General features: G+C 65.2%; 47 protein-coding genes and 1 riboswitch. Of the genes, 31 read left to right on the top strand and 16 right to left on the bottom strand.

Going from position 1 to position 47,673, the window contains the following annotated elements; all coding sequences use genetic code 11:
• From carB to B2W55_RS32205, 3 genes are all read left to right on the top strand, one after another.
• On the top strand, positions 1–3,240 hold a 3,240-nt coding region (carB, locus tag B2W55_RS32215), incomplete at its 5' end, for a carbamoyl-phosphate synthase large subunit (protein WP_291532734.1).
• Positions 3,241–3,436: 196 nt separating this feature from the next.
• On the top strand, positions 3,437–3,910 hold the full coding sequence (greA, locus tag B2W55_RS32210; protein WP_100555215.1) for a transcription elongation factor GreA: 474 nt from the start codon (positions 3,437–3,439) through the stop codon (positions 3,908–3,910).
• A gap of 353 nt (positions 3,911–4,263) precedes the next feature.
• Positions 4,264–4,668 (top strand): DoxX family protein, encoded by a 405-nt coding sequence (locus tag B2W55_RS32205; protein ID WP_024581066.1) that lies wholly within the window; start codon positions 4,264–4,266, stop codon positions 4,666–4,668.
• A gap of 192 nt (positions 4,669–4,860) precedes the next feature.
• Here the strand turns inward: B2W55_RS32205 and B2W55_RS32200 are convergent, their stop codons facing one another.
• Positions 4,861–5,340, bottom strand: a complete 480-nt coding sequence (locus B2W55_RS32200) for an Lrp/AsnC family transcriptional regulator (protein ID WP_024581067.1) — start codon at positions 5,338–5,340, stop codon at positions 4,861–4,863.
• A gap of 284 nt (positions 5,341–5,624) precedes the next feature.
• On the opposite strand from B2W55_RS32200, the gene trxB reads away from it, so the two are divergent.
• The 3 genes from trxB to B2W55_RS32185 all read left to right on the top strand — a co-directional run bounded on the left by trxB (position 5,625) and on the right by B2W55_RS32185 (position 8,952).
• Complete coding sequence (gene trxB, locus B2W55_RS32195; RefSeq protein ID WP_024581068.1) at positions 5,625–6,590, top strand: thioredoxin-disulfide reductase; 966 nt, start codon at positions 5,625–5,627, stop codon at positions 6,588–6,590.
• Between the two features lie 2 nt (positions 6,591–6,592).
• Entirely contained in the window at positions 6,593–7,513 is a 921-nt protein-coding gene (locus B2W55_RS32190) for a LysR family transcriptional regulator (RefSeq protein WP_024581069.1), read from the top strand.
• A gap of 521 nt (positions 7,514–8,034) precedes the next feature.
• Positions 8,035–8,952 carry a 4-hydroxy-tetrahydrodipicolinate synthase family protein gene (locus tag B2W55_RS32185; RefSeq protein ID WP_024581070.1) on the top strand — a complete coding sequence of 306 codons (918 nt, stop codon included), beginning with the start codon at positions 8,035–8,037 and terminating at the stop codon, positions 8,950–8,952.
• Positions 8,953–9,149: 197 nt separating this feature from the next.
• On the opposite strand, the gene B2W55_RS32180 is transcribed toward B2W55_RS32185, so the two are convergent.
• A complete protein-coding gene (locus tag B2W55_RS32180; protein WP_024581071.1) occupies positions 9,150–11,543 on the bottom strand; it encodes a heavy metal translocating P-type ATPase in 2,394 nt (797 codons plus the stop codon).
• Between the two features lie 64 nt (positions 11,544–11,607).
• On the opposite strand from B2W55_RS32180, the gene B2W55_RS32175 reads away from it, so the two are divergent.
• Complete coding sequence (locus B2W55_RS32175) at positions 11,608–11,883, top strand: metal-sensitive transcriptional regulator (RefSeq protein WP_024581072.1); 276 nt, start codon at positions 11,608–11,610, stop codon at positions 11,881–11,883.
• Positions 11,884–12,099: 216 nt separating this feature from the next.
• On the opposite strand, the gene ychF is transcribed toward B2W55_RS32175, so the two are convergent.
• The 4 genes from ychF to B2W55_RS32155 form a co-directional block, all read right to left on the bottom strand.
• Positions 12,100–13,197 carry a redox-regulated ATPase YchF gene (gene ychF, locus B2W55_RS32170; protein ID WP_024581073.1) on the bottom strand — a complete coding sequence of 366 codons (1,098 nt, stop codon included), beginning with the start codon at positions 13,195–13,197 and terminating at the stop codon, positions 12,100–12,102.
• 58 nt (positions 13,198–13,255) lie between these two features.
• Positions 13,256–13,870 carry an aminoacyl-tRNA hydrolase gene (pth, locus tag B2W55_RS32165; protein WP_024581074.1) on the bottom strand — a complete coding sequence of 205 codons (615 nt, stop codon included), beginning with the start codon at positions 13,868–13,870 and terminating at the stop codon, positions 13,256–13,258.
• A gap of 55 nt (positions 13,871–13,925) precedes the next feature.
• Entirely contained in the window at positions 13,926–14,648 is a 723-nt protein-coding gene (locus tag B2W55_RS32160) for a 50S ribosomal protein L25/general stress protein Ctc (protein WP_024581075.1), read from the bottom strand.
• Positions 14,649–14,843: 195 nt separating this feature from the next.
• Positions 14,844–15,101, bottom strand: a complete 258-nt coding sequence (locus B2W55_RS32155; protein ID WP_024581076.1) for an accessory factor UbiK family protein — start codon at positions 15,099–15,101, stop codon at positions 14,844–14,846.
• Between the two features lie 178 nt (positions 15,102–15,279).
• Here B2W55_RS32155 and B2W55_RS32150 point away from each other — a divergent pair, with 178 nt between their 5' ends.
• From B2W55_RS32150 to B2W55_RS32115, 8 genes are all read left to right on the top strand, one after another.
• Entirely contained in the window at positions 15,280–16,011 is a 732-nt protein-coding gene (locus B2W55_RS32150) for a dienelactone hydrolase family protein (RefSeq protein ID WP_024581077.1), read from the top strand.
• Between the two features lie 130 nt (positions 16,012–16,141).
• Entirely contained in the window at positions 16,142–16,519 is a 378-nt protein-coding gene (locus B2W55_RS32145; RefSeq protein ID WP_291532733.1) for a GNAT family N-acetyltransferase, read from the top strand.
• A 5-nt stretch (positions 16,520–16,524) separates the two neighbouring features.
• Entirely contained in the window at positions 16,525–17,382 is an 858-nt protein-coding gene (gene lgt / locus B2W55_RS32140) for a prolipoprotein diacylglyceryl transferase (protein WP_024581079.1), read from the top strand.
• 84 nt (positions 17,383–17,466) lie between these two features.
• A complete protein-coding gene (locus B2W55_RS32135; RefSeq protein ID WP_043855269.1) occupies positions 17,467–18,525 on the top strand; it encodes a class I SAM-dependent methyltransferase in 1,059 nt (352 codons plus the stop codon).
• Positions 18,522–19,289 carry a peptidoglycan editing factor PgeF gene (pgeF, locus tag B2W55_RS32130; RefSeq protein ID WP_024581081.1) on the top strand — a complete coding sequence of 256 codons (768 nt, stop codon included), beginning with the start codon at positions 18,522–18,524 and terminating at the stop codon, positions 19,287–19,289. The genes B2W55_RS32135 and pgeF overlap by 4 nt, the downstream gene beginning before the upstream one ends.
• A gap of 74 nt (positions 19,290–19,363) precedes the next feature.
• A complete protein-coding gene (locus B2W55_RS32125) occupies positions 19,364–20,296 on the top strand; it encodes a MerR family transcriptional regulator (protein WP_024581082.1) in 933 nt (310 codons plus the stop codon).
• A 119-nt stretch (positions 20,297–20,415) separates the two neighbouring features.
• Complete coding sequence (locus B2W55_RS32120; protein WP_024581083.1) at positions 20,416–21,030, top strand: hypothetical protein; 615 nt, start codon at positions 20,416–20,418, stop codon at positions 21,028–21,030.
• A gap of 277 nt (positions 21,031–21,307) precedes the next feature.
• Positions 21,308–22,261 carry a ribose-phosphate pyrophosphokinase gene (locus B2W55_RS32115; protein ID WP_024581084.1) on the top strand — a complete coding sequence of 318 codons (954 nt, stop codon included), beginning with the start codon at positions 21,308–21,310 and terminating at the stop codon, positions 22,259–22,261.
• Positions 22,262–22,417: 156 nt separating this feature from the next.
• Here B2W55_RS32115 and B2W55_RS32110 read toward each other — a convergent pair whose 3' ends face one another.
• Together B2W55_RS32110 and B2W55_RS32105 are read right to left on the bottom strand one after the other, a co-directional pair.
• Complete coding sequence (locus B2W55_RS32110; RefSeq protein ID WP_024581085.1) at positions 22,418–23,224, bottom strand: SDR family NAD(P)-dependent oxidoreductase; 807 nt, start codon at positions 23,222–23,224, stop codon at positions 22,418–22,420.
• Between the two features lie 120 nt (positions 23,225–23,344).
• Positions 23,345–23,941, bottom strand: coding sequence for a 6,7-dimethyl-8-ribityllumazine synthase (locus B2W55_RS32105; RefSeq protein WP_024581086.1), 597 nt, complete (start codon positions 23,939–23,941; stop codon positions 23,345–23,347).
• 78 nt (positions 23,942–24,019) lie between these two features.
• Positions 24,020–24,174, bottom strand: a riboswitch (FMN riboswitch).
• Between the two features lie 445 nt (positions 24,175–24,619).
• On the opposite strand from B2W55_RS32105, the gene B2W55_RS32100 reads away from it, so the two are divergent.
• Entirely contained in the window at positions 24,620–25,120 is a 501-nt protein-coding gene (locus B2W55_RS32100) for a YbjN domain-containing protein (RefSeq protein WP_024581087.1), read from the top strand.
• A gap of 174 nt (positions 25,121–25,294) precedes the next feature.
• Positions 25,295–26,125, top strand: coding sequence for a pyrroline-5-carboxylate reductase (gene proC / locus B2W55_RS32095; RefSeq protein ID WP_024581088.1), 831 nt, complete (start codon positions 25,295–25,297; stop codon positions 26,123–26,125).
• 4 nt (positions 26,126–26,129) lie between these two features.
• Here proC and B2W55_RS32090 read toward each other — a convergent pair whose 3' ends face one another.
• From B2W55_RS32090 to B2W55_RS32075, 4 genes are all read right to left on the bottom strand, one after another.
• Entirely contained in the window at positions 26,130–26,534 is a 405-nt protein-coding gene (locus B2W55_RS32090) for a thioesterase family protein (RefSeq protein WP_024581089.1), read from the bottom strand.
• 53 nt (positions 26,535–26,587) lie between these two features.
• A complete protein-coding gene (locus tag B2W55_RS32085; protein ID WP_024581090.1) occupies positions 26,588–26,791 on the bottom strand; it encodes a tautomerase family protein in 204 nt (67 codons plus the stop codon).
• A gap of 113 nt (positions 26,792–26,904) precedes the next feature.
• Positions 26,905–28,419: a histidine--tRNA ligase gene (gene hisS / locus B2W55_RS32080; RefSeq protein ID WP_024581091.1), complete on the bottom strand. Its 1,515-nt coding sequence runs from the start codon at positions 28,417–28,419 to the stop codon at positions 26,905–26,907.
• Between the two features lie 263 nt (positions 28,420–28,682).
• On the bottom strand, positions 28,683–29,762 hold the full coding sequence (locus tag B2W55_RS32075) for a branched-chain amino acid aminotransferase (RefSeq protein WP_024581092.1): 1,080 nt from the start codon (positions 29,760–29,762) through the stop codon (positions 28,683–28,685).
• A gap of 326 nt (positions 29,763–30,088) precedes the next feature.
• Between B2W55_RS32075 and B2W55_RS32070 the strand changes: the two genes are divergently transcribed.
• From B2W55_RS32070 to B2W55_RS32060, 3 genes are all read left to right on the top strand, one after another.
• Positions 30,089–30,637 carry a MarR family winged helix-turn-helix transcriptional regulator gene (locus B2W55_RS32070; RefSeq protein WP_063124463.1) on the top strand — a complete coding sequence of 183 codons (549 nt, stop codon included), beginning with the start codon at positions 30,089–30,091 and terminating at the stop codon, positions 30,635–30,637.
• 20 nt (positions 30,638–30,657) lie between these two features.
• On the top strand, positions 30,658–31,362 hold the full coding sequence (locus B2W55_RS32065) for a response regulator (protein WP_029879090.1): 705 nt from the start codon (positions 30,658–30,660) through the stop codon (positions 31,360–31,362).
• 65 nt (positions 31,363–31,427) lie between these two features.
• Positions 31,428–32,813, top strand: coding sequence for an ATP-binding protein (locus B2W55_RS32060; RefSeq protein WP_024581095.1), 1,386 nt, complete (start codon positions 31,428–31,430; stop codon positions 32,811–32,813).
• Position 32,814: 1 nt separating this feature from the next.
• Here the strand turns inward: B2W55_RS32060 and B2W55_RS32055 are convergent, their stop codons facing one another.
• From B2W55_RS32055 to B2W55_RS32045, 3 genes are all read right to left on the bottom strand, one after another.
• On the bottom strand, positions 32,815–35,028 hold the full coding sequence (locus B2W55_RS32055; protein WP_035635784.1) for a TonB-dependent siderophore receptor: 2,214 nt from the start codon (positions 35,026–35,028) through the stop codon (positions 32,815–32,817).
• A gap of 545 nt (positions 35,029–35,573) precedes the next feature.
• On the bottom strand, positions 35,574–36,104 hold the full coding sequence (locus tag B2W55_RS32050) for a DUF3617 domain-containing protein (RefSeq protein ID WP_024581097.1): 531 nt from the start codon (positions 36,102–36,104) through the stop codon (positions 35,574–35,576).
• Between the two features lie 43 nt (positions 36,105–36,147).
• Positions 36,148–36,447 (bottom strand): hypothetical protein, encoded by a 300-nt coding sequence (locus B2W55_RS32045; RefSeq protein WP_024581098.1) that lies wholly within the window; start codon positions 36,445–36,447, stop codon positions 36,148–36,150.
• 166 nt (positions 36,448–36,613) lie between these two features.
• On the opposite strand from B2W55_RS32045, the gene B2W55_RS32040 reads away from it, so the two are divergent.
• From B2W55_RS32040 to B2W55_RS32025, 4 genes are all read left to right on the top strand, one after another.
• On the top strand, positions 36,614–37,090 hold the full coding sequence (locus B2W55_RS32040) for a hypothetical protein (RefSeq protein ID WP_024581099.1): 477 nt from the start codon (positions 36,614–36,616) through the stop codon (positions 37,088–37,090).
• Positions 37,091–37,251: 161 nt separating this feature from the next.
• Positions 37,252–37,890: a ribonuclease T2 family protein gene (locus B2W55_RS32035; RefSeq protein ID WP_371412485.1), complete on the top strand. Its 639-nt coding sequence runs from the start codon at positions 37,252–37,254 to the stop codon at positions 37,888–37,890.
• A 164-nt stretch (positions 37,891–38,054) separates the two neighbouring features.
• A complete protein-coding gene (locus B2W55_RS32030) occupies positions 38,055–38,915 on the top strand; it encodes a 23S rRNA (adenine(2030)-N(6))-methyltransferase RlmJ (protein WP_024581101.1) in 861 nt (286 codons plus the stop codon).
• A gap of 260 nt (positions 38,916–39,175) precedes the next feature.
• Positions 39,176–39,388: a cold-shock protein gene (locus B2W55_RS32025; RefSeq protein WP_013501119.1), complete on the top strand. Its 213-nt coding sequence runs from the start codon at positions 39,176–39,178 to the stop codon at positions 39,386–39,388.
• A 271-nt stretch (positions 39,389–39,659) separates the two neighbouring features.
• On the opposite strand, the gene B2W55_RS32020 is transcribed toward B2W55_RS32025, so the two are convergent.
• Entirely contained in the window at positions 39,660–40,283 is a 624-nt protein-coding gene (locus tag B2W55_RS32020; RefSeq protein ID WP_024581102.1) for an outer membrane protein, read from the bottom strand.
• Positions 40,284–40,547: 264 nt separating this feature from the next.
• Between B2W55_RS32020 and uvrC the strand changes: the two genes are divergently transcribed.
• From uvrC to B2W55_RS31985, 7 genes are all read left to right on the top strand, one after another.
• On the top strand, positions 40,548–42,653 hold the full coding sequence (uvrC, locus tag B2W55_RS32015; RefSeq protein ID WP_024581103.1) for an excinuclease ABC subunit UvrC: 2,106 nt from the start codon (positions 40,548–40,550) through the stop codon (positions 42,651–42,653).
• Between the two features lie 192 nt (positions 42,654–42,845).
• Positions 42,846–43,460, top strand: coding sequence for a CDP-diacylglycerol--glycerol-3-phosphate 3-phosphatidyltransferase (gene pgsA, locus B2W55_RS32010; RefSeq protein WP_016844474.1), 615 nt, complete (start codon positions 42,846–42,848; stop codon positions 43,458–43,460).
• Positions 43,457–43,708 (top strand): molybdopterin converting factor subunit 1, encoded by a 252-nt coding sequence (moaD, locus tag B2W55_RS32005; RefSeq protein ID WP_024581104.1) that lies wholly within the window; start codon positions 43,457–43,459, stop codon positions 43,706–43,708. The genes pgsA and moaD overlap by 4 nt, the downstream gene beginning before the upstream one ends.
• A gap of 7 nt (positions 43,709–43,715) precedes the next feature.
• Positions 43,716–44,183, top strand: coding sequence for a molybdenum cofactor biosynthesis protein MoaE (locus B2W55_RS32000; RefSeq protein ID WP_024581105.1), 468 nt, complete (start codon positions 43,716–43,718; stop codon positions 44,181–44,183).
• Positions 44,183–45,166: a 50S ribosomal protein L3 N(5)-glutamine methyltransferase gene (gene prmB / locus B2W55_RS31995; RefSeq protein ID WP_024581106.1), complete on the top strand. Its 984-nt coding sequence runs from the start codon at positions 44,183–44,185 to the stop codon at positions 45,164–45,166. The genes B2W55_RS32000 and prmB overlap by 1 nt, the downstream gene beginning before the upstream one ends.
• A 154-nt stretch (positions 45,167–45,320) precedes the next feature.
• Positions 45,321–46,745: an EAL domain-containing protein gene (locus B2W55_RS31990; RefSeq protein ID WP_024581107.1), complete on the top strand. Its 1,425-nt coding sequence runs from the start codon at positions 45,321–45,323 to the stop codon at positions 46,743–46,745.
• A gap of 15 nt (positions 46,746–46,760) precedes the next feature.
• Positions 46,761–47,615: a TIGR01459 family HAD-type hydrolase gene (locus B2W55_RS31985; protein ID WP_024581108.1), complete on the top strand. Its 855-nt coding sequence runs from the start codon at positions 46,761–46,763 to the stop codon at positions 47,613–47,615.
• Positions 47,616–47,673 lie beyond the last annotated feature (58 nt).

The raw sequence follows: 47,673 nt of genomic DNA, 5'->3' as shown, positions 1-47,673 counted from the left end.
AAGATCATCGAGAAGGAGCGCAACGTCATACCGGGCGGCTTTGCGCTGTTGCCGACCATGGGTGGCCAGACCGCACTGAACTGCGCGCTGTCGCTGCGCCGCCAGGGCACCCTCGACAAGTTCGACGTCGAGATGATCGGCGCGACCGCCGATGCGATCGACAAGGCCGAGGACCGCCAACTGTTCCGCGAGGCGATGACCAAGATCGGGCTGGAGACGCCGAAATCGCGGCTCGCCAACGCCTCGGCGCTGAAGAAGACCTACCGCGACAAATACCTCGCCGAGCGGGAGAAGCTTTCCGGCGCCGCGCTGGAAGAACTCGAACGGCAGTGGACGCTCGGCGAGAATGACCGCCGCAAGCGCTATCAGGAGCATGCCTTCGGCGAGGCGCTGATGGCGCTGTCCGAGATCGGCCTGCCCGCGATCATCCGCCCCTCTTTCACGATGGGCGGCACCGGCGGCGGCATCGCCTACAACAAGGAAGAATTCCTCGACATCATCGAGCGCGGGCTCGACGCCTCGCCGACCAACGAGGTGCTGATCGAGGAAAGTGTGCTCGGCTGGAAAGAGTACGAGATGGAGGTGGTGCGCGACAAGAAGGACAATTGCATCATCATCTGCTCGATCGAGAACCTCGATCCGATGGGCGTGCATACCGGCGATTCCATCACCATCGCGCCGGCGCTGACCTTGACCGACAAGGAATACCAGGTGATGCGCGACGCCTCGCTGGCGGTGCTGCGCGAGATCGGCGTCGAGACCGGCGGCTCCAACGTCCAGTTCGGCATCAACCCGGTCGACGGCCGCATGGTCGTGATCGAGATGAACCCGCGCGTGTCGCGCTCGTCGGCGCTGGCGTCGAAGGCCACCGGCTTCCCGATCGCCAAGGTCGCAGCCAAGCTCGCGGTCGGCTACACGCTCGATGAGATCGCCAACGACATCACCGGCGGCGCCACGCCGGCCTCGTTCGAGCCGACGATCGATTACGTCGTCACCAAGATTCCGCGCTTTGCGTTCGAGAAATTCCCCGGCGCCTCCTCCACCCTGACGACGTCGATGAAGTCGGTCGGCGAAGTGATGGCGATCGGCCGCACCTTCCAGGAGAGCTTGCAGAAGGCGCTGCGCGGGCTCGAGACCGGGCTGACCGGGCTCGACGAGATCGACATCGAAGGGCTTGGCCGCGGCGACGACAAGAACGCGATCCGCGCCGCCCTCGGCACACCGACGCCGAACCGCATCCTACAGGTCGCCCAGGCGATGCGGCTCGGCTGGACCGACGAGGAGATCTTCAACTCCTGCAAGATCGATCCCTGGTTCCTCGCCGAGATGCGCGCCATCGTCGAGATGGAGGACAAGGTCCGCAGCAACGGCCTGCCGCCGAACGCGTTCGGCATGCGGACGCTGAAGGCGATGGGCTTCTCCGACGCGCGGCTTGCCGTGCTGACCGAAACCACCGAGGCCGACGTCACCGCCAAGCGCCACGCGCTCGGGGTGCGCCCGGTGTTCAAGCGCATCGACACCTGCGCGGCCGAGTTCGCTTCGCCGACCGCCTACATGTATTCGACCTATGAGCGGCCGTTCGCCGGCGAGCCCGCCGACGAGAGCGCGCCGTCCGACCGCAAGAAGGTGATCATCCTCGGCGGCGGACCGAACCGCATCGGCCAGGGCATCGAGTTCGACTATTGCTGCTGCCACGCCTGCTTCGCGCTCGAGGACGCCGGCTACGAGACCATCATGGTCAACTGCAACCCGGAGACGGTGTCGACCGACTACGACACCGCCAACCGGCTGTATTTCGAGCCGCTCACCGCCGAGGACGTGCTCGAGATCGTCGCGACCGAGCGCAAGAACGGCACGCTGCACGGCGTGATCGTGCAGTTCGGCGGCCAGACCCCGCTGAAGCTTGCCCGCGCGCTGGAAGCCGCCGAAGTGCCGATCCTCGGCACCTCGCCCGACGCGATCGACCTCGCCGAGGACCGCGACCGCTTCAAGCGCGTGCTCGACAAGCTGCGCCTCAAGCAGCCGAAGAACGGCATCGCCTATTCGGTCGAGCAGGCCCGCCTGGTCGCCGCCGATCTCGATTTGCCGCTGGTGGTGCGTCCGTCCTACGTGCTCGGCGGCCGCGCGATGCAGATCATCCGCGAGGAGAACCAGCTCAACGATTATCTGCTGGGCACGCTGCCCGAGCTCGTGCCCGCCGACGTCAAGGCGCGCTACCCGAACGACAAGACCGGGCAGATCAACACCGTGCTCGGCAAGAACCCGCTGCTGTTCGACCGCTATCTGTCCGATGCCACCGAGGTCGACGTCGACTGCCTCTCCGACGGCAAGGACACCTTCGTCGTCGGCATCATGGAGCACATCGAGGAAGCCGGCATCCACTCCGGCGATTCCGCCTGCTCGCTGCCGCCGCATTCGCTCGACGCCAAGACCATCGAGGAGCTGGAGCGGCAGACCCGCGAGCTCGCGCTCGGTCTCGACGTGGTCGGCCTGATGAACGTGCAATACGCCATCAAGGACGGCGAGATCTACGTGCTCGAGGTCAACCCGCGCGCGTCCCGCACGGTGCCGTTCGTCGCCAAGGTGATCGGCACCCCGGTCGCCAAGATCGCGGCACGGATCATGGCCGGCGAGAAGCTCGCCGACTTCAAGCTGAAGAAGAAGAAGCTCGACCATGTCGGCGTGAAGGAATCCGTGTTCCCGTTCGCGCGCTTCCCCGGCGTCGACACCGTGCTCGGCCCGGAGATGCGTTCGACCGGCGAAGTGATGGGCCTCGACCGCTCCTTCGAGGTCGCGTTCGCGAAGAGCCAGCTCGGCGGCGGCACGCGCGTGCCGCGCCAGGGCACCGTGTTCGTCTCGGTGCGTGGCGACGACAAGATGCGCATCGCCGATGCGGTGCGTCTGCTGCATTCGCTCGGCTTCAAGGTGATGGCGACCTCGGGCACCCAGCGCTATCTCAGCGACAACGGCGTGCCGACGGAAAAGGTGAACAAGGTGCTCGAAGGGCGCCCGCACATCGTCGACGCCATCACCAATGGCGACGTCCAGCTGGTGTTCAATACCACCGAAGGTCCGCAGGCGCTGGCCGACAGCCGTTCGCTGCGGCGGGCTGCCCTCTTGCATAAAGTGCCGTATTACACCACTCTTTCAGGTGCGGTGGCGGCCGCGCGGGGGATCCGGGCCTATCGGGACGGGGACCTTGAGGTCCGCACGCTTCAGAGTTACTTTTCCGAAAGCTGACCGCTGCCCGGGCTGAAGGCCCGAGACGGTCAATTAGCCGAATGGCTGGAACTCACCGCGCGATTGGATGTTGTCACGGCCCTTAGCGGGGCCGAATATCACTGGGCTTCCGGGCGCGCTTGCGTCCTGATTCCTGCGTTAGCTGAACTGGATGTTCGTGGGCACCGCCGGGTGTGCACGATGAAGGACGAAGATGATGGATAAGGTTCCGATGACTGCGGGCGGCTACGCTGCGCTGACGGACGAGCTCAAGAGGCGCCAGTCGGAGGATCGTCCGCGCATCATCGAACATATCGCGGAGGCGCGCTCGCACGGCGATCTCTCGGAGAACGCCGAGTATCACGCCGCCAAGGAAGAGCAGTCGCACAACGAGGGCCGCATCGCGGAGCTCGAGGACAAGCTCGCGCGCGCCGACATCATCGACATCTCGAAACTGTCCGGCGACACCATCAAGTTCGGCGCGACGGTGACGCTGGTCGACGAGGACACCGAGAAGAAGGCGGTGTGGCAGCTCGTCGGCGAGGTCGAGGCCGACGCCAAGAAAGGCCGCATCTCCATCACCTCGCCGCTCGCGCGCGCGCTGATCGGCAAGAAGAAGGGCGCCACCGTGGAAGTGATGGCGCCGGGCGGCGCCAAGGCCTACGAGATCACCAAGGTCGAGTGGCGATAGTTACTTCGATGTGACTGGTGCAGAAAAGCCGCGCTCAGCACGCGGCTTTTTTCATGTCCGCGTTTTACCCCTTGTTTGACAGACATGTGAGTAGAGAGCCGCTGCGCGCCATACTAGTGAGGCCGTGACATGTTTATGCAGTATAATCATGTCGGGGGACTGCGGCTCGGGTGATGATTGCGTCGCAACACGCATTGCGGCGCGTCACCGTTTCACTGAGCTCCCTCTCGCAACTGCAATCGAGCGAGGAATGATTCCAGATGCAAGGTGTTGACATCACACTCTGGTGGCGAACACCGTGTGGGTTCTGCATCGTGCAATGTTCCAGCGTGTCAAACAGGGGGTAAATGACAATGGACCAGATGTTCTCCAAATGGCAGCCGACCGTGCTGAGCCTGTTCCGGTTCATCACCGGACTGCTGCTGTTTCAGTACGGCGTCGCCAAGATCTTCAAGTTTCCCGTGGTCGCCTACTTCGCCAACATCCCGCCATTGATCCAGGCTGCGGGCTGGCTCGAGCTCGTGCTCGGCGCGCTGTTGATGATCGGCCTGTTCTCGCGGCTGGTCGCGTTCATCCTGTCGGGCGAGATGGCGTTCGCGTATTTCCTCGGCCACATGTTCAAGAACCCGGCCGAGCCGGTGTTGCTGCCGCTGCTCAACAACGGCACCGCGGCGATCCTGTTCTGCTTCGCCTGCCTCTACCTCGCGACCTCGGGACCGGGCCCGATCAGCGTCGACGCTGCGATGGGCAAGAAGTAACGAACCAAGAAGTGGCGAACATCGTCATTGCAAGCCAACGGGTCGCGTGAATGCGCGCCCGATGACAGGCTCCGCGAAGCAATCCATCTGTCCGAATATGCGGAGCGATGGATTGCTTTCGCCTTCGCCAAGGCTACGGCGGACAAGCCGTCGCTTCGCTCCTCGCAATGACGGTGCGTTGCACGACGCGCCTCAGCCCGCCGCCTTCACGCCGAGCGGCACCGCGGCTTCATATTTGGAATTGTGCAGCACCAGCGAGGTCCTGACGTTTCGCACATGCGGCGCCGCGGTCAGGTGGGTGACGAAATCCTGGAACGTCGCCATGTCGGGGGCGACGCATTTGAGGATGAAATCGACTTCGCCCGACAGCATCCAGCATTCGCGCACCAGCGGTTCGCCGCGCACGAAATTCTCGAAGGCGCGGAGATCGGCATCGGCCTGGCTCGACAGATGCACCGAGGCGAACACCGTGACGTCGTAGCCGAGGCGGCGCGGATCGAGCAGGCCGCGGTATCCCTGGATGTAGCCTTCCTCTTCCAGCGCCCGGACCCGGCGCAGGCAGGGCGGCGGCGAGATACCGACCCGTTTGGCGAGTTCCACATTGGTGATTCGGCCATCGGCCTGGATCTCGGCGAGGATTTTGAGGTCGATCTCGTCAAGGTTCTTCGACACGCGACTACAGTTCCCTAGGCGTTTGAAAAGTCTCGGCTGGACAGCCGGTAACTCTCATAGCGCAGCCAGCCGGCAATGCGCAATTTTATTGCGCGTGCAGCGCATGATTTCGCGAATGTGACTTCAGTTCCGGGGAAAAATCGCTGCCATGGATTGCAATTCTTGCATAGCTACCCAGATATCCTAGACTTGGATTTGACACTTTTGGCGCCGCCGTGACCTGCTTCCGGGGCGCTTCCCGCACAAGTCCTTGATCAAAATCCCCAAAAGAGAGGGATCTGAAAATGCCCGCGCCTACCCATGCCAAGGTCGTCATCATCGGTTCCGGCCCCGCCGGCTACACCGCAGCGATCTACGCGGCGCGCGCGATGCTCGAACCGATCCTGATCCAGGGCATTCAGCCGGGCGGGCAGCTCACCATCACCACCGACGTCGAGAACTATCCGGGCTTCGCCGATGTGATCCAGGGCCCCTGGCTGATGGAGCAGATGGAGAAGCAGGCGGCGCATGTCGGCACCAAGATCGTCACTGATCTCGTCACCAGGCTCGAGCTCGGCCAGCGGCCGTTCCGCCTGACCTGCGATTCCGGCGACGTCTATCTCGCCGAGACCGTCATTCTCGCCACCGGCGCCCAGGCGCGCTGGCTCGGGCTGCCTTCGGAAGAGAAATTCCAGGGCGGCGGCGTGTCGGCCTGCGCGACCTGCGACGGCTTCTTCTACCGCGGCAAGGAAGTCGTGGTGGTCGGCGGCGGCAACACTGCGGTCGAGGAAGCGCTGTACCTCACCAATCACGCCTCCCAGGTCACCATCGTGCATCGCCGCGATCATTTCCGCGCCGAGCGCATCCTGCAGGAGCGGCTGTTCAAGCATCCCAAGATCAAGGTGGTGTGGGATTCCGCGATCGACGAGATCTGCGGCTCGGAGAGCCCGAACAAGGTCACCCATGTGCGGCTGAAGAACGTCAAGACCGGCGCACTGACCGACCTCAAGACCGACGGTGTCTTCATCGCGATCGGCCATGCGCCGGCGACGGAGCTCGTCAAAGGCCAGATCAAGCTGAAACCGTCGGGCTATGTCGAGGTCGCGCCGAACTCCACCGCGACCTCGGTGCCCGGCCTGTTCGCCGCCGGCGACGTGGCGGACGAAACTTTCCGGCAGGCGGTCACCGCCGCCGGCCTCGGCTGCATGGCAGCGCTCGAGGCGGAACGCTTCCTGGCTCTTCGCGCGAGCGATCGCGCAGCGGCGGAATAATCATGGCACGATCTCGCGACGGATTTACGGACATGGATTGGGACAAGCTGAAGGTCTTTCACGCGGCGGCGGAAGCAGGCAGCTTCACGCATGCCGGCGAGCAGCTTGGCCTGTCGCAATCTGCGGTCTCCCGCCAGGTCAGCGCGCTGGAGCAGGAGCTCTCGGTGTCGCTGTTTCACCGCCACGCCCGCGGCCTGATCCTGACCGAACAGGGTGACCTCTTGTTCCGCACCGCGCATGACGTCTTCATGCAGTTGCAGGCGGCGCGCGCCAAGCTCACCGACAGCCGCGAGCGGCCAAGCGGCGACCTCAAGATCACGACGCCGCCGGCGCTCGGCATCAACTGGCTGATCCCGCGGCTCGACGAGTTCGTTGCGCTCTATCCCGACATCCGGATCTCGCTGATCGTCACCGACGAGGATCTCGACCTGTCGATGCGCGAGGCCGACGTGGCGATCCGCACCCGCAAGCCGACCCAGCCCGATCTGATCCAGCGCAAGCTGTTCTCGATCGGCTTCCACGCCTATTGCTCACCGGAATACATCAAGCGCTTCGGCACGCCGCGCACGCTGGATGATCTCGACTCGCATCGCATCATCATGCTCGGCGACGCCCAGGTGCCACCGCATCTGCAGAACCGTAGCTGGTTGATCGATGCCGGCCGCAACGGCTCCGGTCCGCGCGAGCCTTACTTCAAGGTCAACAACATCCTGGGCCTGGTGCGCGCCTGCCAGCAAGGCCTCGGCATCGCCGCGCTGCCGGACTATCTGGTCGAACAGAACAACCTCGTGCAGTTGTTCGGCGAGTCCGACTCGATCGCGCTCGACACCTATTTCGTCTATCCGGAGGAGCTGAAGACAGTGGCCCGGGTGCAGGTGTTCCGCGACTTCGTGGTCAGCAAGGCGCAGCGTTGGCCGTCCTGATTAAGCGGCCCTTATGGGGCCGGGTTATAGGCGTCCCGCGCTGCCCCAACAGGCCCCTGAATCTCCGCATGTCTGACATGCGACGTGGAGTGTTGCTGCATGGCGTCGATGGGGATCATAGTGCTTACACGCTGAGCGTTCGCGTCGCGCATATGTCCCCCTCCTCCAGTGGCGCGGAAGTTCAGTAATCCCTCTTGGAAGGTGATTGTGTCGGCCTCACGTGGCCAATACCTTAAGCCGGGCTCTCTTGGGCCCGGCTTTTTTTCATCCGCATGTCATGCTCGAACGTGCCGCACGCCCCGGTCAGCATGCGCATTGACAACAACCTCGCAGCGCAGCATGATTGTCGGATGATCACGTCTTCGTGCGCCGCCCTGTCGTCGAAAAAAGCTCCCCTCCCGGGGACACGAGATCGCGCGCGATAAGATCACCTTCGCATTCAGACCGATCCCGAAACCCCGCCGCCTGGACGGGGTTTTTTGTTGGTCCCGTCTCCGGCTGTCTTCCCAAGGAGATGGAACATGACTGACCTACACCACCAATTGCAGGGCCTCTGGCTGCCGCTGATCACGCCGTTCCGCGACGGCGAGCTCGACGTCAGCTCGCTGCGCCGCCTCGTTCGGCACTATGCCGGCGGCCCCGTCGACGGGTTCATCCTCGGCGCAACCTCCGGTGAGGGCATGGCGCTGAGCAGGGATGAGCTGGAGGGGCTGGTGAGCGTCGTGCTCGCCGAGCTCAGTGCCAGCTCCCGCCATCTGCCGGTGTGCCTGGGGCTCTCCGGCGCCTCGACCGCGGGGATGAAGGAGGCGCTGGACGACACCGCCGACTGGCCGATCAACGGCTATCTGATCGCAAGCCCCTACTATACGAGACCCTCGCAGCGCGGCCTCGTGCGGCACTTCAACGCACTTGCCGATCACGCGGCGTGGCCGATCGTGCTCTACAACATTCCCTATCGCACCGCCGTGAACCTCACCAATGAGACGCTGCTGGCGCTCGCGGATCATCCGAACATCGCCGGCATGAAGGACTGCTGCGCCGATCGGGCGCAGTCGATCGACTTGCTCAACCGGCGGCCGGAAGGCTTCCGCGTGCTGACCGGCGAGGACGCGCAGACATTCGACGCGCTGTCCGACGGCGCCGACGGCGCGATCCTGCTGTCCGCGCATCTGCAAACCGAGACCTTCGCCGCGATCCGCACGCTACTGAGACAGGGCCAGCGCGACGCCGCGCTGGCCGCCTGGCAGAGCGTGGTCGGACTGACCCGGCTGCTGTTCGCCGAACCGAGCCCCGCGCCGGCCAAGCACTGGCTGTGGCGACAGGGCCTGATCGACAGCCCCGAGGTGCGGCTGCCGATGGTCGAGGTGAGCGAGGATCTCGCGAGCTGGCTCGACGCCGAGAGGGAGCGCCGCGCGCAAGTCGCGTTGCAGCCGGCGTGATGGGTCTTCTCCCTCTCCCCGTTCTCCTGTCCGCCGAAGCCCGCCTTCGGGCGAAGGCGGATGCGGGGAGAAGGTTGGGGTGAGGGGCTGCCTCCGCGCGCTGAGTGACAGTTGAACTCGTGGAGACTCCCCCTCAGCCGGAACGCATCTGACGATGCGTTCGGACCTCTCCCCGCACGCGGGGCGAGGTAAGAAAGTCAATCCAGCTTCACCCTGGTGAGCCGTAGCGCGTTGCCGATCACGCTAACCGAGGACAGCGCCATCGCGGCGGCGCCGACCATCGGCGACAGCAGGATGCCGAACAGCGGATACAGCACGCCCGCCGCGATCGGCACGCCGGCGGCGTTGTAGACGAAGGCGAACGCCAGGTTCTGGCGGATGTTGCGCATGGTCGCGACCGACAGGCGCCGCGCGCGGACCAGGCCCATCAGGTCACCGGTGAGCAGCGTGATGCCTGCGCTCTCGATCGCGACGTCGGTGCCGCCGCCCATCGCGATGCCGACATCGGCGGCGGCGAGCGCCGGCGCATCGTTGACGCCGTCGCCGGCCATCGCGACGGTGCGGCCCTCGCCGCGCAGCCGCTGCACGACCTCGCTCTTGCGCTCCGGCAGCACGCCGGCCTCAACCTCGTCGATACGAAGCGTCTTCGCCACCGCGCGCGCGGTGGTCTCGTTGTCGCCGGTCAGCATCACGATGCGCAGGCCTTCGGCACGCAACGCCTGCAACGCATTCGCCGCCGACGGCTTGACCGGATCGGCGATCGCGATCACGCCCGCGACACGGCCATCGACCGCGACATAGATCGCGGTTGCGCCGTCGCGGCGTGCAGCTTCGGCCGCCTGGTCCAGCGCGGCCGTCGCGATCTTCAGTTCGGCCATCAGCACCGCATTGCCGAGCGCAATTTGCCTGCCCTCGACCGTGCCGGTCGCCCCCTTGCCGGAGGGCGAGGTAAAATTGCTGACGGCGAAAGCCGCGACCCCGCGCTCCGCAGCGGCCGCGATGATCGCCCGCGCCAGCGGATGCTCGCTGCCCTGCTCGACGCTGGCGGCGAGACGCAGCAGGTCGTTGTCCTCGATGCCTTCGGCGGAGATGATGCGTACGACCTTCGGCTTGCCCTCCGTGAGTGTGCCGGTCTTGTCGATGACAAGCGTGTCGATCGCTTCCATCCGCTCCAGCGCCTGCGCGTCGCGGATCAGGATGCCGGAATGTGCGCCACGGCCGACGCCGACCATGATCGACATCGGCGTCGCCAGTCCCAGCGCGCAGGGGCAGGCGATGATCAGCACCGTGACGGCTGCAACCAGCGCAAAGCTCAGCCGCGGCTCGGGGCCGAACACCGTCCACGCGATGAAGGCCAGCACGGCGGCTGCGATCACCGCCGGCACGAACCAGCCGGCAACGCGGTCGGCGAGCCGCTGGATCGGCGCGCGCGACCGCTGAGCCTTCGCCACCATGTCGACGATGCGCGACAGCATGGTGTCGCGGCCGATCTTCTCGGCGCGCATCACGAGACCGCCGCTCTGGTTGACGGTGCCGCCGATCACATTCTGGCCTTCCGCCTTCGTGACCGGCATCGATTCACCCGTCACCATGGATTCGTCGATGACGGCGCTACCCTCGATGACGACGCCGTCGACCGGCACCTTCTCACCAGGGCGCACGCGCAGGCGATCGCCGACCTTGATCGCGTCGATGTCGATGTCCTCGTCGCCCTGGTCGGTGACGCGGCGCGCGGTCTTGGGCGCGAGGCCGAGCAGCGCCCGGATCGCACCCGAGGTCTGCGCGCGGGCGCGCAGCTCCAGCACCTGGCCGAGCAGCACCAGCACCGTAATCACGGCCGCCGCCTCGAAATACACCGCGACCGCGCCATGCATGTCGCGGAACGCCGGCGGGAACAGCTGCGGTGCCAGCGTCGCGATCACGCTGTAGAGATAGGCGACGCCGGTGCCGATCGCGATCAGCGTGAACATGTTGAGATTGCGCGTGACCAGCGATTGCCAGCCACGCACGAAGAACGGCGCGCCGGCCCACAGCACCACCGGCGTCGCCAGCACGAACGAGATCCAGTTCGAGGTGGATTGCGGCACCAGGTGCATCAGCCCGAGATGGCTGCCCATCTCGAGCACGAACACCGGCAAGGTGAGCACCAGCGCGATCCAGAACCGTCTGGTCATGTCGATCAGTTCGGGATCGGGACCGTCGTCGAGCGAGACCTGCTCGGGCTCCAGCGCCATGCCGCAGATCGGGCAAGAGCCGGGACCGACCTGGCGCACCTCGGGGTGCATCGGGCAGGTGTAGATCGTGCCGGCAGGCGCCGGCGGCTCCGCCTCGCGCGGCTTGAGGAATTTCTCCGGCTCGGCCTCGAAGCGTTCGCGGCAGCGGCCGCTGCAAAACAGGTACTCTTCGTCCTTGTACGTGAAGCGATGCTTGGCGGTGGCACGATTGACCTTCATGCCGCAGACCGGATCGATTGCGAACGCCGCCTCGGCGGGCGTCGTGTCGTGATCATGCTTGCCGCCGCAGCAGGAATGCGCGGCCGCGCCATGATGGTGTTGATCTTCGTGCGAATGGTCGTGCGTTGCCTGTGCCACGAAACTCTTCCCGGCCGTATCCCGGCCTCTTGATTTACATACCCTAGGGGGGTATATGCGTCGTATGAGAGACGAGGTCAAGACATCCTGTTTAAAACGGCTCAAACGGATCGAGGGTCAGATCCGCGGGTTGGCTACCATGGTCGAGGAAGATCGTTACTGCATCGACGTGGTGACGCAGATCGCGGCCGCGCGCGCAGCGCTACGCCGCGTCGAGGAAGAGGTGCTGCGCGATCATGTGGCGCATTGCGTGGAGCATGCGATCTCGTCCGGCGACAAGGCCGACCAGCGGCGCAAGATCACCGAGCTGATGGACGTGATCGGGCGCGCGGATCGCTGAGCGCGGTTTGGCCGTGCCTTGTCCGCATACTCGATGACGTCCCGGCGAAGGCCGGGACCCATAACCACAGGACGTGGTCGTTTGCGTGAGCTAGGGCCCCAGCATGCTTGATAACCACTCCCTGTGGTTATGGGTCACGCTTCGCTTGCCCGGGACGACGTGGGAGAGAGCGGCGCTTAATTCACTGCCGCCTTGAGCGCCGCTAAGAATCACCGATCAGGTATTGAACCGGAAATGCATCACGTCGCCGTCGGCGACGACGTAGTCCTTGCCTTCGAGCCGCAGCTTGCCGGCGTCGCGCGCACCGGCTTCGCCGTTGCCGGCGATGTAGTCGGCATAGGCGATGGTCTCGGCGCGGATGAAGCCCTTCTCGAAATCGGTATGGATCACGCCGGCGGCGGCGGGTGCCTTGGTGCCGCGGTCGATGGTCCAGGCGCGGGCTTCCTTCGGGCCGACGGTGAAATAGGTGATGAGGTCGAGCAGCTGGTAGCCGGCGCGGATCAGGCGATCGAGCCCGGCCTCTTCGAGGCCCAGCGTCTCCAGGAAGTCGACACGCTCTTCGCGCGACAGCGTCGCGATCTCGGATTCGATCTTGGCCGAGATCACGACCGCGACCGCGCCCTCCGCCTTCGCACGCTCGAACACCGCCTTGGAGAAATTGTTGCCGTCCTTGGCCGAACCTTCCTCGACGTTGCAGACATAGAGCACGGGCTTCGAGGTCAGGAGGCCGAGCATGCGGAACGCCCGCTCCTCCTCCGGCTTGCGTTCCATACCGCGGGCCGGCTTGCCGTCGCGCAGCAGCACCAGCGCGCGATTGACCAGCTCGAGCTGCTCCTTGGCCTCCTTGTCGTTGCCCTTGGCCTTTTTCGACAGATTGTCGACGCGCTTCTCCAGGCTGTCGAGGTCGGAGAGCATCAGCTCGGTCTCGATGGTCTCGATGTCGGCGAGCGGCGCGATCTTGCCTTCGACATGGGTGATGTCGGAATCCTCGAAGCAGCGCACCACGTGGGCGATGGCGTCGACTTCGCGGATGTTGGCGAGGAACTGGTTGCCGAGGCCTTCGCCCTGCGAGGCGCCGCGCACCAGGCCGGCGATATCGACGAAGGTCAGCCGGGTCGGGATGATCTGCGCGGATTTCGCGATCGCCGACAGCTTCTCCAGCCGCGGATCGGGCACCGCCACCTCGCCGACATTCGGCTCGATGGTGCAGAACGGATAGTTCGCCGCCTGGGCGGCCGCCGTCTCGGTCAGCGCATTGAACAACGTCGACTTGCCGACGTTAGGTAGCCCGACGATCCCGCATTTGAATCCCATGTCTTCCTCTGTCCAGCTTGGTCGCGTCCGGCTCGCGCCGGGCACGACCACACGGGGATCAGGCCGGCTTGTCGCCGCCGTTCTCACCCTTGTCGAAAAATCCCTTGGCCTGCATCGTCAGATGCACCTTGTTGGCGAACGAGGCGTCCTGCCCCGCGGCCAGCAATCCGGCATTGTCGGCGACGGCTTGGCACAAGGCCTCCACCCACGCCCGGTCGCTCTTGGCGAAGTCCGACAGCACGTGGCTGTGCACGAGTTCCTTGACGCCGGGATGACCGATCCCGAGCCGCACCCGCCGGTACTCGTTGCCGATATGCGCGGAGATCGAGCGCAGCCCGTTATGGCCGGCGATCCCGCCGCCGATCTTGACCCGCACCTTGGCCGGCGGCAGTTCGAGCTCGTCCTGGAATACGGTGATGTCGGCGGGGGCGAGCTTGAAGAAGTTCGCCGCTTCCTGCACCGCGCGCCCGGACTCGTTCATGTAGGTGGTCGGCTTCAGCAGCACGACCTTCTCACGATCGACCACGCCCTCGGAGGTCTCGCCCTGAAAGCGACGGCGCCATGGTGCGAAACCATGACGCCGTGCAATCTCATCGACTGCCAGGAAACCGATATTGTGCCGGTTGCTGGCGTATTTCGCACCGGGATTACCAAGACCAACAAAAAGGCGCATGGCACGGCATCCCGCATCGGCGCGCCGTCGGATGACCGCGCGCCGACCTGATCGGTTACTTCTTCTTGTCGCCACCGCCGGCGGGAGCCTTGGCACCCGCGGCCGGAGCCGCAGCACCCGCAGCCGGAGCGGCAGCGGCCGGAGCCGCAGCACCCGCGGCCGGAGCAGCGCCACCAGCAGCCGCCGCAGCCGCGGCCTTCTGCTCTTCGGCGTAGCCGGACGGCGGCACGATGGTGACCAGGGTTGCGTCCTCGCGGGTCAGCGACTTCACGCCCTTGGGCAGCTTGACGTCGGTGAGATGCAGCGAGTGGCTGATCTCGAGGCTGCCGACATCGGCTTCGATGTATTGCGGAATGTTGTCGACCGCGCACTCCAGTTCGAGCGCGTGGGTGACGATGTTCACGGTGCCACCGCGCTTGATGCCCGGGGCGGCTTCCGCGTTCACGACGTGCAGCGGCACGCTGACGCGGATGGTCGCGCCTTCGCCGAGCCGCATGAAGTCGACATGGAGCGGGAAGTCCTTGACCGGGTCGAGGTGGTAGTCGCGCGGAATCACGCGGTGCTTCTTGCCCTCGATATCGATATCGAACAGCGTGGTCAGGAACCGGCCCGCCAGGATTCGCTGGCGCAGTTCACGATCGTCGACCGAGATGGTGACGGGGGGCTGGTTGTCTCCGTAGATCACTCCGGGAACTCTCCCGGCGCGACGCTCTGCCCGGGCGGCCCCCTTGCCGCTCTTCGGACGCGCGGTCGCCTTCAATTCCTTGACGGTCGCCATAGCGTTAAGTCCTTGTATTTAAAAAGTTAAAGGCCGCAGCGCGGCCCATGCTCAAGTCCACAGCAAGCCTCCAGGGGTGCGGGGGCCGCGGACGTGGCGGGCTTTTAGCCCCAAAGGGCCGAAATGACAAGGAAATGAAGGGATTTTTCTTGCGCGCCGCGAGACGCGAGGCCGTGGCCGGATAGAGCGATTTGCCTAGCCGGCACCACCGAGCTTGGCTTCCAGCGCCGCGATCCGGGCCTTCAGCGCCTCGTTCTCCTCGCGCGCCAGGCGGGCCATGTCCTTGACCGCGTCGAACTCCTCGCGCTTGACCACGTCGAGGTCGCGCAGGATGCGTTCGGCCTGGTTGCGCATGACCGTGTCGACCTCGCGCTTGACGCCCTGGGCGGCGCCGGCGGCATCGTTCATCAGACGGCCGATCTCATCGAAAAACCGGTTGCTGGTCTGGGTCATCTGGCAAAACTCTCCGCGTTCACTGAATCGCGATAAGACAATGGCGATCCCCGCCATCGGGTTCAAGTCCGCCGCGAATGGCAGATCTCGCGGGAGCTTGCCTTGTCATGCTCCGGTTTCCTTGCAATCGTATGAACTCACAACAGAAATCGCACATCACAACGCGAGCAGAAACGTCATGATCGAGCACACCGTCGAGATCCCGACCAAGGACGGCAAGACCACCACCTTCATCACCCATCCCGAGCGCGGCGGCCCCTTCCCGGTCGTCATCTTCTACATGGATGCGCCGGCGATCCGCGAGGAGCTGCGCGACATGGCGCGGCGGCTCGGCACCTCGGGCTATTACGTGATGCTGCCCAATATGTATTACCGCGCCGGCGTGATGGAGCTCGGCCCGATCAATCCGGATCCGGAATCGCCGGAGCGCAAGCGCATGTTCGAGCTGATGCACTCGCTCAACATTCCGCTGGTCATGGAAGACACCAAGGGCCTGCTCGCCTACGCCGAGACGCAGAAGGCCGCCAATACCAGGATCATCGGCACCGTCGGCTATTGCATGAGCGGCCGCTACGCGGTGAACGCCGCCACGCATTTCGGCGATCGGGTCAAGGCTGCCGCCTCGATCTACGGCACGCATCTGGCAACCGACCAGCCCGACAGCCCGCATCTCGCCGCGCAGAAGGCCAAGGCCGAGCTGTATTTCGCCTGCGCCGAGACCGACATCTACGCGCCGGCCGAGATCATCGAGCAGGTCAAGGCGGGCATGAAGGGCTCGAACAACGAGGTCGAGATCTATCCCGGCACGCATCACGGCTTCGCCTTCCCCAAGCGCCCGGTCTACGACCGCGACGCCGCCGAACGGCACTGGGAGCGGCTGCTCGCGCTCTACCGCCGCAACCTGGTCTGAGGCCGCAAAAGCCGGGATGGCCGACAGCCCGCGAATTCGAGATTATCGAAGCTCCGATGCTGACGAGGTGAACCGGCTCGCGGTCGCCGCCTTCGACCAATTCCGCGATGTCTTCGACGACTGGCCGGCGATGCGCGCCGGCCTGTCGCGAACCTCCGAGCTGAGTTCCGGCGGCGAGATCATCGTCGCCGATCTCGGCCACCGGCTTGCCGGCGCGGTCGGCTATTTCGGGCCCGGCGTCAAAAAGGCCGCATTCTTCGACCAGTCATGGCCGGTCATTCGCATGCTGGTTGTTGATCCCATCGACAGGGGCAAGGGACTCGGGCATGCGTTGACGTCGGAATGCCTCGCCAGAGCGCGGCGCGACCGGTGCCAGGCCATCGCGCTTCACACGAGCCCCATCATGACGGTCGCCTTGCCGATGTATCTGAAGATGGGCTTCAGCAAGGTCCATGACGCTCCGCCAATTCATGGCGTGCCCTACGCCATCTACACGAAAGCGCTCTGATCAAGATGCCGTTCCTGCTGATCGATTTTCCGGTGTTCAACCCCGTCGCGCTGTCGCTCGGCCCGATCGTGATCCGCTGGTATGCGCTGGCCTATATCGTCGGCATCGTGCTGGGCTGGCTCTATGCCCGCTCGCTGATCAAGAAGGAACGGCTGTGGGGCGGCCCAGCACCGATCACGCTGCCGCAGCTCGACGATTTCATCCTCTGGGTCACGATCGGCATCATCGTCGGTGGCCGCACCGGCTATGTGCTGTTCTACAATCTGCCGTTCTTCATCGCGCACCCCTCCGAGATCCTCGAATTGTGGAAGGGCGGCATGTCGTTCCACGGCGGCTTCCTCGGCTGCGTCGCCGCGGTGATGCTGTTTGCCCGCCGCAACAACATCCCGATCCTGTCGCTCGGCGACATCACCACCGCGGTCGCGCCGATCGGCCTGTTCCTCGGCCGCATCGCCAATTTCATCAACAGCGAATTGTGGGGCCGCCACGCTGATCCGAGCCTGCCCTGGGCCATGATCTTCCCCAATGGCGGCCCGCTGCCGCGCCATCCGAGCCAGCTCTATGAGGCCGGCCTCGAGGGCATCGTACTGTTTACCGCGCTGGCGATCATGATCCGGCTCGGGGCACTGAAGCGGCCCGGCCTGATCCTCGGCAGCTTCATCACGATCTATGGCATCGCCCGGATCATCGGCGAGCACTTCAGGGAGCCCGATCCGCAGCTCGGCTTCCTGTGGGGCGGATTAACCATGGGGATGCTGCTGTCCGTGCCAATGATTATTGTCGGCGCTATCATCATCACCGCCGCTCTCCGCCGCAAGGCGAGCGGGCCGGCGCCGGGCTCGAATACAACAAGTTCAACGTAGCGCACGTACAATCCAAGGAACGCCGTGAGCGACCCCTCCCCGCTGCTGGATGAGATCAGGAAGCTGATCAAGCTGTCCGGGCCGATGCCGGTCTGGCGCTACATGGAATTATGCCTGATGCATCCGCGCTACGGCTATTACCTGTCGCGCGATCCGCTGGGCCGCGAGGGCGATTTCACCACCTCGCCCGAGGTCAGCCAGATGTTCGGCGAGTTGCTCGGCCTGTGGAGCGCCTCGATCTGGCGCGCGATCGGCTCGCCGGAGACGCTCCGCTTGATCGAGCTCGGCCCCGGCCGCGGCACCATGATGTCGGACGCGCTGCGTGCGCTGCGCGTGCTGCCGCCGCTCTACCAGTCGCTCAGCATTCACATGGTCGAGGTCAATCCGGTGCTGCGCGAGAAGCAGCGCGCGACGCTGACGGGGGTGCGCAACGTCACCTGGCACGACAGCATCGACGATGTGCCCGAGGGACCGGCGGTGATCCTCGCCAACGAATATTTCGACGTGCTGCCGGTGCACCAGATGGTCCGGCGCGAGACCGGCTGGCACGAGCGCACGGTCGGAATGGATGTCAATGGCAGCCTGTATTTCGCGCCTGCTGCCGAGCCGACGCCGCATTTCGAGGTGCTGCTGCCGCCGCTGGTGCGCGCCGCCCCGCTCGGCGCGGTGTTCGAGTGGCGGCCCGACAACGAGATCATGAAGCTGGCGACGCGGGTGCGCGACCAGGACGGCGCCGCGCTGATCATCGATTACGGCCATCTGCGCAGCGACGCCGGCGACACCTTCCAGGCGATCGCGCGCCACAGCTTCGCCGACCCCTTGAAGAACCCGGGGCAGGCCGACGTGACTGCGCATGTCGATTTCCAGGCGTTGGCGCAGGCTGCCGAGGATGTCGGCGCACATGTGCACGGGCCGGCAACCCAGGGCGATTTCCTCAAGCGTCTCGGCGTCGAGGCGCGGGCCGCCGGACTGATGGCCAAGGCGACGCCGGAGGTCTCCGCCGACGTCGCCAGCGCGCTGAAGCGCCTCACCGATTCCGGGCGCGGCGGGATGGGCTCGATGTTCAAGGTCATGGCCATCTCCGACCCGCGCCTCACCTCGATCGCAGGTCTCAGCGATCAGCCTGACGAGGCCGAACAATGACATTGGGATCACCGCTGCTGTCGGCCATTCCGGGCCTGCGCCACGCCTTCTTCTCGCGCGAGGGCGGCGTCTCCGAAGGCATCTATGCCGGCCTCAATGGCGGGCTCGGCTCGCACGACGATCCGGCCAAGGTCGCGGAGAACCGGCGGCGGATGGCGGCGCAACTCGGCGTGCCGTCCGACCATCTGATCAGCGTGCATCAGGTTCATTCGCCCGATGTCGTGGCCGTGAGCGGCCCGTGGAACGGCGCTGCGCGCCCGAAGGCCGATGCCCTCGTCACGCGCACCGAGGGCCTTGCGATCTCGGTCACGACGGCCGATTGCGGCCCGATCCTGTTCGTCGATCCCCATGCGCGGGTGATCGGCGCCGCGCATGCCGGCTGGAAGGGCGCGCTGACCGGCGTGCTGGAATCGACCATCGATGCGATGGAGAAGCTCGGTGCCGAGCGCGGCGGCATCGTCGCCGCGATCGGGCCGTTGATCCGCAAGGAATCCTACGAGGTCGGCAACGAATTCGTGACGCGCTTCATCGAGGCCGATGCCGAGAACGGCATGTTCTTCATGCCCGCCGAGCGCGACGGTCATGCGATGTTCGATCTCGCCGGTTTCATCCGCATGCGGCTGGAGAACGCCGGCGTGCTGATGATCGACGACCTCGGCATCGACACCTATTCCGACGAACGCTGCTTCAGCTATCGCCGCTCCGTGCACCGCAAGGAAGCCGATTACGGCCGCCACGTCCACGCCATCGCGCTGGAAGGCTGACGCCGGGCAGTCTCGCCATTTTTGTGCGACAAGCGGCTTGACTCTCCACCTGCTGGAGACCGGACAAGCGGCGCATGACACAACGCACCTACAGCATCGGCGAGGCGGCACGGCTCAGCGGAATGAGTGTCCGCAAGCTCCGCTTCTATTCGGATCAGGGCTTGCTGCCGCCGGCCGGCCGCACCGCGAGCGGCTATCGCGTCTTCACCGACGACGAACTGGTTCGCCTCGACCTGATCCGATGCCTGCGCGACGCGGGGCTCGGTCTCGACGCCATCCGTGAGGTCCTGACCAAGGAACTCTCGCTCGTCGAAGCACTGAAGCTCCGCCTCGAGACGCTGGAAGCGGAGATCGCGGCGCAGCGCCGCGTCGCCTCGGCCCTGCGGGCTGCGTTGCGTTCACCGCAACTCACCGAAGCAGATTTGAGGAGATTCCTGACCATGACGCAGCTGTCCCGCGCTGAGCGCCGCAACGTCGTCGAACGCTTTTTCGAGAAAGTGTCCGACGGCATCAATATCGACCGCGACTGGGTGCGGCAGATGATCGAGACGACGGTGCCCGAATTGCCCGATGAGCCGACGCCCGAGCAATGCGATGCATGGATCGAACTGTCCGCGATCCTCAACGATCCGTCCTTTGTCGCCAACATGCGCGCCAATGCCAGCGACGTCTGGGATCGCGACGTGCTCGATCCCTCCGCCTGGCAAAAGGCCAGCGAGCCGATGCTGACGCGGGCGAAACAGGCGATCGCCGATGGCCTCGAACCGGGTTCGGACACCGGCAAGGCGCTGGCCCATGAGTGGATGGAGACGTCGGCCCGGTTGCTGGGGCGACAGCCGGACCTCGCGTTCCGCAACTGGCTTCGCAGCAAATATGCGCTGCATGACGCACGCGCGGCCCGTTATTGGGAGTTGGTCGCCATCATGCGCGGCCAGCCGCCCTGCGGCAGTCCCAACCGGGAATGGACCTGGATCACCGAGGCCATGCAGCATCATCTGGCCGACTGAGCCGGGTGCATCGGCGAGGAATTCGGTCCTCCCCAGCGCCACAGCCCCGCCGGATCGGTTAAGGGCTGTGGCCGTCCTGCCCTAGACGTTAAGCCGTTTTAACGATATCGCAGGACGCAATGAGGGAAGCGTCAAACCACCAGTTTCAAACTGGGACAGTCGTGCGTGCCACGCTCGCAGTCACGTGGCTGGCGATCGCGAGCGCGCTCGGCGGCTGTGCGGCCGGCGGCAATGTGGCTGACTCCTATGCCATGGCCACCCCGGCGAGCAGCGGCGCGACCGTTGCGTTCGAATCGATCGACGGCCCGCCGCCGCAAGTGTTCGACCGCATGGTCGGCGTGCTCGACAGCGAATCCAAGCTGCGCAGCCTGTCGATCGTGTCGCGCGAGGGCACTGCCGCCTATCGCGTGCGCAGCTATTTGTCGGCACAGGTGGTACGCGGCCGCACCATGATCGCGTGGGTCTGGGACGTCTACGACAGCAACCAGCAACGCGCGCTCCGCCTCTCGGGCGAAGAGCCCGCCGGCAAGGCCGGCCGCGACGCCTGGGGCGCCGCCGACGATCTGGTGCTGCGCAGGATCGCCCAGGCCGGCCTCAGCGGCCTCTCCAGCATGATCAATGGCGGCCCGGCAGACGGCCCGGCCCCGGCACCGGAGCTCCGTGGGCCGACGGTGGCCAGCGCCCCGGCCCCCGCCGCGCCCGAGACCGTGGCGCTCGGCTATTCCGCCAATTGAAGCGTTTTCGAGCGAATTGGATACCGGTTCGCGTGAGGAAAACGCGTCACGACAAGAACCTGGGGCCCCGATCCGTTTCCACCGGAACGGGGCTCTGAGCCCCGTTATCTCCCGGGGAAGCGTGCTTTTTGCCCAGGAAAACGGCGGCGAAACCGGGCTAATGGGTTGCCAGCGGATGCGCCTGCCTGATATTCCCTCGCGCACCGAAAACCCGCCGGTTCTGTAAGGACTTGAGATGCTGAACGTCGTATCCAGCAAGGCGCGGGGGGAAGCATCGATGTCGGCAAAGAACGGATCAATCAAGCTCGTCGCCGGCAACTCCAATCCTGCGCTGGCGCAGGACATCGCCAAGGGCCTTGGCATCGAACTGACCAAGGCCGTGGTCCGGCGTTTCGCCGACATGGAGATCTTCGTCGAGATCCAGGAGAACGTCCGCGGCTCGGACATGTTCATCCTGCAATCGACGTCGTTTCCGGCCAACGACAATTTGATGGAATTGCTGATCATCACCGACGCGCTGCGCCGCTCCTCGGCGCGCCGCATCACGGCGGTGATCCCCTATTTCGGCTACGCCAGGCAGGATCGCCGCTCCGGCTCGCGCACGCCGATCTCGGCCAAGCTGGTCGCCAACCTGATCGCCCATGCCGGCGTCGACCGCGTCATGACGCTCGACCTGCATGCCGGCCAGATCCAGGGCTTCTTCGATATCCCGACCGACAATCTGTTCGCGGCTCCCCTGATGGTGCGCGACATCCGTGAACGGTTCGACCTCGCCAAGGTGATGGTGGTGTCGCCCGACGTCGGCGGCGTGGCCCGTGCGCGCGGACTTGCCAAGCGCATCAACACCCCGCTCGCGATCGTCGACAAGCGCCGCGAGCGTCCGGGTGAGTCCGAGGTGATGAACGTGATCGGCGACGTCGCCGGTTACAATTGCATCCTGGTCGACGACATCGTCGACTCCGGCGGCACGCTGGTGAACGCCGCCGAGGCGCTGATCGCGCACGGCGCCAAGGAGGTCTCGGCCTACATCACCCACGGCGTGCTGTCCGGCGGCGCCGCCGCGCGCATCGCCTCGTCGCGGCTGAAGGAGCTGGTCATCACCGACTCGATCCTGCCGACGGAAGCCGTCAACAAGGCCCCGAACATCCGCACCATCTCGATCGCCGGCCTGATCGCCGAAGCGATCGGCCGTACCGCGGCGGAAGAGTCGGTCTCCAGCCTGTTCGATTGAGACATTGCTGTCGTCCCGGCGAAAGCCGGGACCCATAACCACAGGATCGCGTTGCTGAAGCGAGCTGTGGCCCCAGCGTTGCGCAACAATTGGCAGTCGTGGTTATGGGTCCCGGCTCGAGGCCGGGACGACACCGAGCTTGTGGATGCGGCGTCGCTAAAACCCCGGCCGCGGCACGTGGCTCATCAGTGTTCGCGCGTAGCCGCCATCGACGATGATCTCCTCGCCATTGACGTAGGACGACCTGTCGCTCGCCAGGAACAGGGTGGCGTCCGCCATGTCCTGCGGCGCGCCGATCCGGCGCATCGGCACCACGGCGGTGCGCCGCTCGGTGACCCCGGGCGTATCGTAGAATGCCTGGCTCATCGGCGTGACGACGAGGCCGGGGCTGACCACATTGCTGCGGATGCCGTGCGGTCCCCACTCGGCGGCGAGCTGCTGCGACAGCATCACGACCGCGGCCTTGCTGACGCTGTAGGCGCCGCTCTGCCCCTGCGCGTTGCTGGCGGCGATCGAGGCGACGTGGATCAGGCTGCCGCGTCCAGCCTTGCGCATCTGGCGGCCGAACGCCTGCGCGCAGATGAAGTAGCCGGTGAGGTTCACCGCCAGCACCGCGTTCCACTCCGCGAGCGGCAGCGTATCGAGCCCGCCGGGCCGCAGCACTGCGGCGGTGTTGACGAGGATGTCGCAAGCACCGAGCGTGCGCACGACGGCGTCAGCGGCATCAGCGACATTATCTTCGCTCGTCGTGTCGCAGCTTGCGACGAGATGACCGTCGCCGAACGCGCGAAGCTGGGCCTTGGTCTCCGCCAGCCCACGCTCGTCGCGATCGAGCGCGGCGACCTTGGCGCCGGCGCGCGCGAAGCTGATGGCGGTGGCGCGGCCGATGCCACCGCCCCCGCCGGTGACGACGGCAACGCGACCCGACAGGCCGAGCCAGTCGGAGGAATGTTGTTCGGTCATGGGCGCCTCCCGCGCGTTCTGATTATGCCGGCAGCATAACCGAACACGCGACAAGCGAGAGCGACCCCGGCATGCATGCCGGGATCGCTTTTGTGTCAGGCCTTTGACGTCGCTGGCGCCTTAGCCGGGAATCCCCGCGGCGACCTGGCCGCGCAGACGTTCCAGGCTGTGCAGCGTGTTGGCGCAGGCTTCCGCGACCTCGATCCCCTTGATCACGAAGTGCTTGCGGAAGAAGTCGTAATGCACCTCGGTCTCGTGGAATTGCTGCGGCGTCAGCACCGCCGAGAACACCGGCACCTCGGTGCGCAATTGCACATCCATCAGCGCCTTGATCACGGTGTCGGCGACGAATTCGTGGCGGTAGATGCCGCCATCGACGACCAGCCCGGCCGCCACGATCGCGGTGTAGCGGCGCGTCTTCGCCAGTAGCTGCGCGTGCAGCGGGATCTCGAACGAGCCCGGCACCTCGAACACGTCGACATTGGTGATGTGACGCGCCTCGATCTCCTTCAGGAACGAGATGCGACACTCCTCCACCACGTCGCGGTGCCAGGACGACTGCACGAAGGCAACGCGCTGCGGCTTGGCGAAGTGCGGATGCTCCGGCACCGGCGGATGAGCCGGCGTGTCGGGAGCATGCTCCGACTGCGGGGTTTGGGCTTCAGCTTCTTGGATTTCAGCTTCTTGGATTTCAGCGTCTTGCAACATCTGATTCATGGCTTTCCTCTTTCAGGACCAGAATCAGGGCATACGGACAACGACAAGAGCCCACGCGAAACTCGCGTTGGCTGCCGCAACCGTTCTCTTTCATCCGGACTGTGACCGTCGGCTTCGGAATTGCACCGAATCTGCTGACCCTTCCTCCCGCTTCGCGGAACGAAGGCGCTCGCGGGCTTGGGCTCATCGCCCTTACCGCCGGTGGGGACTTTCACCCCGCCCTGAGAACATCGGCACGCCCGGAATGGACGTGCCTGACCGGAAATATGACCAAACCGCGACGGCCGGGCAAGGTCCTTTGGCATGGGGAAACGGCATGTCCCCATGAGCACGCTGCGGCTCTTGCACGACGACGTGAGCGCGCCGGGAGGCTGATTCACGCACCCGGCGCAGCGCCGGCAAATGGTTAACAAATCGTTTACCGACCACGAAGATTCCGATTTGTTCGCAAAATCACAAGTGTGGCGGAGATCAGCTGTGGACGATGCGCGCTTTGGCTGTGGACGGACTCGGCGTGCGGTTGCGCGGATTCCGCAAATCACATCACTTCATCGACGTCAGGTCCAGGGGCATCCGGAAGCCCAATCAAGGAGCTGCACTCGGCCACGACGCAGTATGTCGCAAGTGCCGGCTTCCGTGTGCGTATCAAGCGATCATAAGAACAAGGTCCGAGACGGCATGTCCCTCCTCGAAAGCATTATCGATTCCCGGAACAACCCGCTTGCGGTGGTCGAAGATATCGCCACCGACAACAACTGGGCGTTCGAGCGTTCCGGCGAAGACGAGGTGACGATCGTCTCCAAGGGAGACTGGATCGACTATCAGCTCTCGTTCACCTGGATGGGTGAGATCGATGCGCTGCATCTCGCCTGCGCCTTCGACATGAAGATGCCGCAGGCGCGACGCGCCGAGGTGCAGCGTCTGGTCGCCGCGATCAACGAACAATTATGGGTCGGCCATTTCGACCTGTGGACCCACACCGGCATGGTGATGCACCGCCAGGCGCTGGTGCTGCCCGGCGGCCTCACCGCTTCCACCGCGCAGTGCGAGGCCATGGTGGTCAATGCGATCCACGCCTGCGAGCGCTACTACCCGGCGTTCCAGTTCGTGGTGTGGGCAGGCAAGTCGACCGCCGAGGCGATGGCGGCGGCGATGTTCGACACCGAGGGCGAAGCATAAGGGTTTCGTTCCGGCGCATCCACACATTCGAGGGCGTCCCGGCGAAGGCCGGGACCTATACTCCGTGGTCCCTGGGCTTAAGCAAACTGCTTGTGGCTCCCGCCTCGCTTCACTAGAACCGCCTGTGGTCATGGGTCCCGGCCTTCGCCGGGACGACGAATGGTGGTGACAGCCGTGAACACATCCAGCAGCTCGTTGAAAGGTTCATCCGGCACCATCGCGCTCGCGGGCGCGGGCAAGATGGGCGGCGCGATGCTGACCGGTTGGCTCGCGCAGGGCCTTTCGCCGCAGCAGGTCGTGGTGATCGATCCGCACCTTTCACCTGATATCTCCGCGCTCGGCGCAAGGGGCGTGCGGCTCAATCCGCAGGCGAAGGAGATCGGCACGGTCGACACGCTCGTCGTCGCCGTGAAGCCGCAATCGTTCCGCGACGCCGGCGCCGCGCTGAAGGCCCTCGTCGGTCCCTCGACGCTGGTGGTCTCGATCATGGCCGGCACGACCATGTCAGTTCTTGAAGAGGTGGTCGGCGGCGCTGTCGTGCGCGCGATGCCGAACACGCCGGCGGCGATCGGCCGCGGCATCACGGTCGCGGTGCCGGCAAAGCGCGTCACCGCCGCGCAGCGCGCCATGACGGATGCACTGCTGAAGGCAACCGGTCTCGTCGAATGGGTCGACGATGAGAGCCTGATGGACGCGGTGACCGCGGTCTCCGGCTCCGGGCCGGCCTATGTCTTCCTGCTCGCCGAAGAACTGGCCCGCGCCGGCGTCGCGGCCGGCCTGCCCGAAGGGCTCGCGACCACGCTGGCGCGCGCGACCGTCGCCGGCTCCGGCGAGCTGCTGCACCGCTCCGATCTGCCGTCGGCGACGTTGCGGCAAAACGTCACCTCACCCGGCGGCACCACGGCCGCGGCGCTGGAGGTGTTGATGGCCAATGACGGCCTCCAGCCGCTGATGACCCGCGCCATCGCCGCGGCAACGAAGCGCTCGAAGGAATTGGCGAAGTAGTCGTCTACTGCGCCGAAGTCCCGGCCAGCCGCTTGTTGAAACTCTCGACATTGATCAGGCCGCGCGCATGGCGGCCTTCGCCGAGCTTGCGCGTGCCCTCGAAAGCCTCGACCTCGAAGCGGATCACGCGGCGCTCGACCGCGATCACTTTCGCGGTGGTGCGCACGGTGGCACCGACAAGCGCTGCCGCCAGATGGCGGATATCGACCTCGGTCCCGACCGTGACCCAGCCAGGCTGCAACGCCGCGCGGATGGCATCGCCCGACGCCATCTCCATCTCGAGGATCATCATCGGCGTCGCATAGACCATCGGCATGCCCGGCACGAAATGCCCGACCGTGCGCTCCGGCGGCACCACCAGCATGCGCTCGGCGCTCATGCCGATCTTGATGAAGTCACGTGCGTCCATTGGTGCCTCAAGAAAGGTGTCGTCCCGGCGAAGGCCGGGACGACGATGCTGAATTATTTCTTCGCCGCCGCCGCGCGCTCGACGAACGACTTACCGCCCTTCATCTTGTGATGCAGCGGCGCCTCGTTGATCTGGATCACGACGGCATCGGCATCGACGCCGAGGTTCTTCACCAGCGCCTGGGTGATGTCGCGCATCATGCCGAGCTTCTGCTCCTCGGTGCGGCCGGCGGCCATGCTCACGGTGATCTCAGGCATTGCAATATCTCCCTGGTTGTCGTTGACGCGCAAACCGGCGATCCGCCGGTTCGGCAGGCGCGCCATCTTTTTGAAGATGACCGCGCGGGTCAAGCCCGCGCATGACACACCAGCTATCCCCAGTTCACGCCGTGCCGCGCCAGGACCTCGCGGACCTTGGCGACCAGATCGGCCTCGGCACAGGAAAACTGCGCCGGACGCGTTTCACGCCATTCCTGATTGGAGGCGATCGCGGCCGCAGCCTTGGCGCCCTCGATCAGATCCTTGATCTGCACCTCGCCGCGCGCCTTCTCGTCCGAGCCCTGGATGATGACGCAGGGCGAGTTGCGACGGTCGGCATATTTGAGCTGGTTGCCCATGTTCTTCGGATTGCCGAGATAGAGCTCGGCGCGGATGCCGGCCTGGCGCAGCACTACGACCATCTTCTGATAGTCGGCGACGCGGTCGCGATCGAACACGGTGACGACGACGGGACCGAGCTCGGCTTGCGAGTCGAGCTGACCGAGCATCGTCAGCGCGGCCTGCAAGCGCGACACGCCGATCGAGAACCCGGTCGCCGGCACCGGCTCGCCGCGGAAGCGCGAAACCAGGCCATCATAACGGCCACCGCCGCCGACCGAGCCGAACCGCACCGGTCGGCCCTTCTCGTCCTTGGTGTCGAGCAGCAGCTCAACCTCGTAGACCGGACCGGTGTAGTATTCGAGGCCGCGGACGATCGTGGGATCGATCCGGATGCGATCCGCGCCATAGCCGGACGCCGCGACCAGCTTGGCGATCTCTTCGAGCTCGCTGACGCCGGCCTGGCCAATCTCGCTCTTCGCCAGATGGGTCTCCGCCGCGGCGATCGCCTGTTTCCAGTCGTCGCGCTGCTGCGTGACGGCGAGCACGATATCGGCATCCGCCGGGCTCAGCTCGGCGCCCTTGGTGAAGTCGCCCTTGCCCTCTTCGCCACCATCCCAGCGTCCAGGACCAAGCAGCTTGCGGACCTCGTCGGCGGAAAACTTGTCGAGCTTGTCGATCGCGCGCAGCACGGTGAGACGGCGACCTGCATTCGCTTCACCGCCGAGGCCGATCGCCTCGAGCACGCCGTCGAGCACCTTGCGGTTGTTCACCTTCACGACATAGGAGCCGCGCGGAATGCCGAGCGCTTCCATCGTGTCGGCCGCCATCATGCAGATCTCGGCGTCGGCCGCAGGCGTCGCCGAGCCGACCGTGTCGGCGTCGAACTGCATGAACTGGCGGAAGCGGCCGGGACCGGGCTTCTCGTTGCGGAACACATAGCCGAACCGATAGGACCGGTATGGCTTCGGCAGCGCGTCGAAATTCTCGGCGACATAGCGCGCCAGCGGCGCGGTCAGGTCGTAGCGCAGCGAGATCCACTGCTCGTCGTCGTCCTGGAACGAGAACACGCCCTCGTTGGGCCGGTCCTGGTCGGGCAGGAACTTGCCGAGCGCGTCGGTGTATTCCATCGCCGGCGTCTCCACCGGCTCGAAGCCGTAGAGCTCGTAGACGGCGCGGATCTTCTCGACCATGCGGCGCGTGGCGTTGATCGCGGCCGGGCCGCGATCTTCCAGTCCGCGCGGCAGGCGCGCCTTCAGTTTCTGGGGCTTTTTGGGTTTTTCGGCCATTGGGGTTCTTTGTCGGGCCTGCAAGTCAAAACTGACTTACACATATGAGCCCGAGTTAGCAGCGGACGCACTCTACAGCAAGCGTCGGCCTATCTTAACCTCGCCCCGCTCATCTGCGGGGAGAGGTCGAAATTCGCGTGAGCGAATTTCGGGTGAGGGGCATGGCACGATGCCCGTTTCAAATCCGATGCCGCGGAGAGAAGGCCCCTCACCCCCCCTCTCCCCGCAAGGCCGGGGCGAGGGAGTGAGAGAGCGCACTCACCTTACGCGACGCTGCGGATCCAGTTGTGCGGGTCGTTGGTGCGGCCGTACTGGATGTCGACCAGCTTCTTGCGCAGCCCCATGGCGACCGGGCCGGCGACGCCGCCGCTGATCTGGAAGTCGCCGCTCGCCGAGCACACCTTGCCGATCGGCGAGATCACGGCGGCGGTGCCGCAGGCGAACGCCTCTTTCAGCTTGCCGCTGGCGGCATCGGCGCGCCACTGCTGGATCGTATAGGGCTCCTCGCGCACGCGGGTGCCGGAATCCTTGGCGAGCGCGATGATCGAGTCGCGGGTGATGCCGGGCAGGATGGTGCCGAGCGGCGGCGTCGAGATCGAGCCGTCGTCGAACGCGAAGAAGATGTTCATGCCGCCGAGCTCCTCGATGTAGCGGCGCTCGACCGCATCGAGGAACACGACCTGGTCGCAGCCGCGATCGATCGCCTCGGCCTGCGCGCGCAGGCTGGCCGCGTAATTGCCGCCGCACTTGACCGCGCCAGTGCCGCCGATCGCGGCGCGCGTGTAGTTCTCCGACACCCAGATCGACACCGGCGCGGGGCCGCCCTTGAAATAGGAGCCGACCGGAGATGCGATCACCGAGAAGATGTATTCGGCCGACGGCTTCACGCCGAGAAAGATCTCGCTCGCGATCATGAACGGCCGCAGATAGAGACTGCCCTCGCCGCCCGGAATCCAGGCGCGATCGATCCGCACCAGTTGCTCGACCGCCTCGATGAACACGTCCTCGGGCAGCGGCGCCATCGCCATGCGCTCGGCCGAATCGTGGAAGCGGCGGGCATTGGCATCCGGACGGAACAGGTTCACGCCGCCATCGTCGCGCTTGTAGGCCTTGAGGCCCTCGAAAATTTCCTGGGCGTAGTGCAGCACCGCGCCGGCCGGATCGAGCGGAAAATTCGCGCGGGCCTCGACGCGGGCGCTGTGCCAGCCCTTGCCCTGGCTGTAGCGGACGATCGCCATATGGTCGGTGAAGACGCGGCCGAAGCCCGGGTCCACGAGCTTCGCCGCGCGATCCTTGTCGGAGGTGACGTTCGGCGAAGGCTGGATGTCGAATTTCAAAGTCATTTTCTTGCTTTCCGCTGTCGCTGCCGGCGCGATATCCGGCGCCGGTGTGTTTCCCCCGGGCCTGCCGGCTCGGCCTGGTACGGACGTCACCGCCGGCCGCAAGGCCGGTTTCCATCGCCAACATGCCGGTTAGACATGCTTTTGCGGAGTGCTGAAGTCCAGTATGTTTGCCGAGATGCCGCTCGACAATCGCACGGTAGTCCAATTTGCGGCCCAAACCGCCTCACAGGCTCTTTCAGGCCGCTTCAAACGCTGTCCGGGACGAAACGACTTAATGTTTCGTCGTGACAGGCAGTTTTGTAACATTGAGACCAAGATACGTCAATATGACTGACATAAATTTCTCAGGCATGGCTGCCAAGCCCGATTCGCAGGGAGATGACCACTCTCCCTCGGCCGGCGCGCGCGACCTGCGCTGGGACATCATCGAGCTCCTGTTCTTCGCCTACCGCGACTTCGTCGGCGACGCCGACCAGGAGCTGGAGGCGTTCGGCTTCGGCCGCGCCCACCACCGCGTCATCCACTTCGTCACCCGTTACCCCGGGCTGAAGGTCGCCGACCTGCTCGACGTGCTGCGCATCACCAAGCAGTCGCTCGGGCGGGTGCTCAAGCAGCTGCTGGACGAGGGTTACATCGTGCAGAAGACCGGCAACAATGACCGCCGGCAACGCCTGCTCTATGCCACGCCGAAGGGCGAGGCGCTGGTCGCCAAGCTCGCGGGGTTGCAGACCGACCGCATCAACCGCGCGGTGGCCGGTATCGATCCGGCCGGCGTCGAGACGGTTCGCCAGTTCCTCCGCGCGATGATCGACCGCGACGATCCCGACAAGGTGCTCGAGGCGATCTTCGGCGGCGGCAGAAAAACAAGGGAGTGAACCTGGTGCAGGCTGCAACCATGATGCGCGCGCCGATCGAACCGGCCGACGACGCGCCGCACCTTCTGCTGGTCGACGACGACCGCCGGATTCGCGACCTGCTGTCGCGCTTTCTGTCCGGCGAAGGCTATCGCGTCACCACGGCGATGAGCGCCACCGACGCCCGCGCCAAGCTGCTCGGACTGCATTTCGACCTGTTGATCCTCGACGTGATGATGCCCGGCGAGAACGGCTTCGACCTCGCCCGCTTCATCCGCAGCTCCTCGACGGTGCCGATCATCATGCTGACCGCCCGCCACGAGGCGGAGGCCCGCATCGAGGGCTTGCAGATCGGCGCCGATGATTACGTCGCCAAGCCGTTCGAGCCGCGCGAGCTGGTGCTGCGCATCGGCAATATCCTCAAGCGCACCGCGCCGCCGCAGACCGTGACTGTCGAGCAGATCGCCTTCGGCCCCTACATCTTCCACATCGAGCGCAGCGAGCTGCGCCAGGGCGAGGAGATCATCCATCTCACCGACCGCGAGCGCGAGATGCTGCGCATCCTCGCGAGCGCGCCCGGCGAGACCGTGCCGCGCGCCGAGCTGACCTCTGGCGGCACCGTCAACGAGCGCGCGGTCGACGTGCAGATCAACCGGCTGCGCCGCAAGATCGAGCACGATCCCGCCAATCCGCTGTTCCTACAGGCGGTGCGCGGCATCGGCTATCGCCTGGTGGCCGCCCCCTGACTTGGGCATGATCTTGTCGGAAAACCGCTACACACTTTTCCGGATCATGCGTTAGAGCACCCGTCATGAGCACGCTCGATACCGGCCTGACCCTGATCAAGAACGCCTCGCAGCGCGTCTCGAAGGCGAACGGCTGGATGGGCAACGCGTTCAAGAGCTGGATGCCGACCGGCCTCTATGCCCGCGCGCTGCTGATCATGATCGTGCCGATGGTGATCCTGCAAACCGTGGTCGCCTTCGTGTTCATGGAGCGGCACTGGAACACGGTGACGCGGCGGCTGTCGGCCGCTGTTGTCTCCGACATCGCCGCGCTGATCGACGTCTACAAGACCTATCCGCAGGACAAGGACCGCGCCCAGCTGCGCAGCATCGCCCAGAAGCTGCAACTGGTGGTCGACTTCCTCCCCACCGGCGACATGCCGCCGCCGGGACCGAAGCCGTTCTTCTCGCTGCTCGACCAGACGCTCTCGGTGCAGCTCGGCCGCCAGATCAGCCGCCCGTTCTGGATCGACACCGTCGGCAAGTCCAATTTGGTCGAGATCCGCGTCCAGCTCGACGATTCGGTGATGCGGATCTTCGCGCAGCGCAGCGCGGCCTACGCCTCCAATTCGGAGATCTTCATCTTCTGGATGCTCGGCACCTCGACCATCCTGCTGATCGTCGCGGTGCTGTTCCTGCGCAACCAGATCAAGCCGATCCTGCGGCTCGCTGATGCCGCGGAAAGTTTCGGCAAAGGCCGCGAGGCGCCGAACTTCCGGCCGCGCGGTGCGCGCGAGGTGCGGCGCGCGGCGCAGGCCTTCATCGAGATGAAGGCGCGCGTCGAGCGCTCGATCGAGCAGCGCACCGCGATGCTCGCCGGCGTGTCGCATGATTTGCGCACCATCCTGACCCGCTTCAAGCTCGAGCTGGCCCTGATCGGCGAAGGCCCCGAGATCGACGCGATGCGCAAGGACGTCGACGAGATGTCGATGATGCTGGAGGACTATCTCGCCTTCGCGCGCGGCGATTCCGGCGAGGTCGCGCAGCCGACCGACATGGCGCTGGCGCTGGAGGAATTGCGCAGCGACGCCGAGCGTCACGGCCACATCGCGACCGTCGCGTTCCACGGCCTGCCGGTCGTCACGGTGAAGCCGGCCTCGTTCAAGCGCTGCCTCGCCAACCTCGTCTCCAATGCCGCCCGCCACGCCAACACGATCTCGATCACCGGCCAGCGCGACCACCGCTATCTCAACATCACGGTCGACGACGACGGCCCCGGCATCCCCGCCGCGATGCGCGAGGAAGTGTTCAAGCCGTTCCTGCGGCTCGACGATGCCCGCAACCAGGACGAAGGCGGCAGCGGGCTCGGCCTTGCGATCGCCCGCGACATCGCCCGCTCGCATGGCGGCGACATCATGCTCGGCGAAAGCCCGATGGGCGGCCTGCGCGCCGTGGTGCGGGTGCCGGTCTAGCTTACCAACGATACGACAAGGTGCCGATGACCTGACGCCGTGCGCCCGAGTAACAATAGCCGGACTGACAGGTCTGGTACTGCGTGTCGAACAGGTTGGTCGCGTTCAGGCGCATGGTGGCCCCGAGCATCCGCCGGTCGAGCTTGCCCAGATCGTAATCGATCACGGCATCGAACAGCGTCGTCGCCGCGTTCTGGAACGTGTTCTGGTCGTTGCCGAAGTTGGTGCCGATGTAGCGGACACCGAGGCCGAGCCCGAGCCCTTCGACCGGGACGCCGGACTGGAAGGTGTATTTGCCGAACGCGGCGAAGGAATTGCGCGGGATGCCGGAGAGCTCATTGCCGGTCGTGTCGGGATTGCCCTGGTTGATGACGACGTTGAGATGGGTGTAGGCCGCGGTGAGATCGAATCCCTGCTTGAGCGCCAGCTTCGCCTCGAGCTCGACGCCCTTGGATTCGACCTGCCCGGTTGCCGCCTGGAAGGCCATGTTGCTGGGATCGGTGCGCAGCACGTTGTCCTGGGTGATGTCGAACACCGCGGCGGTCAACAGCAGTGGAACCTGCGGCATCTGGTACTTGATGCCGATCTCCTTCTGCTCGCCGGTGGTCGGCCTGAACGGCGATCCCGATACGTCGAGGCCGACCTGCGGGGCGAAGGCCGTCGCGTAGCTCACATAGGGCGCAATGCCGTTGTCGAACACGTAGGAGAGGCCCGCGCGGCCGGTGAAGGCGTTGGCCTTCTGCGTCGACGGCACGCCGTCGAGACCCGCCGTCGTGGTCTGGGAGACCCAGCTCTGGCGACCATTGAGCGTCAGGACGAAGCCGCCGAGCTTGGCCTGCTCCTGCACATAGACACCGACCTCGTCGGTGGACTGCTTGTTGAAGATCGAGAATGACGGCGTGGCAATGGCCTGGGCGCCGTAGTTCATCGTCAGCAGATTGAGGTCGGGCGCCGCTCCGTAACCGATCTTGTCGTTGTAGTAGGAATGACCGTAGTCGACGCCGAACAGCGCCGTGTTCCGGATCGCGCCGAGCATGAACTTGGCCTCGGCCTGATTGTCGAGCGTGACGGTGTTGAAGCTGTCGAGGATCCGCCAGGCGGAGCGCGAGGCCAGATTGGTGCCGCTGTCGATGGAATCGATCTGGGTGTATTTCGCGTCGACGTCGACCTGGTAGAAGCGGAAGTTCTGCCGCACCGTCCACACGTCGTCGACATTGTGCTCGAACGCGTAGCCGATCCGATACTGCTTCTGGTCCATCGCGCTGAACGCCGGGTCGTTCGAATAGATGTTGGTCAATTGTCCGTCGGGCGAGTTGAAATTGCCGATGCTCGCGGCGGTCCGGCTGGTTTGATATTCGCTCAGGATGGTGAAGGACGTATCGGCGTCCGGCCGCCAGGTCAGGGCCGGCGCGATATAGGCGCGATCGTCGTCATTGCCGGGATACCAGGTCTTTGCGTCACGCAGCAGACCGGTCAGGCGGTAGTACAATTGGTCGCTGCCGGGCACCGGCCCACCGATATCGAAGCTGCCCTGGTAACGATCATAGTTGCCGGCCTGAAGCTGCACCTCGCCGAACGGCGTCATGGTCGGCCGCTTGGTGGTGACGTCGACGATGCCTCCCGGAGAGCCAAGGCCGTAGAGGCCGGAAGCCGGGCCGCGCAGGATCGACACGCTGTCGAGACCCCAAGGCTCGATCTTGGGAATGGCGAAGTTGCCGCCGCCCTGGCGCAGCCCGTCGCGATAGATCCCGGTATAGGTCGCATCGAAGCCGCGGATGTAGAAGCTGTCGAACCGCGGATCATAGCCGAACGCCGTCGTCGTCACGCCGGGCGTGTAATTGACGGCATCCTTGAGCGTCTGAACGTTGCGATCCCTGAGCTCCTTTTGCGTGACCACGGAAAGCGACTGCGGCGTCTCGATCAGCGCCGTGTTGGTCTTGGTGCCCGCCGTGCTGCCGGTCGCGACATAGCCGGTCGTCGTGCCGATCGCGCCGCCGGCGCCCTGCGACCGCGGAGCCTGACTCTGAGCGGGCGTTGCAGCGCCAACGCGGCGGCTCGCCGCGGCCGCGCGCGAGGCGCTGGCGCGGCGAGTTGAAGCGACGGCACTGCGCTTCCTGGCGGCGCCGGGATCTTCGACCGTGACTGCGGGAAGCGCGGTCGTGTTATTTTGCGGGGCGCTGCTCTGTGCCTGAGCGCTGGCGACGTTCGTGCTCATTGGCACAAGCAAGACCGAACCGAGAAACGCTGCATTGATCGCAGCCGTTGATGCAAGCAAGCCATGCTTGCGTCGCGACCCCATTCCCACCGAACAAATCCCCAGATGCCCCGATTGATCTTCGATCGAGCCGCTCGCGCGTGATGAAGCGAGCGACGATCGAGGCGGACTTCTATCGGCGCGATGAGTGAAACTCCACACGCGCAAAATAGAATCGATAGAAGCACGCGCGACGCACGACATTGGAGCGATTCAAAACCGACATGTTGTCGCAGCAAGCTCTTCAACGCGATGAGCCGATGCGCGTCTTCGCTCTCACATATCTCTCGCACCAGGTGTCATGCGCCCTCGCAATGATGTTGATTTCATCTTGCGGCGCTCGCGTACATGACGTGGTCGCGCGCGATGTCTTCGACATCGACAATCCGCGTCATTGCGACGTGACGCATCGCAGTCTGCGTGCAGTGATGGGTCAAAAGCAAAACGGCCTCTCCGCATCGGAGAGGCCGTGTTCAACTATCGGGCGGCAGACGAATGGGCTGCGGCTATTTCTGCTTGGGCAGCAGGCCCTTCAGCTTTTCCATGTCCTTGACGTTCATCTTCATGCCGCCGGGCATGATGATGTCGCCCGGCTTCTGGTCGCTCTTGCAGGCGCCGAGCCACTTCGCCTCGATGGTCATCGTGGTGTCGCGGGTCCCGGCCGCGCCGCCCTCGGAGTGCGAGGTGCTCTTGACCGTATAGGCGGAATTGAAATCGCCGACGATCTCGGAGTGCCCCTGCACCGTCATGCCCGCGACGCTGCACACGCTATCGCTGACATAGCCGGTGGCGGTCTTCTGGACGTCGTGCTTGGAACAGACTTCCTTGGCCATCGGCGAGGCCGCCGCGCTCATTTCCTTGTCGGTGGTCTCGTCGGTGCAGTGCTGCATGGTGATTTCCGGCATCGGGCCGCCGGTGCGCAGCATTTTCATTTCCCACAGGCCCGGCTTGCGGATCGGCAGGTCGACGGCGCTTGCGGCGCCGGTGGACAGGACGAGGCAAATGGCCGAACCAAACAAGGCAAGCTGTCGGGTCATGCGGTGAGCTCCCGGCTGGACGATCGAGGAATTGAGAGCGGCCTCAGTACCGCGTGCGCAGCGGTCTCTCAGCCGCTCCATAGGGCACCCAGCGGCAGGCGAACGAAACATAGCCGCCCGGATAGCGCTGCACCGCGAGGAACTTGGCGACCTTGCCGTAGGAGGCGCAGTGATCGACGGCGAGCTGCCGTGCGTCGGTCTGGGTCGCCAGTGAGTAGGCGATGATACCGCCGGTATCATTGCCCTTGAACGCCGGCACCGGCTGCAACCAATCGGCCCGCGCCGAACCAACGGCCAGCATCCCGCAAACGGCAACAAGGCACGCGGCCAACTTCCTTCGCATCGCAGACTCCATTTCGCTGAGGCCCAACATAGAGTGCGCCGGCCACCGTGAAAAGAACGAGCCGGCCGCCAGAGGCGGACTTCTCCGCAGGTGTTGCCGCGCTGCACTTGACCTTGCCTGGGCTTCACGGCACCGTCCGCCGCATCGGATAATCGGGTGGATTCCCATGCGCAACCTGTTCAACTCCCGCAATAAACTCGGCCAAAGCCTCGGTGTCGGTGCCGCACTTGTGTTCGGCCTTTTGGCGTTCGGCGGTACGGCCCAGGCGGCCAATCCGTTCGAATTGAATTTCGGGCTGTCGGGACCGCGTTACGACGGCAATGTGGCACCGTGCGAGCGGGCCCTGCCGTCGATCAGCTATCAATTCAATGAGAAGGAAGCCACCTTCTGGAATTCGCCGCTGGTGATCACCGGCTTCAGCCGGATCCACGAAACCGCGTTTCGGCCCTGGCAGTCCGACAACATTCCGCGCCGCTACTGCGCGGGCGACGTGATGCTGAGCGACGGCAAGGTCCGCACCGTGCACTACTCGATCATCGAGGACGGCGGCTTCAGCGGATTTGCCGACGGCGTCGAATGGTGCGTGACCGGGCTCGACCGCAACTGGGCGTACAACCCGTCTTGCAGGGCCGCGCGCCCCTGATCTCCGGCCAGCTTGGTCAAACGGAAGCCGCCGCCATCCAGACGGCGGCTTTTGTTCTTGTAATGTTCCAAATGCCTGCTAGGCTTGGAACAGTCGCGTGAGGGGAGCGTTTGATGCCTCGGTTGGTCACCATTTCCCGATTTCTGATTTCCGCTGCCTTGATGCTGTGCGGTGCGGCTGGTGCCTCGGCCCAGGATCGCCGCCAGAACGCGCCGGGTGAGTTCGATTTCTATGTGCTGTCGCTGTCATGGTCGCCTTCGTTCTGCGAGGCGGCGAGCGAGCGTGGCAACAATGGCCGCGGCACGCAGGCGCAATGCGGCGGACGGCCCTACTCCTTCGTGGTGCACGGGCTGTGGCCGCAATATGAGCGGGGCTTTCCGGAATACTGCCAGCGGCCCTCGCCGCGGCTCGCGCGCAACATCATGACCTCGATGCTCGACCTGATGCCCGCGCCCGGGCTGATCTACAATGAGTGGGACAAGCACGGCACCTGCTCCGGCCTCGGCGAACGCGCCTATTTCGAAGCGATCCGCAAGGCGCGCGCCGCGGTGAAGATCCCCGAGGAATTCCTGCAATTGTCGGAGCCGAAGACGATCGCGCCCGACGAGCTGGAAACCGCGTTCATCAAGGCCAATCCGGGGCTCAGCAACTCGGCGATCTCGGTGACCTGCAACAGCGGCCGGCTCAGTGAGGTGCGGATCTGCATGAGCAAGGACCTGCAATTCCGCGCCTGCGAGGAAGTCGATCGCCGCGCCTGCCGCCGCGATCAGGTGGTGATGCCGCCGGTTCGCGGCGGCTGAAGCCCTCCCCATCGCTGCCGGGCGGAAGGGTGCGCGCCTTCGTGCGCACCGTCCGGCTATCGACGTCGTCACGAAACAAGCTGATGTCGCGTAGATGGCCGGGACAAGCGCGGGCATCACGCAGTACAACATGCACTCCCTTTGGAGCGCAGCGCGATCACAGCATGAACTACCGTCACGCCTTTCATGCCGGCAACTTTGCCGACGTCATCAAGCACATCGTGCTGGTCCGCATGCTCACCTATCTACAGGACAAGCAGGCCGCGTTCCGCGTCATCGACACCCATGCCGGCGCCGGGCTCTATGACCTGACGTCGAGCGAAGCGCAGCGCGGCGGCGAATGGCTCACCGGCATCGCGCGGCTGATGCAGGCGCGGCTCTCCGACCAGGCGCTGCCATTGATCGCGCCCTATCTCGACATCGTCAGGGCATTCAATCCGCGCGGCGAACTGAAAGCTTATCCCGGCTCACCGCTGATCGCGCGCGCGCTGCTGCGTCCGCAAGACCGCCTCACCGCCTGCGAGATCGAACCGACCGCGCGCAAGCAATTGATCGACGCATTGCGGCGCGATGCGCAGGCACGCGTCGTCTATCTCGACGGCTGGACGGCGCTGCCCGCATTCGTGCCGCCGAACGAGCGGCGTGGCCTGGTGCTGATCGATCCGCCGTTCGAGGCAAAGGACGAGTTCGAGCGGCTGGCCCGTGCGTTCGCCGAAGCGTACGCGAAGTGGCCGACCGGTGCCTATCTCTTGTGGTACCCCGTAAAATCCCGGAGAGCCACCGACGAGCTCGCGCGCAGCGTGGCTGCCGCAGCAGCAAGCAGCCGGCCCGCCGGCAAGTGCTTGCGTTTGGAATTCAGTGTGGCGCCGCAAGAAGCCGACGCCGGCCTCGTTTCCACCGGTCTTTTGATCGTGAATCCGCCATGGACGCTGGCGGGCGAACTGAAGATCATCCTGCCCGAACTCGAGAAGCCGCTTGGTCAGGGCGGCGCAGCGCGCTTCAGACTCGAGACGCCTAAACCTTGATCGACAGCACCCACTGAAAAGTTCGATTTTGAGCATAGGCAATCTGCGCGGAACCGTATTATGCTCATCCTGTTACGACTGGCTTTACGTTCCGCTTCCGCGAATGGTTGCGGCGGAGTGACAAGGCCGAAATAAAATCCAGGCAGACCGGCGGCGTGACGCCGGCCTGTTCAGGTGGCCAGGCTTCCGACAAGCGAATGTCGGTCAACGCTACGCGGCGTGCGCGTAGCGGTGGAGCAATACGGGGGAGGAGTTTCCCGATGGCCATGACTGGGACAGTCAAGTTCTTCAACGGAGAGCGGGGCTACGGCTTCATCAAACCTGACGATGGCGGCCGCGATGTGTTCGTTCACATCACTGCTGTCGAGCGTGCAGGATTGAAGGACCTGACTGAAGGACAGCGCATTAGTTTCGAGGTTGAACCCGACAAGAAGGGCAAGGGCCCGAAGGCGGTCAACCTGGTGGTTTCATGATGAGCGCTCGCGTTGCGCTGCCCGTGATGAAAGCCGATTGAAACGTTGCGTGTGAGTTGACTGCCGAGCGTACTCGCGCTCGCTGCACGACCAACCTGCATGATGCGGACGCGACTTGCGCCGCCCGCATATTCGAAGCGTGCGGCCCACCGATTTGATCGGCGGATGCCGCGGCGCATGCTGCCGCACGCAACGTCGAGATCGTCAGCACAAAGAAAAACCCGGCCGCGCGAGGCGCGGCCGGGAGTTGAGATCAGACGTTTTCTTGTTCTCAGAAGTGATAGTTGATGCCGGCGCGAACCAGGCTGAAGCTGTAGCCGTTCGACGCACCGCCGGTGATCGTGAAGTTGCTGTTGGCGAGATCGACGTAGAGATACTCGATCTTGGCGCTCCAGTTCGGGGCAAAGCCCATTTCGGCGCCGGCGCCGACGGTGAAGCCGGCGTTGGTGTGGCTCTCTGATACACCGAAGGTCTCGCCGCGAAGCTCGCCGAAGGCGAGACCGCCAGTCGCATAGAACAGCACGTTGTTGACCGCATAGCCGGCGCGGCCACGCACCGTGCCGAACCACGGGTTGGAGAATTTCCAGGGTGCGAACCGGTCATCCGCGGTGGTGCCCTGGATATCGGCCTCGAAACCGAACACCCAGGGTGAGCCGTTCTGGAAATTGTAGCCGGCCTGCACGCCGCCGGCGAAGCCCGACGGCTTGGTCGGATTGTTCTCGACCGAACCCCAGCCGTAACCGATGTTGCCGCCGAGATAGGGGCCGGCCCAGCTATAGGCATTGAGCGGCTGATAGACGGTGTAGGGCGATCCGTAGTTGAGGTCGGCCGCCGCGGCCGAGCTCATCCAGCCTGCGACGATCAATGCGAGCGCACGCGCAACAAACCGGGTCATTGGTACTCTCCACCACGCAACTGCCGCAGCCCGCGGGCCCAGGGCCGGCGTGGTTACGGAATTCCACTTTTTTCGCTAAGGTTTATCGAGAGTTTTAAGTTAAAGGGCTGTTAAGCCCGGTTACCGTCCCGCTCATCAGTCTTAACAAGATGTTACCGGCCCGCTCCGGCGGTCGTGCAGCGGCAGTAACCTGCTGCAATCGGGGTTGTTTTTGAACACCGCCAACGCTGGCGACCGGTCGCCCGAGCGCTTAGTTTACGGCCCATGGTTCACGATTCTCCCGAGAGTCCGGCGCCGGCCCCCAAGATCAAGGGGCGACGCGGTTCAAAGTCCGATCTGCCGCAGGATGACCTGACAAGGGCCGACCTGACGCTCGACACCAGCGACGTCGATCCCGAAACCTCCGCCGCCGAGGACGAGGATGACGCACGCCTGCCCGACGCCGCGGAGGACGGCAACGAGGCGGTTGCCGAGGGAACGCTCTCGGTCGGTCATGCCGCGATCGAGAACGCGGTGCGGCTGGCCCCGACCTCGCCCGGCGTCTACCGCATGCTCAACGCCGCCAACGACGTGCTCTATGTCGGCAAGGCGAAGAACGTCAAAAAGCGGCTGTCGTCCTACGCGCGGGCCAACGCGCCGCTGCCGGCACGCATCCTGCGGATGATCGCGGCGACCACGCATGTCGAGATCGTCTCGACCATGACCGAGACCGAGGCGCTGCTGCTCGAAGCCAATCTGATCAAGCAGCTTCGTCCACGTTTCAATGTGCAACTGCGCGATGACAAATCATTTCCGTACATTCTGATCTCGGGCGACCACTGGGCGCCGCAGATCCTCAAGCATCGCGGCGCGCAGTCGCGGCCCGGCCGCTATTTCGGCCCGTTCGCCAATGCCGGCGCGGTCAACCGCACCATCACGGCGCTGCAGCGCGCCTTCCTGATCCGCTCCTGCACCGACGGCTTCTTCGAAAGCCGCACCCGGCCCTGCCTGCTCTATCAGATCAAGCGCTGCGCCGGCCCCTGCACCCGCGAGATCGATTTCCCCGGCTACAGCGAGTTGGTGCGCGAGGCGACCGAATTCCTCTCCGGCCGCAGCCACGCGGTGAAGGAATTGCTCGCCGCCGAGATGGAGAAGGCCTCCGGCGAGCTCGAGTTCGAGACCGCGGCACTGTATCGGGACCGCCTCGCGGCGCTGTCGGCGATCCAGTCGCAGCAGGGCATCAATCCGCGCACGGTGGAAGAAGCCGATGTGTTCGCGATCCACCAGGAGGGCGGCTATTCCTGCGTCGAGGTGTTCTTCTTCCGCACCGGCCAGAACTGGGGCAACCGCGCCTATTTCCCGAAAGCCGAGAAGAGCTTCACTCCCGAGGAGGTGCTGTCCTCGTTCCTCGCGCAATTCTATGACGACAAGCCGCCGCCAAAGCTGATCCTGCTGTCGCACGAGATCGAGGAAAGCGCGCTGCTCGCCGACGCGCTCTCGGTCAAGGCCGGATCCAAGGTCGAGGTCTCGGTGCCGAAGCGCGGCGAGAAGAAAGAGCTGATCGGCCACGCGCTCACCAACGCGCGTGAAGCGCTCGGCCGCAAGCTCGCCGACACCGCAACCCAGAGCCGGCTGCTGGAGGGCATGGTCACCACGCTCGGCCTGCCGCATACGCCAAAGCGCATCGAGGTCTACGACAACAGCCACATCCAGGGCACCAACGCGGTCGGCGCGATGATCGTGGCCGGGCCCGACGGGTTCATGAAGAACCAGTACCGCAAGTTCAACATCAAGTCGCAGGGGCTGACGCCCGGCGACGACTACGGGATGATGCGCGAGGTGCTGGAACGTCGCTTCAAGCGGCGCCTGAAACCGCCGGAGGATGAGGCCGCCAAGGACGGCGCAAACGACAAGGCGGACGACGATTCGTTCCCGCAATGGCCTGACCTCGTCATCATCGACGGCGGCCGCGGCCAGCTCAACGCGGTGAGAGAGATCTTCCAGAACCTCGGACTGACCCAGGTCTCGCTGATGGCGGTGGCCAAGGGGCCGGAGCGCGACGCCGGGCGCGAAACCCTGTTCATGCCGGACCGCGAAGCCATCAAGCTGGAGCCGCGCGACCCGGTGCTGTATTTCATCCAGCGGCTGCGCGACGAGGCCCACCGCTTCGTGATCGGCTCGCATCGCAAGCTGCGCAAGAAGGACATCCGCGAGGCCGGATTGCAGGAGATCCCGGGGATCGGCCCGTCGCGCAAACGTGCCTTGCTGCATCACTTCGGAACGCTCAAGGAGATCGAGCGGGCCTCGATCGCCGATCTTGGCAAGGTTCCAGGCGTCAGCGCCGAGAGCGCCCGCAAGATTTTCGAGTTTTTCCACGCCCAGCCGGGCTAAACCAAAGGCTATTCATCAGGGCGTCGCCTGCGACAGGGCATCTAGGGCATGATGCGGAAAAGTGTCAGGCAACGTTCCGAAAAGATCACGCTTGAACAACGAGCTGAGGCGCCATGACGATTCCGCGTAATGTTGCCGCGCTTTGGCGCCCGCACGGTTGACCTTCTTGCTTCAGCGGTATTGGTAGGACGGATGAACATCGCCACGACCCGGGGACAGACCAAGACCATGTCCCTCCCGAATATCCTGACCTACGCCCGGATCGCCGCGATCCCGGTGGTGATCGGCTGCGTCTACTGGCAGTCGATCCTGGACGGCCCGCTGTGGCTACGCTGGGTGGCGCTGGCGGTATTCATTGCGGCGGGGATCACCGACTATCTCGACGGCTACTATGCCCGGATGTGGGACCAGCAGTCCGCCTTCGGCCGGATGCTCGATCCGATCGCCGACAAGCTCCTGGTCGCCTCCAGCCTGCTGATGCTGGCCGCCGACAACTCGATCCATGGCTGGACGCTGTGGGCGGCGATCGTGATCCTGTGCCGCGAGATTCTGGTCTCGGGCCTGCGCGAATATCTCGCGGGGCTCAGGGTCAGCGTTCCCGTCACCAAGCTGGCGAAATGGAAGACCACGATCCAGCTGGTGGCGATCGGCTTTTTGATCGCCGGTGAAGCCGGCGAGCAGGTGTTTCCTGCTACCACCCTGATCGGCATCGTGCTGCTGTGGATGTCGGCGATCTTCACGATCTACACCGGCTGGGATTACTTCCGCGCCGGCATCCATCACCTCATCAAGGAGGATGAGGGATGAAGCTGAAATACTTCGCCTGGGTCCGCGAGCGCGTCGGCAAGGCCGAGGAGACCGTCGAGCCGCCGGCCGAGGTGCGCACCGTCGCCGACCTGATCGGCTGGCTCACCGCGCGTGACGACGCCTACGCTTATGCCTTCGAGAAGCCCACGGTGATCCGCGCCGCGATCGACCACGCCCATGTCAAGCAGGATGCGGCGATCGTCGGCGCCCGCGAGATCGCGTTCTTCCCGCCGATGACCGGCGGTTAAATTCCCCATGGCCGTCGCTGCAACCATCCGTATCCAGCAAGCCGACTTCGATGTCGCGCGCGAGATCGCAGGCCTCAGCCAGGGCCGCACCGATATCGGCGCGGTCGTCAGCTTCAGCGGCATCTGCCGCGGCAGCGAGCAGGGCGAGCCGATCGCAGCACTGACGCTCGAACATTATCCTGAAATGGCGGAAGCCGAGATTGGGCGTCACGCCGACGAGGCGCTGGCGCGCTGGCCGTTGCAGGGCCTTACCGTCATCCATCGCTTCGGCCGCATCGCGCCGGGCGAGAACATCGTGCTGGTCGTAACCGCCTCGGCGCACCGGCAGGCCGCGTTCGAGGCCGCCGAGTTCCTGATGGATTATCTGAAGACCAGCGCGCCGTTCTGGAAGCGCGAGGAAAGTGCCCGCGGCACGAACTGGATCGAGGCGCGCGACCACGACGACGACGCCGCCGCGCGCTGGACCAAATCCTGATGGCCAAGCGCAGCAAGGTGCCGGCGAGGCGCATCCCGGCCGTGTCGAAAACGTCCAACAAAGCGTCCGTGAAGGCGCCCAAGGTCGGCGCCGGCGAGCTGCACACCCTGTTCGATTTCCTGCGCTATGCGACGAGCCGCTTCAACGCGGCCCAACTGGTGTTCGCGCACGGCACCACCGATCCGGTGGCCGAGGCCGCGTTCCTGATCTCCGAGACGCTGCATCTGCATCCCGAGCAGTTCGAGAATTTTGCCAACGCCCGCGTCACGGTGAGCGAAGGCAAGCAGATCCTCGACCTGATCGAGCGCCGGGTCGCGACGCGCAAACCGGCGGCCTATCTCGTCAACAAGGTCTACATGCGCGGCCTGCCGTTCTACGTCGACGAGCGCACCATCGTGCCGCGCTCCTTCATCGGCGAATTGCTGGATTCGCATTTCGGCGGCGACGAGGACGGCAGCTCGCTGATCGGCGATCCGGCTGACGTGGAGAGCGTGCTCGACCTCTGCACCGGCTCCGGCTGCCTTGCGATCCTGGCCGCCCGGCATTTCGCCAATGCCGCGGTCGACGCGGTCGATATCTCAAAGGATGCGCTCGAGGTCGCCGCGCGCAACGTCGCCGACCACGGCCTCAACGACCGCCTGACGCTGCATCGGGGCGACCTGTTCAAGCCGCTCGGCGACAACAGCTACGACCTGATCATTTCCAACCCGCCCTATGTCGACGCCGAGGGCATGGCCGCGCTGCCGCGCGAGTGCCGCGCCGAGCCGAAGATCGCATTCGACGGTGGCCCCGACGGGCTCGACATCGTCCGCCGCCTGCTTGACGAGGCGAAGCAGCATCTCACCCCGCAGGGCGGCCTGCTGTGCGAGATCGGCCGCGGCCGCGACAATCTCGAAGCCGCCTATCCGAATCTGCCGCTGCTCTGGCTCGACACCGAGGACTCCGAGGGCGAGGTGTTCTGGATCGCCGCCGCCGACCTCTGACCGAACCCGGCCCGGTCCGGAGCATTACGGTCCCCGGCGAAGCGAAAATCATGTGCAGCTCCAGCCGGTTCCCCAGATCACTGCCGCGTCGAATCAACAATGGTGCTAAGGTCGCGTTCCGGGGACGCACGGACGGAGGGCGCGGGCGCGCGACATGATTCGGATTTCGACGATCTTCATCGCCATCTGCATGGTGCTGGTCGCAGCCTCTTTGGGCTTCGTCCTGTACTCGGTGGCGGGCATCAGCGGATCGGAATCGGCGATCGTGGCGCTCACCGCCCTCACCTGCCTGATCCTCTACAACGCCGTCTCGATGCGATTGCGCGACCGCAGCGATGTCGGCAGCCAGATCGCGGACCTGTCGCGCGGCACCGCCGACCTCGCCCGCCAGGTCGCCGAATTCGGCCGGCGGCTGGCCGCGGTCGAGGGCCGGGTCGCCTCGGCCAATTCCACCGGTGCCGACCGGATGCAGGGCATGGCCGGCGAGATCAACGAACTCGGCGGACTGGTGCGGCAGCTGGCGGCATCCGTCGCCCACCATGAGGATCTGCTGGCTTCGGGTCCGGCGGTGCAGCCTGTCGCTGCTCCTATGGCGCCGCCGCGGGCCGACCTGCTGCAACCGATGCCGCCGGCGCCGACCGTCGTCTTCGCGCCGCCACCACCCCCCTCGCCGCAATCGGCGATCTCGCGCGGCCAGGCCCAGCTTGTCGGCGCGATCAGAAACGCGATCGAGCAGAACCGCCTCGACATCTACCTTCAGCCGATGGTGACCTTGCCGCAGCGCAAGGTGCGTTATTACGAGGCGGTGACGCGGCTGCGCGACGAGCGCGACCAGGTGCTCGCCGCCGACGACTTCATCGAGGCGGCCGAGGCCGGCGGCCTGATCGGGCGCATCGATCACATGGTGATGCTTCGCTGCGTCCAGGTGCTGCGCCGCCTGATGATCCGCAGCAAGGATGTCGGCGTGTTCTGCAACGTGTCAGCGGCGACGCTGTCGGACCCGACGCATTTCACCCAGTGTCTCGACTTCCTCGAAGCCAACCGCGCGCTGGCGCCGTCCTTCGTGCTCGAGTTCAAGCAGGCCACCTTCCGCAACCTCGGTCCCGTCGAGAGCGAGAACCTCGCGGCGCTGTCGCAGCGCGGCTACCGGTTCTCGATCGATCATGTCAGCGACCTTCGCCTCGAGCCGCGCGAGCTGGCCGATCGCGGCGTCCGCTTCATCAAGGTGCCGGCGGCGCTGCTGCTCGACACCGCGCAGAGCGCGGCTTCCGATATCCATCCCTCCGACCTGTCCGACCTGCTCGGCCGCTACGGCATCGACCTGATCGCCGAACGGATCGAGGGCGAGCGCTCGGTGGTCGACCTGCTCGACTACGACGTCCGGTTCGGCCAGGGGTTCCTGTTCGCGCCGCCGCGGCCGTTGCGGCCGGAGGGGGCATCTGCTACCGCCGAGGCTCCGCAGGCCAACCCCCAGGACCTCAATGGCGCCAGCACGTCAGCACCTGTCTCCAGCCCCGCAGCCCCGCCGCGCGCAACCGGCAGCGCCGCGCTGGCTCGCCGCGCGCTCGGTCCGAATTAACCGGCAGTCCGCATCATGACCTCGCTGCGTTTCGTCGAGCGGCTGCGCGACCTCGTCGACAATGTCGACGTCGTGCTGTCGGACATCTGGGGCGTCGTGCACAACGGGCTCGAATCGTTTCCCGAGGCCTGCGAGGCGCTGCACACATTTCGCCAGCGCGGCGGCACCGTCATCCTGATCACCAATGCGCCGCGGCCGGCCGATTCGGTGCAACGGCAGCTGCGCAAGCTCGGCGTCGCGGACGACACCTATGACGCGATCGTCTCCTCCGGCGATCTGACGCGCCACTTCGTGGCCGATCATCCCGGCCAGAAGATCTTCTGGATCGGCCCGGAGCGCGACAGCTCGATCCATCGCGGCCTCGATGCAACGATGGTGCCGCTGGAGCAGGCGGACTACATCATCTGCACCGGCCTGTTCGACGACGAGACCGAATCCGCCGAGGACTATCGCGAGACCCTGCTAAAGGCGCTTCAGCGCAAGCTGACGCTGGTCTGCGCCAATCCGGACATCGTGGTCGAGCGCGGCGACCGGCTGATCTACTGCGCCGGCGCGGTCGCCGAACTCTATCGCGAGCTCGACGGCGAGGTGATCTTCTACGGCAAGCCACATCGGCCGATCTACGAGCGCGCGATGGCGCTGGCCGCCGAGCGCCGCGGAAAGCCGACCGAGCTCGGCCGCGTGCTCGCGATCGGGGATTCCGTGCGCACTGACCTCACCGGCGCCCATGCCTTCGGCATCGACCTGTTGTTCGTCACCCGCGGCATCCATTCCGAGGAGTTCGAGGGCATCGAGCAGCTCGATCCGGCCTCGGTGAAGGAATTGTTCGGCCATCCGCCGCGCGCGCTGATGCGCGAGCTGAAGTGGTAGGGGCAGTTCCGCAGGGGCTCACTGCCAAAATATCGAAAACAACCCCATGCAAAGGAGC

It is taken from the genome of Bradyrhizobium sp. UBA2491, from assembly GCF_002341725.1.
In the GTDB taxonomy this organism is placed as follows: domain Bacteria; phylum Pseudomonadota; class Alphaproteobacteria; order Rhizobiales; family Xanthobacteraceae; genus Bradyrhizobium.
Note: the sequence above shows the minus strand (reverse complement) of the source record. Positions and strands in the feature narration are given on the sequence as shown.

What these genes read in the sequence shown, in the direction of transcription:
- greA (WP_100555215.1), top strand. Translation starts at nt 3,437, where the DNA reads ATGGATAAGGTTCCGATGACTGCGGGCGGCTACGCTGCGCTGACGGAC.
- B2W55_RS32205 (WP_024581066.1), top strand. Translation starts at nt 4,264, where the DNA reads ATGGACCAGATGTTCTCCAAATGGCAGCCGACCGTGCTGAGCCTGTTC.
- trxB (WP_024581068.1), top strand. Translation starts at nt 5,625, where the DNA reads ATGCCCGCGCCTACCCATGCCAAGGTCGTCATCATCGGTTCCGGCCCC.
- B2W55_RS32190 (WP_024581069.1), top strand. Translation starts at nt 6,593, where the DNA reads ATGGCACGATCTCGCGACGGATTTACGGACATGGATTGGGACAAGCTG.
- B2W55_RS32185 (WP_024581070.1), top strand. Translation starts at nt 8,035, where the DNA reads ATGACTGACCTACACCACCAATTGCAGGGCCTCTGGCTGCCGCTGATC.
- B2W55_RS32175 (WP_024581072.1), top strand. Translation starts at nt 11,608, where the DNA reads ATGAGAGACGAGGTCAAGACATCCTGTTTAAAACGGCTCAAACGGATC.
- ychF (WP_024581073.1), bottom strand. Translation starts at nt 13,197, where the DNA reads ATGGGATTCAAATGCGGGATCGTCGGGCTACCTAACGTCGGCAAGTCG.
- pth (WP_024581074.1), bottom strand. Translation starts at nt 13,870, where the DNA reads ATGCGCCTTTTTGTTGGTCTTGGTAATCCCGGTGCGAAATACGCCAGC.
- B2W55_RS32160 (WP_024581075.1), bottom strand. Translation starts at nt 14,648, where the DNA reads ATGGCGACCGTCAAGGAATTGAAGGCGACCGCGCGTCCGAAGAGCGGC.
- B2W55_RS32155 (WP_024581076.1), bottom strand. Translation starts at nt 15,101, where the DNA reads ATGACCCAGACCAGCAACCGGTTTTTCGATGAGATCGGCCGTCTGATG.
- B2W55_RS32150 (WP_024581077.1), top strand. Translation starts at nt 15,280, where the DNA reads ATGATCGAGCACACCGTCGAGATCCCGACCAAGGACGGCAAGACCACC.
- B2W55_RS32145 (WP_291532733.1), top strand. Translation starts at nt 16,142, where the DNA reads ATGCGCGCCGGCCTGTCGCGAACCTCCGAGCTGAGTTCCGGCGGCGAG.
- lgt (WP_024581079.1), top strand. Translation starts at nt 16,525, where the DNA reads ATGCCGTTCCTGCTGATCGATTTTCCGGTGTTCAACCCCGTCGCGCTG.
- B2W55_RS32135 (WP_043855269.1), top strand. Translation starts at nt 17,467, where the DNA reads ATGCCGGTCTGGCGCTACATGGAATTATGCCTGATGCATCCGCGCTAC.
- pgeF (WP_024581081.1), top strand. Translation starts at nt 18,522, where the DNA reads ATGACATTGGGATCACCGCTGCTGTCGGCCATTCCGGGCCTGCGCCAC.
- B2W55_RS32125 (WP_024581082.1), top strand. Translation starts at nt 19,364, where the DNA reads ATGACACAACGCACCTACAGCATCGGCGAGGCGGCACGGCTCAGCGGA.
- B2W55_RS32120 (WP_024581083.1), top strand. Translation starts at nt 20,416, where the DNA reads ATGAGGGAAGCGTCAAACCACCAGTTTCAAACTGGGACAGTCGTGCGT.
- B2W55_RS32115 (WP_024581084.1), top strand. Translation starts at nt 21,308, where the DNA reads ATGTCGGCAAAGAACGGATCAATCAAGCTCGTCGCCGGCAACTCCAAT.
- B2W55_RS32110 (WP_024581085.1), bottom strand. Translation starts at nt 23,224, where the DNA reads ATGACCGAACAACATTCCTCCGACTGGCTCGGCCTGTCGGGTCGCGTT.
- B2W55_RS32105 (WP_024581086.1), bottom strand. Translation starts at nt 23,941, where the DNA reads ATGAATCAGATGTTGCAAGACGCTGAAATCCAAGAAGCTGAAATCCAA.
- B2W55_RS32100 (WP_024581087.1), top strand. Translation starts at nt 24,620, where the DNA reads ATGTCCCTCCTCGAAAGCATTATCGATTCCCGGAACAACCCGCTTGCG.
- B2W55_RS32090 (WP_024581089.1), bottom strand. Translation starts at nt 26,534, where the DNA reads ATGGACGCACGTGACTTCATCAAGATCGGCATGAGCGCCGAGCGCATG.
- B2W55_RS32085 (WP_024581090.1), bottom strand. Translation starts at nt 26,791, where the DNA reads ATGCCTGAGATCACCGTGAGCATGGCCGCCGGCCGCACCGAGGAGCAG.
- hisS (WP_024581091.1), bottom strand. Translation starts at nt 28,419, where the DNA reads ATGGCCGAAAAACCCAAAAAGCCCCAGAAACTGAAGGCGCGCCTGCCG.
- B2W55_RS32075 (WP_024581092.1), bottom strand. Translation starts at nt 29,762, where the DNA reads ATGACTTTGAAATTCGACATCCAGCCTTCGCCGAACGTCACCTCCGAC.
- B2W55_RS32070 (WP_063124463.1), top strand. Translation starts at nt 30,089, where the DNA reads ATGACTGACATAAATTTCTCAGGCATGGCTGCCAAGCCCGATTCGCAG.
- B2W55_RS32065 (WP_029879090.1), top strand. Translation starts at nt 30,658, where the DNA reads ATGATGCGCGCGCCGATCGAACCGGCCGACGACGCGCCGCACCTTCTG.
- B2W55_RS32060 (WP_024581095.1), top strand. Translation starts at nt 31,428, where the DNA reads ATGAGCACGCTCGATACCGGCCTGACCCTGATCAAGAACGCCTCGCAG.
- B2W55_RS32055 (WP_035635784.1), bottom strand. Translation starts at nt 35,028, where the DNA reads ATGAGCACGAACGTCGCCAGCGCTCAGGCACAGAGCAGCGCCCCGCAA.
- B2W55_RS32050 (WP_024581097.1), bottom strand. Translation starts at nt 36,104, where the DNA reads ATGACCCGACAGCTTGCCTTGTTTGGTTCGGCCATTTGCCTCGTCCTG.
- B2W55_RS32045 (WP_024581098.1), bottom strand. Translation starts at nt 36,447, where the DNA reads ATGCGAAGGAAGTTGGCCGCGTGCCTTGTTGCCGTTTGCGGGATGCTG.
- B2W55_RS32040 (WP_024581099.1), top strand. Translation starts at nt 36,614, where the DNA reads ATGCGCAACCTGTTCAACTCCCGCAATAAACTCGGCCAAAGCCTCGGT.
- B2W55_RS32035 (WP_371412485.1), top strand. Translation starts at nt 37,252, where the DNA reads ATGCTGTGCGGTGCGGCTGGTGCCTCGGCCCAGGATCGCCGCCAGAAC.
- B2W55_RS32030 (WP_024581101.1), top strand. Translation starts at nt 38,055, where the DNA reads ATGAACTACCGTCACGCCTTTCATGCCGGCAACTTTGCCGACGTCATC.
- B2W55_RS32025 (WP_013501119.1), top strand. Translation starts at nt 39,176, where the DNA reads ATGGCCATGACTGGGACAGTCAAGTTCTTCAACGGAGAGCGGGGCTAC.
- B2W55_RS32020 (WP_024581102.1), bottom strand. Translation starts at nt 40,283, where the DNA reads ATGACCCGGTTTGTTGCGCGTGCGCTCGCATTGATCGTCGCAGGCTGG.
- uvrC (WP_024581103.1), top strand. Translation starts at nt 40,548, where the DNA reads ATGGTTCACGATTCTCCCGAGAGTCCGGCGCCGGCCCCCAAGATCAAG.
- pgsA (WP_016844474.1), top strand. Translation starts at nt 42,846, where the DNA reads ATGAACATCGCCACGACCCGGGGACAGACCAAGACCATGTCCCTCCCG.
- moaD (WP_024581104.1), top strand. Translation starts at nt 43,457, where the DNA reads ATGAAGCTGAAATACTTCGCCTGGGTCCGCGAGCGCGTCGGCAAGGCC.
- B2W55_RS32000 (WP_024581105.1), top strand. Translation starts at nt 43,716, where the DNA reads ATGGCCGTCGCTGCAACCATCCGTATCCAGCAAGCCGACTTCGATGTC.
- prmB (WP_024581106.1), top strand. Translation starts at nt 44,183, where the DNA reads ATGGCCAAGCGCAGCAAGGTGCCGGCGAGGCGCATCCCGGCCGTGTCG.
- B2W55_RS31990 (WP_024581107.1), top strand. Translation starts at nt 45,321, where the DNA reads ATGATTCGGATTTCGACGATCTTCATCGCCATCTGCATGGTGCTGGTC.
- B2W55_RS31985 (WP_024581108.1), top strand. Translation starts at nt 46,761, where the DNA reads ATGACCTCGCTGCGTTTCGTCGAGCGGCTGCGCGACCTCGTCGACAAT.